Source organism: Asticcacaulis excentricus, assembly GCF_003966695.1.
Taxonomy (GTDB): domain Bacteria; phylum Pseudomonadota; class Alphaproteobacteria; order Caulobacterales; family Caulobacteraceae; genus Asticcacaulis; species Asticcacaulis excentricus_A.
This window is the reverse complement of record NZ_AP018828.1, coordinates 157,501-215,171: the sequence shown is the minus strand read 5'-3', so window position 1 is coordinate 215,171 and position 57,671 is coordinate 157,501. Positions and strand designations below refer to the sequence as shown.

The window sequence follows — 57,671 nt, the reverse complement described above, 5'->3', positions numbered from 1 at the left end:
CGCAACTGTGACGCTAAAGGTCAAAAACATCCGCGATGAGGCCAATCCGGTGCCCCCGGTGCGCGTGGAGTTGATGGACAAGGACTTGCAGCCGCTTGACACTATCCTCATCCCACCTCTCGGTCTCACGCTGGAGGCCAACGAAACCCGCGTCCTGACCTTTGACATTCCTGACCCCTCCAACCGCGTCAAGAATATCAGGCTGGGCTTTGACCTGCAGGCGGCCAAGGACCTGTCTCGCGTGCGTCCGTCCCTGATGAACGGCAGCGGTGGCGGGCACGGCGAAGAGGCGCACGGGGATGGCGGCCACGGGACACCACCGGCGACAGAAGACGCCCACGCGGCTCCGGGTCATGAAGCGGCCCCCGCGGCCGATGCCGGACATGCGGCGACGGCTGCGGAAAACGCGCATGGAGACGCGACAACTGCGGCTGACCATGCTACGGAAAAACCAGCCGAGCTGCGGCCCGCGCCTGACGCGCCCTCTGCCGCCGCTCATCACTAGTTTTTACTGAGTTTACATGACCTACGACATTCTCCTGAGCGAGGCGGACATCGCCGCGCGCATCGACGCTATGGCCAGGGAAATGGCCCCGCGCCTCACCGAAGAGACGGTGGGCGTCTGCCTGCTGACCGGCGGCATCTGGTTTGCCGCAGACCTGACGCGCGCGCTGGCCCGCCACGGCCTCGGCATCGGCTTTGATTCGATGTGGCTGTCCTCCTATGGCGATGGTCGTCAGAGCGGGGAGATGATCCTGCGCGCTGACCTGCAACGCCCGGTCAAGGGCAAGCAGGTGCTGATCATGGACGATGTGCTGGATACGGGCGCGTCGCTGAAATTCGCCCGCGACCACCTGCTGCGCGCCGGGGCCACCGAGGTGCTGACGGCCGTCATGGCGTCGAAGCCCGTCACGCGTCAGATTGAAGCCGATTATGTCGGCTGGGAAGCGCCCAAACGCTATCTGGTCGGCTATGGTCTTGACGATGGGGGTCGTCTGCGCGGCCTGCCGTTTATCGGGGCGCTGGACTGAGTGAACGCGAAAGCAAAAGCTAAAAAGGCTATCCGGTGGAAAAACGGATAGCCTTTTTGTTTCTGAACCCCTTACGCTTGGCGCGATAACCTGACTGGTCATCCAATGCCAGACATACCCCCGCCGCGTTACAACGGGGATCTCTGTCCGGAGCGGGAGGAGAGACTCAGACCTCTTTGGCTTCGTTGCGGTATTTGCGGTTGAACAGTTTCTGCACCAGCACGAAGAACAGCGGGATATAGAAGATGGCCAGCAAGGTCGCTGACAACACCCCGCCAATCAGGCCCGTACCAATGGCGTGCTGCGCCCCCGACCCGGCCCCATTGGCCAAGGCCAGAGGCAGGACGCCGAAGGTAAAGGCGAACGAGGTCATCAGAATGGGCCGCAGACGGATGCGCGAGGCTTCCAGCGTGGCGTCGATCAGGCCCATGCCGCGTTCCTGAAGCGTGCGGGCGTATTCGACGATCAGGATGGCGTTCTTGCACGACAGGCCGATGGTGGTGAGCAACCCGACCTGAAAAAAGATGTCGTTGTCGAGGCCGCGCGCCCACGTCGCCACCAGCGCCCCCAGAACCGCCAGAGGCAGGACCAGAATAACCGAAAACGGGATGGTCCAGCTTTCGTACAGGGCGGCCAGCAACAGGAAGACAACCAGCACCGACAGGGCGTACAGCGCCGGGGCCTGTGCGCCGGATTCGCGTTCCTGCAAGGACAGGCCGGTCCATTCAATCGCCGTGCCCTGCGGCAAGCCGGTAGCCAGATCTTCGATCGCCGCCATGGCATCACCTGACGATACGCCGTCGGCGGGCGCCCCCTGCACACCCGTCGAAGGCGACCCATTGTAGCGTTCCAGCGTCGGCGCCCCCGCCTGCCAGCGGGTCGAACCAAAGGCCGGGAATGGCACCATGCCTCCGTCCTTGTTGCGCACATACCAGCGGTTCAGGTCTTCCGGGCGCATGCGATAGGGGGTATCGGCCTGCACATAGACGCGTTTAACGCGGCCGCGATCAATAAAGTCATTGACGTAAGAGCCACCCCAGGCCGCAGCCAGCATGGCATTAATGTCCGACACGCTGACGCCCATGGCCCCGGCTACCGTCTTGTTGATGTCGATTTTGAGCTGCGGCGTGTAATCCTGCCCCCCTGAGCGCACCGAGCCCAGCCGCGGGTCTTTTTCGGCGCGGCGGATGAAATCGTTGCGTGCCGCCAGCAGCGCCGCCGGCCCGACGCCGCCGACATCCTTGATGACAAAGGAGAAACCCGACGCATCGCCCAGAGAACGCACCACCGGCGGCTGGGTGGGGATGATGCGGGCATTGCGGTATTCAGGCTTGGCAAATTCCTTGCGCGCGCGCTCAATAACCGCCGGCACGCGCAGGTCGCTGCCCTTGCGTTCCTCAAACGGCTTCATGCGGATATTGACCTGCCCCTGATTCTGCCCGTTGGAGCCAACGCGCGCAAAGACGTAGCGCGCCGTCGGGTCCTTTTGCAGATAGGCCTCGACCTTTGCCACCACCTCATCGGTCGTCTTGCGCGTCGTGCCGACGGGCAATTGAACGATGGTCTGCATGAAGCCCTGATCCTCGTCCGGCAGGAAGGAGGTCGGCAGGACGCGGAACATCATGCCGCAAGCCACCAGCACGACGCCATAGATGGCCAGATAGCGCAGCGGCTTGCCGATAATGCGGCCCACCGCCCCCATATAGCCGTGACTGGCGCGGGTGAAGCTTGTGTTGAACCAGCCGAAAAAGCCTTTCTTTTCGGCGTGCTTCTGAGGATCAACCGGCTTGAGGATGGTGGCGCACAAGGGGGGCGTCAGGATCAGGGCCACCAGCACCGACAGGGCCATGGCCGAGACGATGGTGATCGAGAACTGACGATAGATGATGCCCTGCGTACCACCAAAAAAGGCCATAGGCACGAACATGGCCGACAGGACCAGACCGATGCCGATCAGCGCGCCGGTAATCTCATCCATGGATTTGCGCGTGGCTTCCTTGGGGTCGAGCCCCTCTTCGCGCATCACGCGCTCGACGTTTTCGACGACCACGATGGCGTCATCGACCAGCAGGCCGATGGCCAGCACCAGACCAAACATGGTCAGAAGGTTGATCGAATAGCCGAAGGCCGCCAGAATCCCCAGCGTCCCCAGAAGCACGACCGGCACGGCGATGGTCGGGATGATGGTCGCACGCCAGTTTTGCAGGAACAGGTACATGACGATGAAGACCAGCACGATGGCTTCGATCAGGGTCTTCAGCACCTCCTTGATCGACAGCTTGATGAAGTCAGTCGAGTCATTGGGAATGGCGTAGGCGATGTTCTTGGGGAAGGATTTGGACAATTCTTCCATCTTCGCCTTGACCAGTTCAGCCGTCTTCAATGCGTTAGCACCTGTGGCCAGACTGATCGAAATACCCGTCGCGGGCTGACCGTTCAGGCGGCTGATGGAGTCATAGCTCTGTTGCCCCAGTTCGACGCGGGCCACGTCGCGAAGATAGACCGTCGCACCGGAGGTATCGCTTTTGACGATGATGTTCCGGAATTCATCCGCCGTGGTCAGACGCGACTGAGACGTGATGGTGGCATTGAGCGCGATATCGTCTGTGGTCGGCTGCGCCGCCAGTTGCCCTGCAGACACCTGAGCGTTCTGGGCACGGATCGCCGTCACCACATCGGCGGGCGTCAGATTGAAGGCCACCAGTTTTTCAGGATTGAGCCAGATACGCATGGCATAGCCGGAGCCGAACACATTGCTTTCGCCTACCCCGTCCACGCGCGCCAGCGTGTCCTGCACATTGGATACCAGATAGTCACCAAGGTCGGCATTGGTCAGCGATCCGTCCGTTGAATACAACGAAATGACCAGTAGCTGATTATTTGAAGCCTTGTTGACGCGCACGCCCTGCGCCTGCACGTCCTGCGGCAGGCGGTTGATGACGGCCTGCACCTGATTTTGCACCTGCACCTGAGCCGTGTCGATATTGGTCCCGGCTTCGAAGACGAGGGTGACATTGGCAGAGCCGCTATCCGAAGACGAGGCCGTGATGTATTTCAGGCGATCGAGCCCGGTCATCCCCTGCTCAATGATCTGCGTCACCGAATCTTCGACCGTTTTCGCCGACGCCCCCGGATAGGAGGCGTTGATACGCACCTGCGGCAAGGCGATGTCCGGATACTGTTCAACCGGCAGGGTACGGATCGAAAGCAGACCGGCCAGCATGATAACAATGGCCACCACCCAGGCAAAGATGGGGCGGTCAATAAAGAAACGGGACAGCATGAAAACCCTTGGTCAGGCGACGTCAGCGCGAGGTGTCTTGGCCCACATCCGTCCCTGTGACAAGCCTTCATCGGCCCAGAGAAAAGAAGCCGCAAGCGCCAGAGAGAGGCTCGCTTGCGGCCAGAGCAGGATGTGCACCACAAGCTGTTACGGTAGGCGCTTACAAATCCGTCGCCCGTCTCAACATTCGGTATCAGATTTTACAAGTCACGCCGTCAGGCGCGCCGGGGCGGCTTCGTCGAGCACCTGCGCTGCCGGGCGGCCGAAATAATAGCCCTGCGCCTCGTCACAGCCTTCGCTGCGTAACAATTCAAGCTGCGCCACCGTCTCGACGCCTTCAGCCAGCACCGGCACCTCAAGACTGCGCCCCAGCGCCAGAATGGCGCGGATGATGGCGCGCGCCTGCGGGCTCTGTTCCGCCTCCATCAGGAAGGAGCGATCAATCTTGATTTTGTCGAACGGGAAGGCATTGAGCGTATCGAGCGACGAATAGCCCGTACCGAAGTCGTCAATGGCGATGGTCACGCCGAAGCTTTTGATCTGACGCAGGATATGCAGGGCACGCACCTTGTCGCCGATAATGGTCGATTCGGTGATTTCCAGCTCCAGACGGCGCGGTGACAAGCCGGTCTCGATCAGTATGGACTGCACCATACCAACCAGATCGGGGTGCGTTAGCTGCACCGGCGACAGGTTGACGGCCACCTTGGCCCCATTGGTCCAGGTGGCGGCCTCGGCGCAGGCCGTGCGCAACACCCACTCGCCGATATCAACGATAGCGCCGCATTCTTCGGCCACGGGGATAAAGTCGGCCGGGCTGACAAAACCGCGCTGCGGATGCTGCCAGCGCAGAAGGGCCTCGTAGCCGGTAATGGCCTGCGACGTGACCGACCGCTGCACCTGATAGTGGACGCGCAGCTCGTCACGAGCGATGGCCTGCCAAAGGTCCTTGGCGAGCGCGCGCCGGTCGCGGGCGGCTTCGTCCATGCGTGCTTCGTAGTAACAAACAGCCTCATGGCCGTTTATGCGCGGCTGCGCCTTGGCACGATAGAGCGCCAGATCGGCATTGTTCATAAGCGGCTCGCGCCCGTCGGCATCGTCGGGATAGACGGCCACGCCCATCGACCCGCCGGGAGAGACCTCAAACCCGTCGAGGTCGATAGGATCGTGCAGGGCCGCGTCCAGACGGCTGACGAAGTCGCTGAGTTCACGCGCTTCCGCAAATGTCTTGACGCAGGCAAATTCGTCGCCACCGATACGCCCCACGAACTCAGTGTCACCACACAGGCGCTGAAGGCGTTCGGCGATGATTTTCAGCACCTGATCCCCCGCCGCGTGGCCGCGCACATCATTGATTTCCTTGAAGCGGTCAAGGTCGATGGCCACCGCCGCCACCTTATGACCGGTGCGCGCCGCGCGATCCAGTTCGCGGTTCGTGTGCTGATTGAAATGTTCACGATTGGGCAGACCCGTCAGGCCGTCATGGCGCGCCATATGCGCGATACGGTCCTCGTCGCGGCGACGCGCCGTAATGTCATCAATCGTTGTCACCCAGCCGCCTTCGGGCAAGGGCCGGTAGGTCACCGACAGCACGGTGCCATTCGCCGATTCTGAAATCAGCGTCCCGCCTTCGGGCTGCGCAATCAGGTCCATGTGCATGCTATAGCGCGCCTCTATCTGCGCTTCGGTCGCCCCGGCGCGGCGCAGAATATTGCCCAAGACCTCGCGGAAAGGCGTGCCCGGACGCGCCATGTTCGGGTCATTGCCAAACATGCTGTAAACGCGCGGGTTGGCGAAAACGAGTCGATGATCGGCGTCATAGAGGCTGAGCCCTTGTGACATGTGGCGCAAAGCGGTGTCGAAATTGTGCGTGGTACGTTTCAGTATTTCGCGGTCCGCCCGGCGCTGCGTGATATCGCGCGTCACCTTGGCAAAGCCGATCAGTGTGCCGTCGCTCTCGTACATGGGGGTCAGGATGACGTGGGCCAGGAAGGTCGTGCCGTCCTTGCGCACGCGCTCGCCCTCCTCTTCGTAACGACCCTGTTCCAGTGCCGCCTGCAATATGGCCCGGGGCCGGCCGGCCTCACGGTCGGCTTCGGGGAAGAAGGTGGCAAAGGATTGGCCCACAATCTCGGACGCTGCATAGCCCTTGAAACGCTGCGCCCCGGCATTCCAGTTGCTGACCCGCCCCTGCGGATCGAGCATGTAGATGGCATAGTCGCGCACCGAGTCGATCAGAATACGCATGTGGCGCTCATTAGCAGCGACAGCGGCTTCGAACTTCTGACGCTGACTCAGGCTCATAATGCACAGGCCCATCACCGCGATGGCCACTACGGCCACCGTGATCGACATGCTGCCCGGATTGAGCATCAGGCCGCCCGTCGCGATACGCGGATCGGGCGTGACGTCCACGGCCCCCATGCCGATAAAGTGGTGTGCCACAATCCCCAGCACCATCAGACCGGTGGCCCCTGTCAGGGCATACCTATAGCGACTGGTTGCCAGCCACAGGGCCGCCGCTTCGAACCCCATACCCAGCAGAATGGAGGCCGCGACCAGTTCCGTGTGCCAGCCGATGTGCGCGGGCGCGATAACCGCCGACATGCCCGTATAGTGCATCCCCGCCACGCCCAGACCCAGCAAGGCCCCACCGACACCGCGCCACAGGCCTTGGCGCTCCGAAACGGCCAGAGCCATACCGGCACCGGTAATGGTCACGGCGATTACCAAAGACAGGAATGTTTTGAAAAGGTCGTAGCCAGTGGCGACGCCGGCGCTGTAGGCCAGCATGGCGATAAAGTGCGTCGCCCAGATACCGAAGCCGGCGGCCAACCCCGCCATCGCTACCCAGCGCCAGCGTTCAGCCCCGTCGGTCTCGCGGGCGTGGCGGGCCAGTCTGAGCGCTGTAAAAGAGGCGAAAACGCAGACGAGTGCCGCCAGGACGACCAACGCCCAGTCGTGCTGATCCCGTAAGCACGCGATAACTCTCAACATTTTCAAGCGTTCCACTCAGTGCATTTTGCACACCTTCTACAAAGCCATGCCATGGAAGGCTTTTCGATTGTGTTAACACCGAGACGTCTGACGCGCCTGACGGGTTCAGGTGCCCGGTAAGGTCTTGCTGAGGAGACGCTTGAGCTGAATCTGCTGAAGGCTGCGTTCGGCATTGGCGCGGGCGCAGCGCGCCGCCTGTTGCGGCGTTTCACGTAAGGCCCCGATCATGGCGCCTTCATAGAGCAAAAGCCATTCGTGCGACAGGCTATCGGCCATGTCGGCATAGCCCGCCTCCCCCAGCAGGGTTTCAAACCATTCGCGCAACTGATGGCGGGCGGCGGCCACCACATCAGCAATCGCCGGTTTGGCAGAGCCGAATTCGACCGTAGCCGTAATCAGCAGGTCCCCCCGCATTGTCGCTTCTGAGACCTGGGGCAGGGCATCGAACAGGGACAGGGGTCGCGATTTGACCTCACCCGCTTCGACGGCGATCTTGAGCGCGGCAAAATGCGAAATATGCCAGCGTTCAAGGCAGGCGAGGATCAGATCGTCCTTGGACGGGAAGTGGCGATAGAAGCTGGCCTTGGCGACCGCCGAGTCCGCAATGATGCGATCAATACCCGTCGCGCGAAACCCCTGCGTGGCAAATAACGGCAAGGCCGTCTGCACAATGCGATCCCTGACGCCCGTTTTGGTTCCAGCCATGTCCGGCCCTCCCTATGAGTGGCCCTGATTTTGACAGACAAGTCTGTCCTGTCAACGTTTACACATCGCTGCGCAGAGGCTTTATTAAGCATTTTCTGTTTAGGTGGCGGAGAAATCATGGTGGGTATGCACCCGCACAAGGACTTTTGGCTGCATGCCCGAACGCGACGACTACAAAAACCAGCGCGACCGCTACATTGCCTTTTCCCTCGCGGCTGCCGATCTGCTGGTTGAAGTCGATGAAGGCGGAAAAATCGCCCGCACCATCGGGGCCACCAACGCCCTTCTGGCCGAAGACGCCCAGAGCGTCAAAGGGCAGGCCATCGAAGCGCTGTTTCCCTCCGCAGATCGCTATCTGGTCGCCCGCCTGCTGGCACGGGCGCGTGAAATCGGGCGTATCGACCCGGCCACCGTCCGCCTGAAACCCGATGGCCGCAAACCGATCCATGTCAATCTGGGGGCCTGTTATCTGCCCGATCGGCAGCGGACCTTCGTGACCGTCACCGTGCTGTCTGAGCCGCTGGTCAAGGCCTTGCCTGAACGTGATGATATTTCGGGCCTGCTCGACCTGTGCGAATTCCAGCATATGGCCTCGCGGTCCATTAAACCCGGTGATGCCGGTTCGGGCGCGGCCATGTTGCAGGAAATGCAACTGATCCGGCTGAATGGCCTGAGCGACGCCATGGACAAGATGCCACAGTCGCGCTCTGAACAGTTGATGGGTGAAATCGGTGCCCTGCTGCGCGCCTCCTCAGGGCCGACCGGCGCAGCCGCCCGTCTGGGCGACGATGAATTCGGCCTGATGGCCGATCAGGGCACGAACGCCATCAGCGAAGCGCAACTGATGGGGGATATTCAGCAAGTGCTGAGTAATGCCGGGGTCAAGGAAGACCGCGTGTCTTCCAGCATTGTGACCCTGTCTATGGATACCACAAACCTCAGCGAAGACAGCGTCGCCAAGGCCCTGTCCTACGTCGTGGACAAGTTTACCAAGACCGCCGCGCTTGAAGCGCGTGATCTGCAAAACAGCCTGAACGCCGCTATCAACGCCGCCGTCGATCAGTATGCCCGCGTCAAGGCCGTCCTCGCTGCCGGTCAGTTCACCCTGCATTATCAGCCGGTTGTGGACATAGCGTCGCGTGAGGTTCATCACTACGAAGCGCTGTTGCGTTTCAACGGCGGGCTGGATTCCTACGACACGGTGCGCTTTTCCGAGCAGGTGGGGCTGGCGGTCGAGTTCGATCTGGCCGTCTGCGACAAGGCGATCAGCGCCCTGCATCAGTATCCCGGCGAGTCCATCGCTATGAACCTTTCGGGCCTTTCGGTGCAAAACGCGCAGTTCCGCGACCGCCTAAGTGCCCGGCTCACGGCCGAGCCTGCGCTCAAAAACCGGCTGATGTTCGAACTGACCGAGTCGCACATGATCGAGGATGTGGAGGACGCTGCGCGCTTCCTCGCCGATCTGCGCCGGCGCGGATATAAAATCTGTCTGGATGATTTTGGCTCAGGGGCTGCCGCCTACAATTATCTGCGCCGCTTCGATGTGGACTATATCAAGATAGACGGACCGTTCCTCAAGACCGCCCTCACCCAACCGCGTCAACGCGCCCTTATCCACTCCCTCGGCATCCTGTGTCAGGAACTGAAGTGCAAATGTATCGGTGAAATGATCGAGTCAGAAGACATGGTTCGTCTGGCCAAAGACCTAGGCATCACCCACGGACAGGGCTGGCTGTTCGGTAAGCCCGCCGCCCAGATTCCGCCGCGTAGTAATGCGGTATCCCACGCCGTGGCGCGCCGCAAAGGGGTCAGGGAAACCTGGGGCTGATCCCTCCCCTTGTCAGGGTCATTTTGACGGTCTAATCTCCTCGCTGGGGGAGAAAACATTATGTTCTCAGCTATTTTCAATCGCGGCTTCGACCTGTTGGGCCGGCACTTTGTGCTGATTTTCGGCACGGCCTTTTTTATCATGGGCCTGCCGTCGGTGCTGGGCGCCATCTTCCTCTACAACACGACGGGAAATGCAGAAGGCAGACTTTACGAGTCTCTATTAACGCACGGCTGGCTCACCGCCGCATATACGATGGCGTGTGTGACTTTATACCTGATCAACTATTCAGTCATTACGGAAATCGCCGTGACCGGTATTGCACGCAGTGAATTCCGGCTTGGCGCAGCCCTGAGTCGCAGCCTGCTGAATATAATTCCGCTTCTAATCCTCTTCATCCTTTGCGGCCTGATGATTTTGGCAGGGTTTATTCTGCTGATCGTTCCGGGGATTATCATAGGCCTTGGCTTGTCGGTCGCCTGTACGGCCTATATCGCCGAAGGCAAAATCGACATCCTGGCCGCCATATCCCGCAGTTTTGACCTGACCCGCGGCCACCGCTGGTCTTTGCTGGCGGTGTTTATCTGCGTAGGGCTTATGGAGTTTGCTATTGCGGCAATTGCCGATGCCCCGATGCTATTTGTCGGTCAGGGCCTGCCGCAACCGCTGATTATCGCCGTGTCCACCCTGATCAACACGCTGAGCGATGCCTTTTCGCTGGTGTTCGGCGTTGCCGCCTATGTGTGCCTGCGTCAAGCCAAGGAAGGCCAGCCGACCGACAGCGCGGCGGATGTCTTTAGCTGACGGTTTTTATTCGTCGAACTTGTCCTTGCGGCGACGCCCCAGAAGCATCCGCCCCTCAAGCTGCGCCCGCAGGGCGGCATAATAGGCCCGCAGGAACGCCTCGTCCGGAGGGATATCGCTGGCGATCTTGGGTTCGACCCAGCCGATGCGCGTCTTGATGCGATCGGCGACGGCACGCAGGGTGGTCGCACGCTTTTCGCGCAGGACCTCTTCCAGCACGCCCAGTTCCTTTTCGCCATAAACGCTGATCTGTTCCGGCGTAAAGCTTAGGCCGGGCGACGTGACCGGAACCTGTTCAGCCAGATCGAAGCTCAGGCGCTCACGCGGTACATGCACGACGCGCGTCCCGCCTAGAAAATCTCCCAGCCGCGCCCGCGACGTATTGAACAGAGGCAACAGGGCGAGAGTCAGGGTCCAGATCAGGGCCACCAGCGACACCCAGCCGCCATTGACGCTGGCCTGAAGCGCCAATGTTAGAGGCAAATACAGCTCCACCTCACGCAGGGCATTGCGCGTAATCACCGCTGAGGGGGTCAGATGACCGCCATCGTGCGAAATGACGCGAATCTTCATCACCCGCTTGCCTGGTGTAGCGGCGCGCGGCCCCAGCTCAAACAGCATGAAATAGCCCGAGCGCAGGAAGAAGCCGATCAGCACAAACAGGATAAACAGCGCCTGAATGAAGGGATGATCCATCTTCACATTATCGAACTTCAGATGTTCGAACGGCAGCAGGATGTACAGGATCACCAGCACGACGGGTGCCAGAATGATGATCAGAAAGTCGATCAGCAGCGCCGCCAGACGCGAGGCGAAGGAGGCCGTGCGGAACGACAGCACCACGCCTTCGGGCGTCGTCACCGGCGTGACGGGTCCATCAGTGAACGGCAGGGCGACGGCCCCGCCCTTCATCAGGTCAGGTCTGGCCATGACGGACCTCATGACTGACCTTTGGCGGGCGCGGTTTGCGCAGACGACCGACCGCGATGAAATAGGCCAGCCAAAAGACCAGCATAACCCCGCCAAACGTAAAGCGCGCCCACATCTCGGTCACCGTCTGACGCGCCACGCCTTCGATAAAGCCGGCGATGACCAGCATCAGCATCGCCCCCAGCATGGCCGTCCCGGCCAGCCGCCCGGCTTCGGCCAGCGCCGCCTTGCGCGTCAGGTGGCCGGGGAACATGATGCGCCGCGCCAGATGAAAACCCGCCGCCGCGCCGATGACAGCCGCCGTCAGCTCGGTCGTGCCGTGAATCGACAGCCAGGCAATGAAATCCGGTCCCAAACCGCGTGAGGCAAACAGCCACACCATCGCCCCGACCGACATGCCAAAGACAATCATCAGAAAGGCCGTCGGCAGGCCGCCGATCACCCCCAAAGCAAAGGCCGATAACGTCACCTGCGTGTTGTGACTCATCAGGAAGACCGAAAAGGCCGCGAGCGGTTCACCGCTTTCGCTGCCGCCAATGGTCTTGCGCAGGTCGTCAACGCTGGCGTTCAGATCGCGGCCCTGCGACATGCCCCCGACCAGCGGATCGTACCAACTGGGGTCGGCCATGCACATCAATATGCCCCCGACAATCCCCAGCACCAGACACAGGGTGGACAGGGACAGCTCCCCCCACAGGGCGCGCACCGAGCGCGGCAAGTCGCGCAGGAAGAAGTCACGTACAATCACCCCGGGTCGGGCGTGCGGACCGTACATATAGACATAGGCGCGCGCACACAGGGCCTGCAGGAAGGTGATCAGGTTGCGATCCAGCGAGATCGACTGCGCCATCGACAGGGATGACACAGTGGAACGATAAAGTACCGGCAGGTCCAGCAATTCCTCAGTGGTGAATTTGCGCAAGCCCCCGTTTTCGGCGCGGTCGATCTGTTTGGCCAGCGCCTTCCAGTCCTTTTCGCGCGCTTCGCGGAACTTCTGGCTCTTGAGTTGCAGAGGGGGCTTTTCGTTGGCGGCTTCGCTCACAACCGGTCCTCCCGTTTCATTTCCAGATATTTGAGCACCAGTTGCACCGCCATGGCCTCCGTGGTGGGCTCCAGCACTTCGATACCATAGCGGCGCAACGTCGCGTGAACGGTTTCGCGCTGCTGCAACAGGCGGCGGGCGAAGATGGCGCGCGTGACGTCATCTGCCGCCTGCGGCTCGGACGCGGCCAGCCCCTCCAGCACCTCATCGCGAAAGGCGACGAAGACGATCAGGTGCTTTTTCGACAGGCGCTGCAAGGCTTCGAGCATCAGGTCGGCACTGATTTCGTCGATAAAGTCGGTGAACAGCACGATCAGCGAACGGCGCGCGATCTTCGACCCCAGATCGGCCAGGGCCAGCGTATGGTTGGTTTCTTCGGGCCGGTCGTCGAGGCCCGATAACTGCGCCTTCAGCGTCTCATAGGCCTGCGTCCCGGCCAGCAGCGGCGCATTGTGGTAAGGCCTCGCCGCAAAAGCGAAAGAGCGCACATTGTCGCCGATTTTCAGCGCGCAGTAGCCCAGCAGCAGGCCGGCATAGAGGGCGCGGTCGAGCTTTTTGACCCGCAACAGCGGCTCACCCATCAGACGGCCGGTGTCGAAGGCCAGCACGATATGGTGGTTGCGCTCGGTCTGAAACTCGCGCGACAGCAGTTTGAGGTGGCGCGCCGAGGAGCGCCAGTCGATGCGGCGATGGTCCTGCGACGAGTCGTATTCGCGCAGCGCGTGGTATTCGGAACCGTTGTGCAACTGGTTCTGCACGCGCACCCCATAAACAGAGTCGCGTGAAAACAGGGCGGCGGCGTCCTGCTGCACGCCCTCAATATCCGGCGTGACCACCATTTCGGCCTTCAACGGTACGATTTTCTGCACATAGCCGAGGCCCAAAGCGCCGCTCCAGCGCAGATGCGCGGTTTCCACCGCCGCCTTGCCGCGCGCCGTGGCGCGCAGGGCCAGTTGTCCCTTGAACAGGCCAGCGTCGGGGCTCAGGGTCAGACCGGCCTGCGGCGTTTGCAGGCGCGACGACACGCCCCAGCGAATTTCGATTTTTTTGGGCGTGCGCGCCTTAAAGCGCACGGCGTAGGCAAAGCCATAGTCGCGCCCGACCCCGATGCGGCGCGGCAGAGGGATATCCAGCGTCAGGTGCGACGGCAGCGGCGCAAAAACCCCCTCAAACACCGCCAGCGCCATCAAACCCAGCATGATCAGCGGCATGACCCACCAGACGGCAGGCGCCACAAAGACCACCCCCGCCCCGAGAAGGACGCAGGCGATCAGTATCCGGATCAGGCGCGGGGTAGGATGGATCATCTGGGGATCTCGATACGCTCCAGAAGCCCTTGCAGGACGCCGTCCACCGACTGCCCCTCGATTTCGGCCGAGGGCGACAACAGCACACGATGGCGCATGGACGGCAGGTACAGCGCCTTGATGTCGTCCGGCAGCACATAGTCGCGTCCGTCCAGCGTGGCGCGCGCCCGTGCGGCCCGCGCCAGCAGCGCACCGGAGCGCGGCGAGGCCCCGACCGCCAGTGACGGGCTTTCGCGCGTGGCGCGGATCAGGCTGACGATATAGTCCAGATTGGCGTCATTGAGCCGCACCGTGGTCACCACGCGGATCGCCTCGGCCAAGGTCGCGGCATCCAGCACCGCCTCGATACCCGCCTGGTCCGGATCGAGCGTCACTGCGGAATTGCCCGCCTCGTCGATGATGCGGCGTTCTTCGCTGGCCGACGGATAGCCCAGCACGTGCTTGAACAGAAAGCGGTCCAGTTGCGCCTCCGGCAACGGATAGGTGCCCTGCTGCTCGATCGGGTTCTGGGTGGCGATGACCATGAAACGGTCGCCCAGATCGTAGCGCGTCCCGTCCAGCGTCACCTTGCGCTCCTGCATGGCCTCCAACAGGGCGGCCTGCGTCTTGGGCGGCGTGCGGTTGATTTCGTCGGCCAGCAGCAGATCGCAGAAGATCGGCCCCTTGGTCAGGGAGAAGGTCGAGGTCTGAAAATTGAACAGGTTGGAGCCCAGAATATCGGCCGGCAGCATATCCGGCGTAAACTGGATGCGGCCGAAACGCAGGGACAGCGAACGGCAGAAGGCGCGCGCCAGCAGGGTCTTGGCCGTGCCCGGAGGCCCTTCGAGCAGCACATGGCCCCCGGAAAACAGGGCGGTCAGCATCAGCTCGACCGTATCGGCCTGACCGATGATGACCTTGCCGATTTCGCCCTTAAGGCGCGCCGCAAGGCTGTGAACGTCGGAAATCTGCATCTAGCGCTCCGTTATCTGGTGCTTCCAGGCGTGCAGACGGCGCGCCCAACTCAGCAGTTGCATGGGGTTGGAAAGGCGGTCCGCCTCGGCCCTGAGGGCGCTGTAGCGTTCCGGGGTATTATGTTTTTCGCTCAGGCGCTCGGCCAGTTCATCCGGCCCCGCACTATGGCGGCTAAGGCCCAGCGCTTTCAGCGCCTGATCGCGCACCAGTTGCGCATAGGCCGGGGCCAGTTTCGGCTCGCGCCCAGCCTTGGCAATCAGGCGCGCGGCATTGTCGGCCAGCACGGTGACGCCGCGCCCGTGCGGCGTGTCGGTGGACGGATCATGCGCCGGACCAAAGCGCGAATAAGCTGACCACAGCATGGCCAGAGCCAGCACCAGAAGGCACAGAGGGACACCGATGAAGGGGGCGCGCGCCACATGGTGCATCAGGTTTTGTTCATTGGCCAGATTGTTGAAGGTCACGTCGAACGCTACGCTTTTGGCGCCCGGCGCAATGGCCTCAATGATGGACAAAGCCCCCGCCACCCGCTCCGGGTCCGCCAGCATCTGATTGTCCATCAGGTCCGGCTCGCTAAGCAGATAAACCGGGCTTTTGAACGGCTTTTCGCCCGGCATCGGATTGACGCGCGACAGCAGGACTTCGCCGTCCGGCCCCAGCAATAGCGGCGTCAGGTTGGGTCCGTTAAGCGATTGCAGGCCGCGGATGCGCCCGCTGGTATAGGCCTTGGTCAGCGTGGTCTGACCGGCGGCGGGTGTCAGGGCATAGGATTTGTAGCGACCCAGCGGCGCGCGCCCAAGGGCATAATTCAACCGTTGATAGGTGATCTTATAGCGGGTTTCACCGTCTTCCTGCACGGTCTGCTTGGTGACAGGCGACAACAGGGTCAGTTGCGAAAAGACGCGATTGGGGGCCTGAAAATGCGGGTTGATGTCCCAGCGCGGGTGCGACGGCATGGGACTGGCGGACCATTTGGGGGCGACGACCAGCACCACCTTGCCAATCGGCTTATACAGCAGCCGCTCGGCCTTTTCGGCGCTGGGCGTCGGCCAGTAATCATCGGCTTTTTTCGCCTCCATGTCGGCCTGAAACGAGGTCGAAGAGGCTTCCTGCGCGGCCTGCGACGCCGAGGCTTCGGCCTGAGCCTGCTTCAGTTTTTCCTGCATTTGCGCGCTGGTCTGGGATGAGGAGGTGGCGCTGGAGGTCGAAGACGCTCTGTGTTCCTCCGGCACCGGCTGAGGCTCGTAATATTCCGGGTCGTCATTGAATAGCGCGCTATCGCCATCCAGCGTGACGATAACCAGATCGCTGACCTTTTGCGGTCCTGTCTCCTGCCGCGACAGGGTGGTCTTGTAATTCGATGCCTCAAGAACGTCGCGCAAGCCCTTGAAACCCTGCGCCGAATAGCCGGTGACATTGGCCGCCTGCCCGCGCCCGGCGGGTTCCAGATGCGGTGTGATCAGCACCAGCCCGATCATCAGGAACAGGCCGGCGATCAGCACACCGACAACCACGGGCAACAGACGACTGGCCGGCGGCAGGCCTTTTTTCACGAAGGGCACGCGCATCATTTCGCCCCCTTCGGCAGGTGCTCTGAGGCAACGAAATCGACATAGGCCTTGCGGCAGGCTTCAAAGCCTTCGCGCCCGACAGGAATACCGGCAAAAAAGCTTTTTTCGGCCCAGCGGGTGATTTCGGCATAGGCCGGGCGCGCGTCTTCGGGCAGCAGCGGGTGTTTGCCAATGTCGCGCGCGGAATAGTGTTTGCGCACCAGATCGGGACGATAGGCGTTGAGATCGGCGACCGAGCGCTTGAGCAGCAGATGCACGGCCTCATCATACTGGCCCTTTTCGGCCAGGGCGTCGATTTCGTCGATCAGGGCGGCGGCGGCTTCGGCAGTCGGTCGCCACGGCGCATCGGCCTTCAGGCCGTCACGTTGAAACAGGCGCTCGACCTTGCCCGCAATAAAGGCGCGCACCAGCGGCGACAGCAGCAGGATGACCAGCGCAAACAGCAGGAGATACAGAAGCCACGGCAAGATGGGCGCGATGGGCTCCAGCAAATCACCAAAAAATTTGCTGACCTTGCCCAGCCACTCCAGAAAGGCTTTCAGCCAGCCGATATCGGCTTCCTTGGGCGGCGGGGTGTTGGTGAAGCGCGTTTGCAGCAGGCCATTTTCGTTGACCTTGCGGATCAGGGCTTCGGCGGAGGAGACATCAGCCGCCGTCACGCTGTCCGGTGCAGGCTGCGCCACAGGTGGCGGCGCGCTGGCCGCTGCGGACGCAGAGGCTTCGGTCGTGATGGCCGTAGCGCGCATAAGAACCCGTCTTCCCCCATACTTTACCCCGACCATAAGGGGTAAAACCGCACGGGGTCAACCCGCTTCACCTCCCGCATTCCGGGGAGCCGATCAGATAAAAGGCGATGACCGAAACCATCGCCTTAAAAGGATCAGAAACCGCCACCGGGGTTGTTTCCGCCCCCGCCGCCACCCCAGTTGCCGCCGCCCTGGCCACCCCAGTTGCCTTGGCGCATGCGCTGACGCTCCGGGCCCTGATCTGACGACGGCCCGCCTGTTCGCGCAAAAGGCGTGATTTGAAGGCCGATATAAAAGACACGACCTCCCCCCAGGCTTTCGGAGCGCGCCTTGATGGTATCTGTATCGGTGATACTAACTGTTTTATTGATCTCGAACGGGTCGGTGATGTTAAAGGTCATTGAGTAGCGGTTATTGAACTTATGACGATAGCTGAGCGTCGTCATGAACATAGGCTCGCGATAACCCTGCCCTGTTAGCTCTTTGCCTCGTATGTTGGCAAACATGATCAGCGTATCGTTTGGAGTTACCTTATAGGTAGCACGGATACGACCGTTCAGCGAATCTGCCCTATCAACGGCGCCTCCTATGCTGCCGAAGCGGCGCGGTTGCTCGTTGCGGCTGTAAACGGCCTGAAGATTCATATCCAGCTTTGAGCCGATGCGGGTATTGTAGTTGAGATCAAGGCCTGTCGACGTGCCCTCGCCGCCGTTTTCGCGCGTCGTCAACAGCACATCCTGATCAATGAAATAACTGCGATCGACGAAAATGTCTTCAGACTGGCGATGGAAAAGTCTGGCCTGAAAGCTCAGCCCCTTACTGCGCTCAGTATATTCATAACCCAGTTCATAAGAATGTGTTTCTTCAGGCAAAAGGTTGGGATTACCCGAGCGCGCACTGCGTTCGTCGTTATAAATAACGAAGGGGTTGAGTTCTCCCGCCCCTGGACGACGAATACGGTTGGAATAGCTGAACTTCAGCTTACCTTTTTCTGACAAAAGATATTGCACCGTCAGGCTGGGGTGAACCTTGGTGTAGCGGTTTTCACGATAGATGCTAGTGGTCTGTTGATTAATGGTGACCGTCGTATTTTCGATCCGCACCCCACCAAGCACTATCCATTTGTCGCCGAGTGGGCGTTGATAGGTGAGGTAGGCCTCTGATTCATCCTGATCGTGTTCGAACATATTGCTGCGGCGCACGTCCAGCGTAGCCGCACTGCTCATCAGATCAATGTTGAAGTAACGATTGTCATAGGTCGTTTCACTGATGTCAAACTCCATACCAACGGCCAGATCGCCACCCGCAAACGGGCGGTTATAGTCCCAGCTGAGGTCGATATTGCGGCTTGACTGATCGTTGAACTGGCGAAAGCGACGATCCGTACGCGGCGTGCCGCTGACATTGTCAAAATCCTCATCGCGTAACTGGACGCGATTGCTGTCAGCCTGAGACAAACGCACCTCAGCCTTGAAATTTTCCCGCTCCTGATCGCCTTTGTGTGAGAAATTGAAGCGGCTGGAATAGGTCTGGCGATCATTCTTATTATTCCCCGTAATGCGCGAGTTATAGACTGAGGCCCCTGTCGAGCGCGTCGTACTCATCTGGTCGCTGGTATCATCGCTTTTGCCGACCTGAAACTGAATACCGGCTGTATCGTTATCGTTGAGATTGAACTCCACCCCGGTGGTAAGGCCATAATTATTGCCACGATTGCGGCTGAAATTCATGCCGTCTTCACGGGTCGAATTGGCTCCATTCAGCCGCTCACGAACAGATGAGCCCTCGCTGTCACGGCCATCTCGGCGCACAGTCAGGCCGCCCTGAAACGTGATCTTACCCGTATTGTAGGCACCTGAGACAGCCGCATTATACCGGTCATCATTGCCAACAGCCGTATTGATCTGCAAAGTCTTGCCGGGGCGACGGTCACGTCGCATAACGATATTGATTATACCCGCACCGCCTTCGGCCCCGAATTGGGCTGAGGGATTGGTCATAACCTCAATTGAGTCGATATCGCTAGCGGCCATGGATTGCAAAGTGGCCGCCCGGAAATCGCCTTGCACCATGGCAGACGGTTTGCCGTCAATCAAAACCTGCACACCGGAATTGCCACGCAGGGTCACATTGCCATCATTGTCGACGCTCACTCCTGGTGCCTTGTTCAAAGCGTCAGCAGCGCTGGACGTGGGTGTGTCCGGGTCAGATTTTGGATCATAAACGTCGCGGTCTATCTTGGAGGTCGGACGTGTGGCCGTGACGGTCACGGTTTCAACGGCGTCGCCTGTGCCCGTGGTGGGGGCGGCCTCTCCCGGTTTGGCGGCCGGTTTGGCCGGCGCTGGCTGCGCCTGAGCGGGGAGCGGGTTTGGGGTTGTCGCAGGCGCCGTCTGGGCGAAGGCTGGCAGGCTCATCATCAGACCGAGGGCGCTGGTGGTCAGCCAATAGCGCGTGTAGTGCGGGGGCATGTTCATTTGTGGAATTTCTTTGTCTTTTATTTACACAAAAACGGGCGACCCGTGCGGGTTGCGCTCCTACCTGATACGCGCAACCCGACCTGAGCCGTCGCCGTTGCGGCTTTTTGTCTGCGAACACAAATCCCTGTAGCAAAAATACTACAATTTAAGTGGTGCGGCCTTTATTCCGTCATGCCCATTCCACGGGCAGTGCAAGCCCTCTCTACAGTCAAAACAGAAAGTATAGAGAACGCTTTTATCTCAAACGAGAGGCTAGAATTATAGTTAATCAAAGGTCAACATATAAAAGGGTGTAAATTTTCACGCAGTTTGCAAAATACTAACACATTGAGGTCATTGTGGCGTTGCCGAGGTATTGCATCATGACGTCACCCAACACCCCGACTTCGTTCAAGGATCGCATCCGCAAATCAGTCGCCCTGATCGTGCTGCTGGTTGTGTCGGCTGTGCTGACCCTTATCGAGATTGGCCATCCGCTAGAGCTGTTCCTGCGCGCGGCCCGCAACTCCTTTCAGAAAATGCCGGTCAGCGGTGAAATGGTCGTCGTCGGTGTCGATGACGAAGCCCTGTCTTCGCTCGGCCCCTGGCCGTGGAAGCACGCCCACATGGCCGGCCTGACCGAGCGCCTGTTTGCCGATGGGGCGCGCCGCGTTTTCTTTATGACGCCATTGACCGATCAGGGTGAAAGCCGTAATCGCCTGCTGGCCGACAGCTTTGCGCGTTATCCCGGCCGCGTTTTTGTCGGCGCCAAGGCCGATTATCGGCTGGGGCCCAAGCGCGTGACCTATATCCTGCCGCCGGATATCGTCCGCGATGAAGCGCAGACTGTGTCTCTGGTGCGCTACGTGGCCTTTTGGGGTGGCTTTTCCAGCATACCGTACAAGACCGACGTTGAAGATCAGGCCCTCGATTCCATCGAATCCGTCCTTTCGGGCGTTTACGGCAGTACGCAGGAGCGCTTCCCGATCAACTATGCCTTCGACAGCAGCACTATTCCTTATGCCAGTGCCGCCGATGTTCTGAGCGGTAAGGCGCGCGCCAGCAGCTTCCGTGGGAAAGACGTCGTTGTGGGCTTTAATGCCCCGAGTCTGGGCGATCAGCTACGCGTTCTGGGTCAGGGTCATAAATCCCCGACCGCCGCCGTCGTCGTTTTAGGCGCGGAAACCCTTAAGCACGGGCGTCCGCTGCAACTGGGCTGGCTGCCGGGTTGGCTGTTTGCCGCCATTATCGCCGCCTGCCTGCTCAGCCCCCGTATGAAGCGCGGTAAGCGTCTTTTGATGCTGGGGGCCGTGGTTACCCTGCTGGTCGTGCCGGGCGTTCTAGAACGCTTCAATATCTTCATGGATATTATGGGCGGCATCACCCTCCTGCTGCTGACGGGCATTTATGTCCTGTGGCGTCGTTTCGGCGCGCAGGAGAAGAAGGGCGGGACCATCAACCCGGTGTCAGGTCTTTACACGCCCAATGCCATCCGTCACGAAGATCGTCTCGATGGCCGGCAACTGGTCGCCGCGCGTATCCGCCGCTACGCCGAAATGGTCAGCGCGTTGCCGCCAGAGGCCGAGCGTCTGCTGGTGAAGGAGATCGTGGCGCGCCTCGAACTGGGGGCCGGTGGAGCTCAACTCTATCACGGTGACGACGGTAACTTCTTCTGGCTGTCGAACCTGTATGACCATGACTTGCTGATCGAGCAATTCACCGCCCTGCACGTTATCTTCCGCAGCCCCATACGCTTTGCGCGCAATTCCTTCGACGTCGACATCTCCTTCGGCGTGGATCGCGAATTCGACCTGCCCGTTTCGCACCGCCTGACCAGCGCCCTGGCCGCCGCCCACTCGGCCGAACAGGATGGCACGCGCTGGCGTCTGCACGATCCGTCGCAGATCAGCGAAAAGGAATGGAACCTGTCGTTGCTGGGCGAACTGGACGACGCGCTGGACGCCGGAAAGATCTGGGTAGCCTATCAGCCGAAGATGGACCTCTACAGCAAGGAATTGCTGGGCGCCGAAGCGCTGGTGCGCTGGACGCACGAAACACGCGGCCCGGTCAGTCCGCTGGAATTTGTCGAAATGGCCGAACGCCACGGGCGTATCGACCGCCTGACGGATTTTGTGCTCAATGACGCGCTGAAAGTCGCCAAGACGGTCCTGCTGACCAAGCCGGAGTTTCGTATCTCGGTGAATATTTCGCCCAGTCTTCTCACCTCGCGCGACATAATGGACATGGTGAAGGCCGCGCTGGACCGCCATCAGGTGCCGCCGTCGTGCCTGATCCTCGAAGTGACCGAGACGCACGCCATTGCGCAGAACGAGACGCCCAGCCTGCTGATGGCCGAATTCCGCGACATGGGGATCGGCCTGTCGATCGACGACTATGGCACGGGCCTGTCAACGCTGGAATATCTGCGCAAGATCCCCGCGACGGAACTGAAGATCGACCGGCGCTTTACGCAGGATATCTGCGAAAACAAGGCCGATCGCGCCGTGATGAAGTCCACCATCCAACTGGCGCATGCGCTCGGCATGAAGGCGGTCGCCGAAGGAATCGAAACGCTGGAAGTCCTGTCGCTGCTGGCACGAATGGGCTGTGATACAGGTCAGGGCTACTATATTGCCCGCCCGATGGACGCCAAGGCGTTTCTGGCGCGCATGGCGGCCGAAGCCGAACAACTGCGCCACGGCTAAAAACCCATCTTCCTTAAAAACACCGCAACCCGCTGTCTTCTGACAGCGGGTCTTTTTTACTTACGCTAAGCCACTTTGGCATAGCTTTTGCAGTGAAACAGCGCCTGTTAACCTTGTCGTGCAGATATCGCGGCAAAACGCCACGCATCCCTGACAAGGTTTATTTTGATTTCCTTGCACAATTCGTCAGTTGCGAGAAAAAACGGGTTAATTTGCCGTAAAAATTCTTGGTTAATGCTTGTCAATGCGTTTAGAAAGTGTTAACCATGCACGTACAGCGATAGGGCTGTTTAGCGTGATCAAGTGAGGCATATCATGTGGGATTGGCTGTTCGGATACTGGTACTAATACCAGTCTAAATACTTTCGGAAGGCCCCCTTTGCGGGGCCTTTCTTGATTCTGTGCGCCGGATCTGACGTCGGATTCCGTATTTACGAGGGCACAGAGCCTGTTAAAGACAGACAGACCCACCCCTCAACAGGATTGCCATGACCCGCATTTTGAAAGCCCTGACGCCCCTGACTGGCGCTTTGCTGCTGATCGTGTCCCTCACCCCGGCGCAGGCGCAGGACGCTGTTGCCGGTAAAAAGGCCTTCGGGGCTTGCATGTCGTGCCATTCGGTGAAGCCGGGTGCCACGGGCATCGGCCCGTCACTGGCCGGCATTGTCGGCAAGAAGGCAGGGACCAATGATCCGAAGTTCAGCTACTCAGCCGCGATGAAGAAGGGGCCGGTATGGAGCGAGGCGCAACTGGACCGCTTTCTGGCTGACCCCGGCGGCACCCTCCCCGGCAACACCATGGCCATGGCCCCGACAAAGGATGCCAAAAAGCGTGCTGATATCATAGCCTATCTGAAGGCGAACTAAGCCCCAGACCCGGAGCCCTGTCTATCGGCCAAGATATTCAACTTTTCCCAAACTCGTAATTTCTTTCGTAGCGTCATCCGGCTATAGGGGGCGCGTCATGTTCAAGCTCCCCCCCAAGGACATCCCGCCGTTCCCCGAATTCGTCGCCATTATCGCTGCTTGTATGGCCGCGACGGCGCTGAGCGTGGACACCATGCTGCCCGCCCTGCCCGCCATGGCAGCGGATTTCGGCATCGACAATGCCAATCGGATGCAATTGATTATCTCCGTATTCTTTATGGGGATCGGTATAGGTCAGTTTATCTGCGGCACCTTGTCTGACTGGCTGGGGCGACGCCGCGTGTTGCTGGGCGGGCTGATCGTCTATGTGCTGCTGTCGCTGACCGTGTCTCTGGTCACCGATCTGGAGCACATGATCCTGCTGCGCTTTTTTCAGGGCGTGGCGGCGGCCTCGGCCAATGTGATCCCGCGCTCAGCCATCCGCGATCTCTATTCTGGCGCGCGCATGGCCAAGGTGCTCTCGACCTCACACGTCATCTTCATGGCCGTACCGATCATGGCCCCCAGCCTGGGGCAATTGATCATGCTTGCCTTTCCGTGGCGAGGTATATTCTTTGCGCTGACGATTGCCGGATTACTGGTCTTTGTCTGGGTGTGGCTGCGTCTGCCGGAAACCCTGCCGGTCGAGCAGCGCTTCGCCCCCTCACCGGGCAAGTTCCTCCGCGTGGCACGCTATATCGCCTCAGAGCCCACCTCACTCGGCTATGGGCTGGCGGTGATGGTGATGACGGCGATGATCCTCTGTTATCTGTCGATGATGCCGCAGATCTTCGAAGAGGTTTTCCATCAGCCGGGTTATCTGGGGCTGGTCTTTGCCCTCTGCGCCGGAGCCATGGCGGTCGGGGCCTTTATCAATATCCGGCTGGTCGAGCGATTGGGGACGCGCGTCATGTCACACCGTTCGCTAACCGCCCTGATTATTCTGTCCGTCGTGCACGTGGTGTGGGCGCTGCTGGGCTATGAGACCCTGATCAGTTTCACGCTTCTGCAGGGCCTGACCATGATGTGCATGGCCATGTGTACCTCCAACTTCACGGCGATTGCCATGGAAAAGGTCGGCCATGTGGCGGGCACCGCGGCTTCGCTTCAGGGGGTGCTGTCGATGGTCGGCGGCGGCCTGATCGGGGCGTGGATCGGTCAGTTCTGGTCCGGCGGCGTATGGCTTTTGCCGCTGGCGGCTATGGGGCTGGGCTTGACAGCCATCAGCATCATTCTGGTGGTCGAAAAGGGTCGGCTGTACCGTAATCCGGTCTAGGGTCCAAACCCGATCATTCGGCATCCGGCTGCACGTCCGGTCGCGTGGCGTCAAAGGCCGGATGGCTCAGACAGGCGGCTTCGGCATCCCTCAGACGCGGCCAGCGCAGTTCGACCCCAAAGCGGCGGGCATTGGCCATCTGCGGCACCAGAAAAACGTCAGCCAGCGTCACCTGCGCGCCGAAACAGTAGGGTCCCGCCTGCCCTTCCAGCAGGGCCTCACAGGCGTCGAAGCCCGTGGCAATCGTCTCCTGCGCCCACGCCCTGACGCCCGCCTCGTCCTGACCCAGCGCCTTGATCCGGTTGAGGACACGCAGGTTCTGCACCGGGTGGATTTCGCAGGCGATGGCGTAGGCCAAGGCGCGGATACGCGCTCGCTCCAGCGCGCTGCCGGGCAGAAGTGGCGCCTGCGGATAGACCTCATCCAGATATTCGCAGATGGCCAGAGACTGGGTCAGTATCTCTCCGTCTTCGACCTCCAGCGCCGGGACCAGACCTTGCGGGTTGACCTTCAGATAGGCAGGCGCGCGCTGATCGCCGTGACGCAGGTGCACGAAGACCTGATCATAGTCGAGACCTTTCAGCGCCAGCGCGATACGCACGCGCCAGGCGGCCGAGGAGCGGAAATAGCCGTGCAGTTTCATTTCGCTGTCATCTCATCGTCTTCCGGCGCGGGATAGACCCCGGCCAGCACTTCGTCAAAATGGGCGCGCACCTGATTGGCGCAGCCACAGGCGCGCTGCCTGAGCCCGGCCGGATCGCGGATTTCGACCCGCCCGCGCACGGTGGCCAGCAGGCCGTCCCGCTGCAACACGCCCATGACACGGCTGACATAGGCCCGCCCGACGCCCAGCATAGACGACAACTGATCCTGCGTCAGCGGGATTGTCGCCGTCTCTGTGCGGTCCAGCGCCAGGGTCAGCCAGCGCGCCGCGCGCTGTTCGATGGTATGGGTGGCGTTGCAGGCCACCGACTGAAACACCTGCGCCAGCAGGCAGTCGGAATAGCGCGCAAAGAAGTAGCGGAGCGTCAGGGATTCGGCCTTCAGCGCCTCCAGTGTCTTCAGATCAATGCGCAGCAGCTTGCCCGGAAACTGTACCTCGGCGCACGAAAAGGCGGGCAGACGGCCCTGACTGACAATGCCGCCAACGGCCCCTTCGCGCCCGACCAGCGCCGTTTCGACCCCGCGCCCGTCATCCAGCAGCACACGGAAACCCACCAGGGTGGGTCCCAGCGGAAACCAGGCGTGGCGCACCACGTCCCCGGCATTGAACAGGACCATGCCGCGCGGGGCTTCGATCACCTCCATACGCGCTTGCAGCCGCATCCGGTCGGCGGGGCGCAGCGCCATCAGCAGATTGCTGCTCAACAGTTCGGGGTGGAGCGTGTCCATAGAGGGCCTCATCACGTTTGCCCCCTATGTGTACGAGTGCACATACAATGCCGCCATGTCGGGTTAGGCACGCGGTCGCAAGGTTTCAATAAAACCCGCTTCCTCGAAAGGTCCGCACATTTATGGCGTCCGCCGCCCCCCTTATCCTGCTGGCCGAGCCGCACCCCCCCAGCGCCGACCTCATCGTCACCTTGCTGGAGGATCTGGGGCTGAAGGCCGTGGTCCTTACCCGCGGTAACGCCTTGCTGGAGGCCCTGTTGTCGCGTGAGGGCCACGTTGTTCTGCTCAGCATCGACCTGCCGGACATGGACGGGTTTCGCGCCACACGCCAAATCCGTGATCTGGAACGTCGCCGGCTGATCCCGCCGGTCGTCGTCATCGGCCTGACGCCGCAGGGCCTGATTGATGAGCGCCAGCTTTGCCTCGATGCCGGTATGGACGGCTACCTGTCGAAACCCGTGACGCTGGGTCGCCTCAGCGCCGCCCTGTCGCCCTACCCCTTGCCGAATTAATCCCGTCACTTCTGCGTCTGAAAAACTGTCCCGAAAAAATTTGTGGCGATACGCTGGAAACCGGTGTCATTACCGTATAAGGTAGCGCCAACCATAAAAACAAACGCTCAGTTTCGGGAAAGACGCCTACTCCATGCGCCCCTTTTTAAAATCGATTGCAGGTCTCACGGCGGGCCTGTGTCTGGCTTTGTGCAGCCCGCTCGCCACAGCCGCCCCTCAGCCGTCGGACAGCGCGGTCAAAAAGACTATGCGCAAGGCCACGCAATTCATGGTCGAGACCGTTTCGACCAATGGGGGCTATGTGTGGTCCTATCTGCCGGACATGTCGCGCCGCTGGGGTGAACTGGAAGCCAAACCCAGCATGATCTGGGTGCAGCCACCAGGTACGGCCACCATGGGTCACCTCTTCCTCGACGCTTACCATGCCACGGGCGATGAGTATTACTACACCGCCGCCGAAAAGGCCGCCGCCGCCCTGATCTTCGGACAGCAGGACAATGGCGGCTGGCACTATTTCATCGATTTCGGTGGCGAGGCCTCAACGAAACAGTGGTACGACACCATTGGCAAGAACGCCTGGCGCATGGAAGAATTCCAGCACTATTGGGGCAACGCCACCTATGACGATGACGGCACGGTGGAGGCCATGACCTTCATCCTGCGTCTCTATCTCGAAAAGCACGACCCGAAGTACAAACCCTCCCTCGACAAGGCGATCGACTTCGTCCTCAAGAGCCAGTACCCCAATGGCGGCTGGCCGCAGCGTTATCCGCTGAAGTATGAGTTTTCGCACCACGGTCAGCCGGACTACACCTCCTACATCACCTTCAATGATGATGTAGCCGCCGGTAATGTCCACTTCCTGATCCTCTGCTATCAGGCGCTGGGCGAAACGCGCGTTCTCGATGCCATAAACCGCGGCATGAACATCTATATTCTGGCGCAAAACGGCGCGCCGCAGGCCGGCTGGGCGCTGCAATATACGCCCGATCTCAAGCCCGCCGGGGCGCGTACCTATGAGCCGAAATCCCTGTCGGCGCACACCACCGCCAGCGCCATCCGGCAGTTGATGGACTTCTATAAGCTCACCGGCGACACCAAATATCTGGCACCGATTCCCGCAGCGCTCGACTGGCTCGACTCGGTGCGTTTGCCCGGCGAAAAGCCCCTCTATCCGTCGTTTGTGGAACTGGGCACCAATAAGGCGCTCTATACGCACCGCGAAGGCTCAAACGTCGTCAACGGCCACTACTATGCCGACTATAATCCGGAGCATACGCTGCGCCACTACAGCTCGACGCGCTCGATCAATGTCGCCAAGCTGCGTCAGGACTATGAAAAGCTGAAAGCCACCCCACCGGAAGAGGCCTCCAAAGACTCGCCGCTGAAATACGGCGTGGCCAAGCCGCTGCCGCGTTATTTCCTGATCGAGGAACACAGCGATTCCGACCTCAACCACAGCCGCGTCGCCGAAACCGCCGGTCAGCTGGTCAAATCACTGAACAAGGACGGCTGGTGGCCGACCGAGCTGAAATCGACCTCCAACCCCTATATCGGAGACGGGTCGCCGACGCCGACCGAAGGGGATTACCGCTCGACGCACGTTGGCGACAAGACCGACACCTCGCCCTACATCGCCGATAAACCCGTCATCGGCATTTCGACCAGCGCCTATATCGACAATATGAAGGCGCTGATCGGAGCACTGAACGCCAAAGACACTAACGAAAACAAAAAGAAATAAAGGAAACCGCCATGCAGGCACCTTCGGGCTCAAACGCCCCCGCTGGCGCGACGCGCTACCGCTGGCTGGTCGTGACATTACTGTTCACGGCCATGGTCATCAACTATGTGGACCGTCAGACGGTCAGCCTCCTCAAGCCGACCCTGCAAGCGGAATTCGGCTGGAGCGAACTGGACTATGCCGATCTGGTCTTCTGGTTCCAGTTCGCCTACGCCCTCTCCTACCTCGCCTTCGGAAAGATCGTGGACCGTTTCGGGGCGCGCATCGGCTTCTCTCTGGCCTTTGTCATCTGGCAGGCGGCGCATATCGGCCACGCGGCCATGTCATCGCTGAAAGATGCCATCATCGCCCGCGTCTTCCTCGGCATCGGCGAAGGCGGGGCCTTCCCCGGTGGCGTCAAGGCCGTGTCGGAATGGTTCCCCAAGTCCGAACGTGCCTTTGCGGTCGGGCTGTTTAACGCCGGGACCAATATCGGGGCCATTGTCACGCCGCTGGTCATTCCGGCCATTACCCTGACCTTTGGCTGGCAGGCGGCCTTTATCTTTACCGGTGCTGTCGGCCTTCTGTGGCTGCCCGTATGGTGGCTGGTCTATCGCCGCCCGCGCGAACATAAAAAGGTCAATGCGCTGGAGCTCAGCCATATCGAACAGGACCCGGTGGTCGTAGTCGAAAAGGTGTCCTGGCTTAAGGTCATTCGCGCCCGGGAAACCTGGGGCTATGCGCTGGGCAAGTTCCTGATCGACCCCATCTGGTGGATGTTCCTCTTCTGGCTGCCGGATTTCCTGCACAAGCGCTATGGCCTTGATCTCAAGACCTTTGGCCCGCCGCTGGTGGCCATCTACCTCCTCTCCGACATCGGGTCGGTCGGCGGCGGCTGGCTGTCGTCGCAGTTCATCAAGCGCGGCTGGAGCGTCAACGCGGCGCGCAAGGTCACCATGCTGATCTGTGCCGCTCTGGCCCTGCCGGTGGGCGTCGCGGCCATGGCCGACAATCTGTGGGTCGCCGTGGCCATCATCGGTGTGGCGACCGCCGCGCATCAGGGCTTTTCGGCCAATCTCTACACCTTGCCATCGGACGTCTTCCCCAATGGCGCTGTGGGCTCGGTGGTCGGGATCGGCGGCATGTTCGGGGCCTTCGGCGGCATGGCCATGGCCAAATATGCGGGCTATGTGCTCGACAAGATCGGCTCCTACACGCCCATCTTCGTCTATGCGGCAACGGGTTATTTTCTGGCGCTTCTGGCCGTGCATCTTTTGATGCCGAAGCTCGAACCGGCCAAAATCGGATAGAGCGCATTCCAAAAAGTGTGCAACGGTTTTTGGAATCAAATGCGCGACAAAACAAAATGTTAGAGTGGAATTTGGCTGTGCCGAACTGCGTTTCGATTCGGCCTGAACGAATTCCGCTCTAACAAAAAAACCCCGATCGCAAGATCGGGGTTCTTTTAATCCGGGAAGGCCTCTTTCAGTGTCTTCGCCGTGCCGAAGCGGATCGTGGTCACCGAGTGAAAGACCTCGCCCGGCTGCAGCACGGTCGAAGGAAATTCCGGTCGGTTGGGGCTGTCTGGAAAATGCTGCGTTTCCAGGGCAAAGCCGTCACGCGGCCAGATGCGATTGCCCGCCCGCCCTTTCAGCGTGCCGTTAAAGCCGTTGCCGGTGAAGAGCTGTAAACCCGGCTCGGTGGTCTTCAGTTCCAGCGTCCGGCCGCTTTTGGGGTCCCAGGCTCGCGCCGCCACGCTCAGTGCGCCGGGATGGGGTTTGGTCAGCACGAAATTATGGTCAAAGCCGCCGCCGATCTTCAGTTGCGGATCGGCCCTGACGATCTGCATGCCGATCTGAGCGGGCTTGCGTAAATCAAATGGCGTGCCCACGACCGGACGCAAGGCCCCTGTCGGCAGCTTCTTGTCCGACAGGGCGGTGATGGCGTCAGCCTTCAGTTGCAGGTATTGGCCGTCGGTCGAACCCGACGCCGCTCCACCCAGATTGAAATAGGCGTGGTTCGTCAGGTTGATCACGGTCGGCTTGTCCGTCGTTGCGCGATAGTCCAGCGTCAACGTATCGTCGTCGGACAGGCTATAGTTCACCGAGACGCGCAACCTCCCCGGAAAGCCATTTTCGCCATCGGGGCTCACGTAGCGCAAGGTCAGCGAACGGCAGCCCGGCGTCGTGCAGGGCTCAGCGGTCCATACCCGCCCGGAAAAGCCCGGTTTGCCGCCGTGTGAGACGATCCCGCCTTTGGGGTCGAGCACCACGCGCTGCCCGTCCAGCGTGAAGCCGCCCCCGGAGATGCGGTTGGCGAAGCGCCCGACCACGGCGCTGAAATTGGCGCGCGCCTCATGCGCCTTCAGGTCGGCCAGATCGAGCACCACATTGTCCCAACGCCCGTGCCGGTCGCGTAGCCGCACGGCATCGAGAATGGCCCCATAGGTCAGGACCGACACTTCGGAACCGCGCCGGTTACGCAGGGTGTAGCGTTCCACCGCCTCACCGCCCGCCGTCACGCCGAACGGGGCATGGCTGACCTGTGGCCGGGACAGGCCAGACAGCATCACAGAAGTCGCCACGAGCGGCAGAAGGATCACGGCGCGCATGGACGAAGCTTAACCCGCCTGCGGACGCCTTTCCACAGGCCTCACGAAAAAGAGACTGGATTTTTTAAATTGTTTCAATAGATACTATATCAATCGAAACAAAACAGGGGTTCCCATGTCCATCACTCCGCACAACCCTCTGGGTCTCAATGGCTTTGAGTTTGTCGAGTTCACCAGCCCCGACCCCGCCGCCATGCGCGCCCATTTCGAGCGTCTGGGTTTTGTCGCGGCTTCACGCCATCCGTCCAAGGCCGTAACGCGCTATAAGCAGGGCCGCATCAACCTGCTGCTCAACGAAGAGGCGACGGGTCAAGCGGCCGAATTCCGTCAGGGGCATGGTCCCTCGGCCTCGGGCATGGCCTTCCGCGTCGCCGATCCGCAAACCGCCTTTGAGGCCGCATTGTCGCGCGGAGCCAAGGCCACAGACGCCGCCGCCGGCACGCTGGGCGACGGCAGTTTTGTGCTTCAGGGCATCGGCGGCTCCTACCTCTATCTGACACCCGACACGGATCAGCTCTATGCCGACTGGTTCGCTGTGCCGGGAGCGGAGGCGGCCGAGCGCGAGAACAGCGTCGGGCTCGACCTGCTCGACCACCTCACCCACAATGTGCATCGCGGTCAGATGCGCGTGTGGTCGGACTTCTATTCGCGCATTTTCGGCTTCGAGGAGCAGAAGTATTTCGACATCAAGGGGCAGGCCACCGGCCTCTTTTCTCAGGCCATGATCGCCCCGGACAAGGCCATCCGCATCCCGCTCAACGAGTCGCAGGACGACAAGAGCCAGATCGAGGAATATCTCAGAGAATACAAGGGCGAAGGCATTCAGCATCTGGCGCTGACCACCGACGACATCTACACGACGGTGGAAAAGCTGCGGGCGCGCGGGGTGCGGCTTCAGGACACGATCGAGACCTATTACGAACTGGTGGACAAGCGCGTCCCAAACCACGGCGAAGACCTTGAGCGGCTGCGTCGCAACCGCATCCTGATCGACGGCAATGTCGGCAAAGAGGGCATCCTGCTACAAATTTTCACCGAAAACCTGTTCGGGCCGATCTTCTTCGAGATCATCCAGCGCAAGGGCAATGAAGGCTTCGGCAACGGCAATTTCCAGGCCCTGTTCGAGTCGATTGAACTTGATCAGATCCGCCGCGGCGTCATCTCGGTCGATGCGTGATGCGCCCGTATCTCAGCGGATTTGGCAATCATTTCGCCACCGAGGCCGTGCCCGGTGCCCTGCCCGTGGGCCAGAACGCGCCGCAGGCCGTGCCGTTCGGCCTCTATGCCGAGCAGTTTTCGGGTACGGCCTTCACCGCCCCGCGCAGTGAAAACCGCCGCACGTGGTTTTATCGTCTGCGGCCATCGGCGCAGCACGCGGCCTTTGTGCCGTTGGAAGCCCCTGGCTGGCGCACGGACGGGCCGCCGCCCTCGCCCAACCGCCTGCGCTGGTCGCCGCTGACGACGCCACAAGGCGCGGTCGATTTTATCGACGGGATGACGGCCTATGCCGCCAATGGCGATGTGGCGACCCAGACCGGCGTGACGGTTTATCTTTATGCCGCCACGGCCAGCATGACCCGGCGTGCCTTTTTCAATGCCGATGGCGAATGGCTGATCGTACCGGAGGAAGGGGCTCTGAAAATCATCACCGAATGCGGGGTGATCGAGGCGGCACCGCTCAGCGTCGTCGTGATCCCGCGCGGGCTGAAATTCCGCGTCGAACTGCCGGAAGGGCCTGCACGCGGCTATATCTGCGAAAACCACGGCGCGGTCTTCCGCCTGCCCGATCTGGGGCCCATCGGGGCGAACGGGCTGGCCAATCCGCGCGATTTCGAAGCCCCGGTGGCGGCCTTTGAAGACGAAGACGCGCCGCATCAACTGATCCAGAAGTTTCAGGGGCGGTTGTGGACCACGACGCTCAACCATTCGCCGTTCGATGTGGTGGCCTGGCACGGCAACCTCTGTCCGTACCGCTACGATCTGCGACGCTTCAACACGATCAATACGGTCAGTTTCGACCACCCCGACCCGTCGATCTTCACCGTCCTGACCGCGCCTTCCGACACGCCCGGCACGGCCAATTGCGACTTTGTGATCTTCCCGCCGCGCTGGATGGTGGCCGAACACACCTTCCGCCCGCCGTGGTTCCACCGCAATATCATGAGCGAATTCATGGGCCTGATCGAAGGCGTCTATGACGCCAAGGCCGAAGGCTTCGCCCCCGGTGGCGCGTCCTTGCACAATTGCCTGAACGCCCACGGCCCGGATCGCGCCAGCTATGACGCGGGGGTATCGGCGGACCTGAAACCCCATAAGTACGAAGGCACCATGGCCTTCATGTTTGAAACGCGCTTTGTGCTGCGCCCCACCACTCAGGCCCTCGCCCTGTCGGGTCTGCAAGGCGATTATGACGCCGGCTGGGGCGGCTTTGAAAAGGCCCGACTGCCATGATCGACTTTACCCACGACCCTGAGCGTAAAAGCTGGCTGCCTGACGCCAACGGCCACGCCGATTTTCCGATCCAGAACCTGCCGCTGGGCGTGTTTGCGCCGGACGGGTCCGACGAGCGCCGCCTGGGGACCGCCATTGGTGATCATATTCTCGACCTGCGCGGCCTCTTTGAAGCGGGACTGATCGAGGGTGACGCGGCGGCGCTCGGCGCGCGCACGCTCAATGGCCTGTTTGCCCGCTCGGCCTCTGAGCGCCGCGCCCTGCGTCAGCGCCTTTCGACCCTGCTCAGCGATCCGGGGCATCAGGCGGCGGTGTCACCGCACCTCTATGCGGCGCAGACCTGCACCCTGTATCTCCCCGCCGAGATCGGCGACTATACGGACTTCTATGTCGGCATCCACCACGCCACCGCGGTGGGAAAGCTGTTCAGGCCCGACAACCCCCTGTTGCCCAATTACAAGCACGTCCCCATCGGCTATCACGGCCGCGCCTCTTCGGTGCGCGTGTCGGGTGAGCCGGTGACGCGCCCTTTGGGGCAGATCAAGGCCCCGGACGCCGAGACCCCACGCTTTGCGCCCACGCAGCGCCTCGATTACGAGTTGGAGCTGGGCGTCTTTATCAGCGGCGAAAACCCGCTGGGTCAGCCAGTCCCGATAGCCGAGGCATCTGAGCGTATCGCCGGGTTTTGCCTGCTCAACGACTGGTCGGCGCGCGACGTGCAGGCGTGGGAGTATCAGCCTCTGGGGCCGTTTCTGGCCAAGAATTTCCACACCACGATTTCGCCCTGGGTGATCACGGCGGAGGCGCTGGCCCCCTTCCGTACCGCGCCCTTGCCTCGCGCCAGCGATGATCCCGCCCCCTTGTCCTATCTGATCGAAGCCGCGGATCAGGCACAGGGCGGCTATCGCATCCGTCTGGGGGCCCGCTTGCGCACGCCGGGCCTGAGCGCAGCGGTCGAACTGGCGCAATCGCGCGCCGAAGAGGCCATGTACTGGACGGTGGCGCAGATCATCGCCCACCACGCCAGCGGCGGCTGCAATCTGCGCTCCGGCGACCTGTTGGGCACCGGCACCCTGTCCGGACCGCAGCCTCAGGAGGCAGGCAGCCTGCTGGAACTGACCGAAGGGGGCAAGAGGCCCCTCACCCTGCCGTCGGGCGAAACGCGCCGTTTCCTCGAAGACGGCGACGAGCTGAGCCTGTTTGCCCGCGCCGAGGCCGAGGGGTTTGTCTCCATCGGCTTTGGTCCCTGCACGGCGCGCATTCTTCCAGCGGTCGCGCCATGACCGCCACCCTACCCCGCCTGACGCAAGTGCGCCCCGGTATTGCGCTGGGGCCGCTTGAGCGCATAGCCGACGGCACCGCGCGCAACTATGTGCTTCAGGTGGGCGAGGCGCGCTTCCACGGCTTTGTCGTGCGGCGGGGTCAGACGGTGCACGGCTATGTCGATGCCTGCCCGCACGCCGGTTTGCCGCTGTGCCAGACGCTGGACGATTATCTGACGCCCGATGGCGGCCTGATCCGCTGTCAGTGGCACGGCGCGCTGTTCGACATTGCGAACGGTGTGTGCGTCGGCGGCCCCTGCCCCGGCGCGTCCCTCACCCCTTGGCCGGTCGCCGTGCGCGACGGGCAGATTTTTACCGCCTGAAATCTTGGCTATCTGAACTGGACTTCGATGTGACCGCGACCCTTACCGCCTCCCCGCTCTTCGCCGCCCTGAAGGATCAACCGTCCGACAGCCTGCTGGAGCTGATCCAGTTGCACCGGGCCGACCCGCGCGCCGACAAGATCGACCTTGGCGTCGGCGTCTATAAGGACGAACAGGGTAATACCCCGGTCATGGCCGCCGTCAAACAGGCCGAAACTGCCCTGCTGCACAGCCAGACCTCCAAGAGCTATCTGGGGACGGCCGGCGATATGGGCTTTGTCGAGGCGCTGATCCCAGTGGTGTTCGGTGAGGCACGGCGCGGCGATACGGCGCTGAGTGGCGTGCAGACGCCCGGTGGCACCGGGGCGCTGCGGCTGGCGGCGGAACTGCTCAACCGCGCCCGGCCCGGCGCGACGGTGTGGGTGGGGACGCCCACCTGGATCAACCACTTCCCGCTGCTGGAAGACGCCGGGCTGACGATCCGCGAATACCGCTCTTTCGACCGCGACACGCAGTCGGTGATCTTCGGTGGTTTACGCAAGGCGCTGGAAAGCGCTGCCCCCGGCGATATCGTCCTGCTGCACGCCTGCTGTCACAACCCGACCGGGGCCGATCTCAGCCCTGAGCAGTGGCGTGAAGTGACCAGCCTGTGCGCCGAACGCGGCCTGCTGCCGCTGATCGACCTCGCCTATCAGGGATTGGGGCAGGGCCTTGAAGCCGATGCCGCTCCGATGCGCGATCTGCTGAAACAGGTGCCCGAAGCCCTGATCGCCTATTCGTGCAACAAGAATTTCGCCCTTTACCGGGATCGCGTCGGCGCCCTCTTCTATCAGTGCCGCGATGAGGCCCGGCGTGAGCGGCTGCGCGGCAATCTGATCAACCTCGCGCGCACCCTGTGGTCCATGCCGCCCGATCACGGCGCGGCTGTGGTGCGGCTGATCCTCAGCGACGCGGCGCTTACGAAAATGTGGTCCGATGAACTGGACGCCATGCGTCTGCGCGTTCACAGCCTGCGCGCGGCGCTGGCGACGGCGCATCCGGGTCTGGGCTTTCTGACGCGGCAAAACGGCCTGTTTTCGACCCTGCCGCTCAGCCCGGAAGAGGTGCTGAGCCTGCGCACCCAGCACGGCATCTACATGGCGGCGTCAGGACGGGTCAATCTGGCCGGGCTGGCCACCGCGCAGGTGCCGGTTCTGGCGGCGGCCCTGAAGCCCTATATCTAAGGCTGTTCGCCCAGATCGAAGATGCGAGTCATGGGCACCCACTTTTCGCCCGGTTGCGCCTTGGGCAGGGGTTTCTGGAACTCCCACATCAGGCGCTCCCACGCTTGTACGTCTTCCGAAGCCGCATCGGCAGCGGCCTTGGCGTCCGGCGCGAAGGTGTCGCCGACCTCCATGATCATGAACATACGGTCGTGCGCCTGCCAGATTTCCAGTGCCTGAATATCAGCCTCGCGCAGGCTGCGGATGATGGGGCCCGGCACCTGACCGGGCTCGTGCCAGGCCTTGTAACGGGTGATCAGGTCGGCATCATCGTGAAGATCGAGGGCAAAGCAGAAACGGCGGGGCATGGGGTATTCCTCTCACTTTTTGACTGTTTAACCCGTCGCGGCGGATTCGTCACTGGCGGTGGGGCGTCGCGCCCCTTAAAGATGGTATTTTCCGAAGCCGTGAACGAATCTGATGTCCTGGTACGCCCGCCGCGAAAACTGGTCCGCCAAAGCCGATGACGCCCGCGATGCCGGGGATATCGACTATGCCCGCATCATCCATTCCGCCTCCTTTCGCCGCCTTCAGGGCAAGACGCAGATCCTCAATCTGGGGGACAGCGACTTTTACCGCACGCGCCTGACCCATTCGCTGGAGGTGGCTCAAATTTGCGGCAGCCTTAACAAGCAGCTCAAGACCCATCATTCTGAGCATCGCGCCGCCGCCCACCTGCCCGACCGCGCCCTGATTCAGGCCATCGGCTGTACCCACGACCTGGGCCATCCGCCCTTCGGCCACGGCGGCGAAGTGGCGCTGCACTATTGTATGCGCGAACACGGCGGGTTTGAGGGCAATGGCCAGACCCTGCGTATCCTGTCGCGGCTTGAGACCTTCTCCAGAAGCGCCGGGGCCAATCTGACGCGGCGGACGCTGCTGGGCGTGCTGAAATACCCGGTCGCTCTGTCGAAGGCGGCCCAACCGGCGCGCAAGCCCGCTTTGATGAAGGGGCCGACCACGATCGACATTATCGACTGTCGCGCCTCAAAGCCGCCCAAGGGCTATCTCGACAGCGAGGCGGATGTGGTGGACTGGGTGCTGGACCTGTTGTCCGACGACGACCGGGCGCGGTTTCAGGCGCTGGACACCCAACCCGACAGCCACCACGCCACGCGGCACAAATCGCTCGATTGCAGCCTGATGGACGTGGCCGATGACATTGCCTATGGCGTGCACGACCTCGAAGACGCCATTGCGCTCACTCTGGTCAGCGAAAGCGCCTTTCGTCGCGCGGTGCCCGAAAGTGCCTGCACCTCGTTTCTTGATGCGCTCAAGGCCCGCTATCCCCACGAAAGCGGCAACAATGTCTATGAGGGCATGGTCAGCGCCCTTTTCGGCGGTTCGGGGTCGCGCAAGCACTATGTCAACCGGCTGGTCGGGCATTTCATCACCCATGCGCGTTTTGCCGAAGACGATGCCTTTGCCGAGCCGCTGTTGCGCTATCGCGTCGAACTGCCCGACGGCCCGGCGCGGTTTCTCAAAGCGCTCAAAGGGTTTGTGTTTGACGAGGTGATCCGTTCCCCCAGCGTACAGCATCTGGAGTTCAAGGGGCAGGCCATGGTGGTGGCGGTGTTTGAGGCCCTGCAATCGGACCCCAAACGCCTGTTGCCGCGCGATCAGTACGCCCGCTACGCCGCCGCCTCGGACGATCCGCGCGTCATCTGCGATTACGTGTCGGGCATGACCGACAACTATCTGCTGCGCACCTATGAGCGGCTGTTCGCGCCGCGCATGGGCTCAGTGTTCGATAAGTTGTAAGCCACCCCGATCAGGGCTTGAGGTCGTAAGGCGTGGTGATGGTCAGGATCAGGACCAGAGCCACCGGCTTGCCCGCAACGCTGACCTGACGCATCCCGCAAAGCCAAGTCTGAACGATTGACGCAATTTGTCTGATATATTAGCTTGTCCGCAACGGGCGGCGAAACGGCAACAGCGGTTTTCGTACAAAAAGCCTGCAAAGATCAGGGACTGACGCACATACGAAGGCTCGCGCTAACCTCGCGACCTTGCGGCTTTTCCTTCGTCTCCCGTTAGAGCGATGTGCGGAAACGAAGTTCGGCGAAGCCAAAAGTGTAAGCGGTTTTCCGCAAAAACATCGCGACAAAACAAAAATCTAGAGCGAAATGGCGATTCCACTGAAAGTCATTTCGCTCTAGCGAGTTCCGGCGACCCTGCCATTTCATTCTGACGACTGCCGCCGCCCGATCGGTGAGCCGGTCACCCTGACTTTGCGTTCGAAAGGTTTTCCATGACTCCTGCATTTCATCGCCTGGCCAGACACGCCGCCCCCATGGCGCTGGCTCTGAGCCTCGCCCTGACCGCCGCCGCGCACGCCGAGACTGTGGCCGACCCTTTGGCCGCAACGGGGAAGTGGAGCGCCTATAGCGAAGGCCGCGCCGCAACCCCGCCGATGGGCTGGAGTTCGTGGAACGCCTTTGGCACCGACCTGACCGAGGCGCGGGTACTCGATTCCGCGCGCATCATCGTCGAGAGCGGTCTGGCGGCCAAGGGCTACCGCTACATCAATATCGACGACGGCTGGTGGCTCAAGCGGCGTCAGTCGGACGGTCGTATGCAGATACGCACCAAACTCTTCCCGTCGGCGGCCGTCGGCGGCCCGGAGGAGACGAGCTTTCGCCCCTTCACCGACCGTATTCATCAGATGGGGCTGAAAGCGGGCATCTATTCCGATCTGGGGCGCAATGCCTGCTCGCAGGCCTATGGCGGGCCCAAAACCCCCAACCTGCCCGAAGGCACGGTACAGGAGCGTGAAGTCGGGCTTTACGGCCATATCGAACAGGACATACCCCTCTATTTTAAGGAATGGGGCTTCGACTTCATCAAGGTCGATGGCTGCGGCGTGCGCGCCTTTGGCGCCGACTCCGAGCGCGTCAAGGCCGGCACCTATCGCGAGTTGCCGCCGCTGATTGATTTCCAATCCATCAGCCGCACCAATATTCCGGCGGTCAAGGCGCTATATAAGCAAATCGGGGCCAGCCTGAAGGCCAGCAATCCGGACGGCGATTACGTCTTTTCGCTGTGCGCGTGGGGCTCCGCCGATGTGCGCGCCTGGGGCAAGGATGTCGGCAACCTGTCGCGCACCAGCGACGACCTGACCCCCTCGTGGTCACGGATGCTGAGCAATTTCGACTCGGCAGCCACCCGCGCCCTCTATGCCCATCCGGGAAGCTGGAACGACCCCGACATGCTGTTTATCGGGCATGGCGAGTTCGACGCGCAGCACCTCGTGCAAGCCCGTTCACACTTCGCCCTATGGGCCATGATCAATGCGCCGTTGCTGATTGGTTACGACCTGAAACAGGCCACCCCGGAACTGATGCAGATTTTCGGCAATGAGGCCCTCATCGCGCTTAATCAGGATGCCGGCGGCCATCAGGCCGTCCTCGCTTACGACAGCGACGATATACAGATCCTGATCAAGACCGTCGGCGCGGACCCGACGCGCAAGGCCGTGGCCCTGTTCAACCGCACGGCAGAGGGCAAGGAGGTCATCCTGACCGCCGAGCATCTGAAATATCTGGCCAACCAACCGGTTACGCTGCGCGATCTGTGGACACAGGCCGATCAGACGCCGTTCACGGGCGAAGCTAAGTTCCACCTCGAACCGCACCAAACCCTGATCTTTATGGCCAGCGGCACACCCGTGCTGAACAACGGCCAATACCTTTCCGACCTGCCGGGCCGCGTGAATCCGGCCGTCGATGGCGTCGTGGTGCCGCAGGCCGATCCCTTCATCTATCGCATGAAGAATCCGTGGAGCGGCACGCGCGGGCGCGGCGACATCCCCGCCTATACCGGCTGGGGCGGCGCGCAGGCCGATGCCTCTCCCTATGGCCGCCCGCTTCAGATTGGTGGAAAGCCCTTCCGCAGCGGTATCGGCATCCTGGCCAATTCGCGGCTGGAGGTACGGGTGCAGCCAACAGAACGCCGCTTTGAAGCGAAGGTCGGGGTGGACGATTCCACGCTCAATACCACAGAGGCCGTGACCTTTGCCGTCTATGGCGATGGCAAGCTGCTCACCAAGTCCCAACCCCTGCGCTTCGGGCAGGCCCCGCAGGCGCTTGCCGCCGATCTCAAAGGTGTGCGTCTGGTCGAACTGGTGGCCACCAGCGCCGGCAAAAACGCCCATCCCGTGGCGGTGACCTGGGGCGACGCGGCCCTGCTGAAATAGAACATCCATCTATCAAAAACGCACAGGCCGGGGGCAATCGCCTCCGGCCTTCTTTTTTATGATACCGCTATCAAATATTCTGTGTCATTCTCATCCTGTGGAGGCAAGCGCGTCCTGTCTTCAACAAAAACAAAAAGATATACCGGGAGTGAACATGAATATCTCTGCACAGCTCAGCAGGCGCGGCCTGCTGATGGGGGTAGCCGGTGCGTCGGCACTGGCCAGTTGTGGTGGTGGCGGCGGTGGCGGCGGCTCTTCACCCGTATCGTCTGGCTCAGCCGCCTCCAGTTCCAGCACCGCCTCCGCCAGCGGCCCGACCCTGCCCGACCCGGCCACGGCGCCCGCGCTCAAGACCCATTTCAACGGCAAGTTTCTGGTCGGCATGACGGCGGAACCTAACGAAATCAACAATGCGATTTCGCAGCCCGTGCTCAAAACGCACGCCAATTCGATGACCGCCGAAAATTGCATGAAGCCGCACGCCATCGGCACCAGCGCCGGGGTCTATAACTACACCCTCGCCGATCAGGTCATCGCCTTTGCCAGCGCCAACAATATCGCCGTGCGTGGCCATACCCTGCTGTGGCATCAGTCGGCACCGGACTGGTTCTTTGCGGGCGACAGCACCAGCGCCACCTATAAGGCGACGGTGCAGGCGCGGCTTGAGCGCTATATCACCGACGTGGTGACCTATTTCAAAGGCAAGGTCTATGCCTGGGACGTTGTCAACGAACCGACCAGCGACTCGGCCGGCAGTCCCTATCGCAACAGCCGCTGGTATCAGGTGCTGGGGGCCGACTATATCGAAATCGCCTTGCGCGCCGCCCGCGCCGCCGACCCGACGGTCAAGCTGTTTATCAACGACTACAGCACCGAAAACACAGACAAGCTGGCGCGCCTGATGAGCCTTGTGGACACGCTGCTGACGCGCGGCGTACCGCTCGATGGCATAGGCCATCAGTTGCACATCACCACGACCTGGCCGCCTGTGGCCAATGTCCGCGCCGCGTTTCAGGCCGCTGAAACCCGCGGTCTGATCAACCACGTCACCGAACTGGATGTATCGCTCTACGGTTCAGACCCCGGCAGTTGCTTCGGCACGCCAGCGACGGGCTGCGCCCCCAGCCTCACCGAAGGCACGGCGGCCTATTGGGACAGCATCCGCGCGCAGGCGCTTCAGTACCGGGCCATGTACGACCTGTTTGCCAGCCAGCCGAGCGTCAAGTCCGTCACCACCTGGGGCGTGGCCGACAACCATACTTGGCTGAGTTCGTTCCCGGTGAACCGGCTGAACCATCCGCTGCTTTTCGACACAACGGGTAAACCCAAATCGGCCTTCTGGGCAGTGGTGAACCCGACCTTTGTGCCGTAGCTCATCAGCGTCCAGACACACAAAAGGGCGGGATTGCGCCCGCCCTTTTGCCTTTGACTGTAAGACCGCTTACGCGCCCTTTTTCAGGCGGCTGTGCCACTTGCCGTAGGAGAAATAGACGACCAGACCAATCGCCATCCAGATCAGGGTAAAGAGCTGGCTCTGGATCGGCAGGCTGTAGAAGATGAAGGCGCAGCCCGCGATCGCCGCAAGGCCGACCAGCAGGTAGGCCGGGGTTTTGAAGGTGCGCGGCAGGTCGGGGAAGCGGCGGCGCAGGATGATCATCGACAGGGCCACGGCGATAAAGGCGATCAGAGTCCCGGCGTTCGACAGGGCAGCGATCTCTTTCAGCGGCACAAAACCGGCGAAAATGGCCACGAAGATGCCGGTGATCAGGGTGATCAGGGCCGGTGAACCCTTCTTGTTGACCTTGGCCACCGCCTGCGGCAGCAGGCCGTCGCGCGCCATGACGAAGAAGATGCGGCTCTGGCCGTACATCATGACCAGAATGACCGACGGCAGGGCGACGATGGCGGCCAGACCCACGAGACCGGCCACCACCGGATAGCCTATTTCGCGCAGGATATGCGGCAGCGGCTCGGCGCTGTTGGCGATTTCCTGAAATGGCGCGACGCCGACGGCCACACCGGCGACCAGCATATAGATTAGGGTGGAAACGGCCATGGAGCCCAGAATGCCGATGGTCAGGTCGCGGCCTGGCTTCTTGGCCTCTTCGGCCGAGGTCGAAACCGCATCAAAGCCGAAGAAGGCGAAAAAGACGATGGCGGCCGCGGCCATGATGCCGACCTTTTCGCCGCCGATCTGCTGACCAATAAAGCCATAGGGAGCGAACGGATCGTAATTCCCGGCCTGAATGGCGGGCAGGCCCAGGACGATAAAGGCCCCCAGAGCGACAATCTTGATGATCACCAGCAGGATATTCAGCGTGGCGCTTTCACGCGCGCCGATCATCAAAAGACCCATTACCGCCAGCGACACCAGCACCGCCGGCAGGTTGACGAGGCCGCCCGCGTGCGGCGCATTGAGCAGGAAGGCCGGCAATTGCAGGCCCATCCCCTCATTCAGCCAGCCGACAAGGTGTGCCGACCAGCCGACCGCCACGCTGGAACAGGCCAGCGAATATTCGAGGATCAGCGCCCAGCCGACGACCCAGCCCGCTACCTCACCGATGGCCGAATAGGTATAGGTATAGGCCGAACCCGCAGCGGGAATCAGGGTGGACATTTCGGTGTAGCACAGGGCGGCGCAGGCGCAGACCAGACCGCACAGAGCAAAGGAGACCAGCACCCCCGGCCCGGCCAGCCCCGCCCCCACGCCGGTCAGCGTGTAGATGCCGGTGCCGATAATGCCGCCGATACCCAGCGCCATCAGATGCGGCCAACTCAGCGTCTTGGCCAGCGCCTTGCCGTCTTCTTCCGCCCGATGCAGCGGTTTTAGCGGTCCAAACAGTCCCATGAAAAGTCCCTTAAACAAGACGCCGCAGCGTCGATCCCCGTTTCGTATACGATTTGTGTCGCTTTTACTGCGGCTGTCAACCGTCCAGTTGACAGCCGCGCCACTCGTATCAAACGCAACTTTTACGCCTTGCGCAAGCGGGCTTGAATGCGCAAAGCGCCGCCCTGTGGCCGGATGACCACATCTTCGCCCTCAACGACCGCTTTTTTGCCGTTCACCGTGACCGAGGCCAGTCGCATCTCTTTCGGCACCCGCAGGCGCAGACGCACCTCTGAGGGACGGCTCTCCCCGCTAAACCGTATCTCGCCCGTGAGCGTGAGCCCCTGTCTTTGCAGGTGCAAATCGACCGGCCCCCAGCGCGTCGGCGCGCCGGTAATGGCGATGGGCTGTTCGGACGCAAACCATTGTCGGGGTACGGCGCGACCCAGCCACAGGGTGTCTGCGTCCGACGCCTCAAACACCAGCGCCCAGCGCACCAGCTTGGGTATGGTCAGTTGCGCCGGGATGCAGAACAGCGGCAGGCCGCCGGTAATCCCCGTAACCTCCCCCGCCACCCAGGTGCCCGGCGTGTGCGAATGGTAGCGGTGCGAATGCAGGAACAGCAGGTATTCCTCGATGCGGTCCGAGCGCAGCAACTGCTGGGCATAGCCGTAGGAGATAAAGCCAAGCTGATCGCGGCTGTCGTCGCTGGGCGGGCCGAAATTGGCCAGTACGCCGATGGCCGTCCCGCCATGCCCGCGCACGGCGTTGATGACCGTCTGCGCCAGATCGTCGGGCAGGACGTCGGCGTGCAGAAGTTCGGCATAGGCGCGGTGCGCCCAACCCTGTTCGTTGCCGGTCTGGGTGCGAGCGGATTCGATCATGGCCTGACGATGGGTCCGTGTGGCCCCCGGCAGGATGGCCACATAGGGCGGTGTCAGGTCGTGGCGGATATGGGCGCGCAAGGTCTTGATCAGTTGCGCCTGAAGCGTGTCGGCGCGCCTCTTCCAGTCGGCGGCCAGCCCTGCCTTATCAGGCGCAATAACGGCCCACACCGCCGCAATATCACGCCAGCCGCGCACGGTGAAGGCCGAGTTGTTCCAGTAGGGTTTCCACCACACCGAGGGGTCCGGATGCAGGCAGGCGTCGGACTCGCTCCAGCCGTCGAGCAGGCCGAATCCGGCGTCCCCGGCGGGCTTTTTCAGCGCCACGTCGTGCAGTTCGGTGAGGATGGCCGCCGTGTTTTCGATCTTGCCCGCAAAGCGTTTCAGCGTCGCCGTATCGCCCGTATAGCGCAGATAGCGCGCCAGCAGGCTAAGGGTCAGGCCGAACTGCGCCACCTCCGGCCCGCGCATATTGATCTGTCCGTCGGCGAAGACGAAGTCCTCGAAATAGTTGATCAGGACGGCCCTGGCCTGATCAAAGCGCCCCCACTCCAGATTGGCGTAGAGCGATGAGGTGAAGGTGTCCTGAAACCCGTCATATTCCGGGCCGAAATAGTCGCGATCGACCACGCCATATTTGGGATAGACGCCTTGCGGGCGCACCATCAGCTCCTTGGCAAAGGCGTGGCTGACCATGTCCGACAGGGCGGCATCAGGAATGTTGAGCTTCGCCTGATCCTTGAGCCGCGCCTGCCAGTCACCGGCAAAGGTCAGAAGCCCCTCATAAAAGGCCTCGGCGGTCGGTTCGACGCGGCGTGGCGGGAACGGGGCGTAGGAATGGCCAAACGCCGTCTTTACGGGCTTGCCGTCGTCGTACTGGATGGTGCGGTGCCAGGTCTGCACCACCAGCTTGTCGGTCGCCGTCACATCAGCAAAGACCAGCAGGTCATAGTACCGCGTCGGCGAAATTTCGATGATCTTGTGAACGGCGGGCAGCCAGCCGCCCAGCAGCCCCTCCCAGCGGCGTTTGACATTGTCGTCACCGCTCAGCTCAGGAAACACGTGTTCGGGGCGAAAGGTGCGCGTGCGTCCGTTGGGAAAGACGGGCATGGTATCGCCCTGCTGCGTCGTGCCGACAAAGGTCGTCCACGGCATCCGCCACCACAGCGACTCACGGGTAAAATTCCAGCCGGCAGGCGGGGCCGCGCGGCGCACCTCATCCGGGTCCGGGTCGTTGCCGTGGGCCAGCAGTTTGTCAGCCAGCAGGTCGGCATCGGCCTGGCAGATGTCTTTCAGCGCCAGCCCCAGATAGGCGGGCGTGATGTCGTCGAACACCGCCTCCGGGCGTTTTGACAGGGAAAAGGCGCCCTTGTCCGAGGTGAAGACAATCGGTCCGTCGCGGCGCGTCTGATCCTCATAGACCCTCCATTGCGTACCGTGCGCGGTAAACTGTGCCAGTGGGGTCAGGCCGTCGGTTCGCACCGCGCTCGAAGCGTCCAGTACGGGCAACAGAGGCGCAGCCGAAGCCGAAGCCGCCGTAAGGCCTGCCGTTCCCGCGAGCGATCCCTGTAAGAAGGCACGACGGTGGAATCCGGGGGTCATGGGTCACCTCACTGACAAAAAAAATGGCGGCAAACCGTCACGCAATCGGGTTTGCCGCCCAGGGGGGATAGTCACGGCGGCAGGGAGGAAGACCGCCGGAAGGGAGGAGAATGAAAGAGTAAAAAGCGTTGCCGGGGCCGCGCAACCGCAGCCCCGGCAAGCCGTCATCAGAACTTCGCCGAGATACCGACGAACAGCATACGACCCAGAGGATCATAGGTGCTGGGGAAGGTATTGCCATTGCCGTTTTCGACCAGCAATCCGCTCATAACAGCCGGCGGGTCCTTGTCGAACAGGTTGTTGATACCGGCGCGCAGCACCAGTCCGCGCGGCAGATCCTTGGTCACGGCCAGATCGAAATAGTCGTAATTACCGATCCTGGCATTGATCGTCGATTTGGTGCCCGTCAGGTACTGGTCATCCGTATTGGTGGCGAGATCCGTGCCGCCGAAGTGACGCCAGTTAAGCGAGACGCTGGTCGGGACATAGACGCGGTCCGCCCCCGGCACCGTCCAGGTCGCACGCAAATTGTGACGCCATTTCGGAGACGGTTGACCGCAGGTCCCGCCATAAAGGCCCTTACAGTCATAAGACCCCAGACCCGGCAGCACTTCGGTTTCCAGCGAGTCGAGCAGGGTGCCGACAAAACCAAAATTCACATCGCCATAACCGGTCGCCAGACGATAGTTGGCCGTAAAGTCGATCCCCTTGGTTTCCAGATAGCCTGTGTTGACATTGGTTGAGGTGACGTAACCGCCCTTGGTATCCGAGCCATAGAGCGCTCCGGTGCGGGGATCGCGATGGATCAGGCCGCAGTAGAAGGCGCTGCCAGTGGCGATACACTGGGAGACCGCTGTCTGGGCGGGAACCGAACCGATGTAGTCTTCGATACGGATCTTGTAGTAGTCAACGCTGAGGACAAGGCTGGGGATAGCGCGCGGCGTCAGGACAAAGCCGAAGGTGGTCGTCTTGGCTTTTTCCGGGCTCAGATCGGGATTGCCGCCGCCCAGCGCCGTACCCACGTCGGCAGGCGTATCAGGGATAGTGCTGGGCTTTATAGATGTTCCATACTGCGCCGCCGTCACACCCGTGCGCTGACATTGTTCAAGGCTGGCGACACGGTTGTTTTCCGAACACGGATCAATCAGAGCGACATTGCCAACACCCTGTGCGGCAAACAGTTCGGTGATATTGGCCGCGCGCATGGCCTGATTATAGCTGGCGCGCAGCAGAACGTCCTGCGTAGGGGCGTAGCGGACTTCGAACTTTGAGGTCTCGGTCTTCTTTTCCGCACCGATCGAGGTGGACGAAGAGGTGTTATAGGTCGATCTGCGGTATCCTAATGCCAGATTCAGCGAGTGGATAAGCGGCTTGTCCGCCACGACCGGCACATCGAATTCCGTAAACCACTCGTCTACGGACACCTTGCCATCGGCATTGGACGCATAGGAAAGCTGGGAGGCATCCAGCTTTACATCCAGCGTTTCCGTGCGGTGTTCCAGTCCGGCAACCACCGCCACACCCTCACTGGCCCAGGGCGATTTCACGCCATACTGCCCCAGATCACCGCTGACGAAGGCGTTATAGACGTCAATCGCCTGTTCATTACGGGTAAAGGTCGGTGCATAGATGAAGGCGTAGCCTTCCGCCGACGGCCCCTTGGCGCTGAACACATCAATGGGCTTACAGTTATTGGAAGTGTCCTTACAAACGACCTGACCATTGACCAGCACCGCCTGAAGCGCCTGCGCCGCCTTGTCCTGATTGATGTCGTTCTGATAGTTGAACTGGCCAACGGTAATGGCGTGCATATAGTTGGCATCGTAGCGCCAGCCGTCGATAATTTCGCCCTTCAGCCCTGCGGTAAAGCGATAGTTGGTGTGGCGCATATCGTTGCGGCGCGGTTCGCCCGTGGCGGCGCGGAAGGACACCCAGCTTTGAACCACCGTGCTGCTGCCGGCTGCCGTGCCGCAAAGCATGGAGGCCTGCGAAGCGCTCAGGAAGGGGTTGTTACAATTGATATCAAACGCACGACCCGACCAGATGGCCGAAGGCGCGACCTGACTGACGGAACGGTCGTCCATGAACATGAAGCTGCCATAGGCTTCGGCATGAGGATTAAAGGTGTAGTTGACAAAACCACCCGCCTGATAGCGTTCCGAATTGCGCAGCGTAAAGTTATCCGGAGCATAGTTGTAAGCGAAGGTGGAATCGTTCTTCACCCACGTCTTCGAGCCATCCTTGGCATTGGCCCAGTTCTGGTTCTGATTCACCCCTGCCAGCGCGTCCAGAGGACGGAACCAGCCATAGGCGTGATTGCCCGAACCGCCACAGGCAAATGACGAGCCCGTATCATCGGCAAAGTTCAGGGCACAGTTCGAATAGTCGCGTGCATCCTGACGCACCGCTTCCATTTTGCGGTAGCCAAAATAACCAAGAATATTGCCCTTGCCTTCGTTGATGCGTCCACCGGCCGCGACATTAAAGTCGTACTTTTCACCGTCCCAGACGTTTTTGTCGGCCAGCTTGAAGCCCCTGGCCGACTGAATGCCACGCAGATAATCGTTATCGTTCTTGTGGTTATAGATGCTATACTGGGCATCGACGATAACGCCGTCCAGACGCTTCTTCATGATGAAGTTGACGACGCCGGACATGGCGTCCGAACCATAAACCGAAGAGGCCCCGCCGGTCAGCACGTCGGTGCGTTCGACCAAAACCGATGGTACAAAGTTGAGATCGACGCCCAGAGACGGCAGGAAGCGCTGCCCATCAATCAGAACCAGAGCGCGATTGCCACCAAGGCTGCGCAGGTTGACGCCCGCTGTGCCGTCAGAGCCATTCGACTGGTTTTCATTGGCCGCCGCTTCGATCTGCGGCAGCTTGGCGAGATAGCTGTCCACGCCCGTCGCGCCCTGAAGCTTCACTTCAACCGCATCGACCGTGGTGATCGGCGACGCGCTCTTGAGGTTCGGACGGCGGATGCGGGTGCCGGTGACCACGACCTCTTCGACGGCCTCACTGGCACCGTCCGCCTGCGCCATGGCGGGGGCGGCCATCCAGCCGGTGAAGATGGCGGAGGCCGCCACACTACTCATGATCAATGCCCGAGTCGTATGCTTGTTCATCTTAATCCCCTTGAGTGTGCGGAGAGGACGGGTTCCATTACCCCTCCGAAACATTTCTGACATAATCTAGCTAAACACCGTTCCGCGGGGTGGTCAAATATATTTTATACGATTTGGTCACATAAAGTATACGGTGGACACAGTGCGGCTTTTTTGCCAGCCTTTTGAGCCGCCTTGCAGGAAACCCTATGTGTGAACCGCCTACCCCCCTGCCCGTTTATAACCGCCCGGATCGCGCCACGTTTGAACAGCTTATCCGCCCGGCGCGTCACCCCGCCGTCCTGAAAGGTGTCGTGGCGGACTGGCCTGCCGTCCACTACGGCCTGACGTCGGATAAGGCGCTGGCCGACTATCTGCTCAGTCACGACAGCGGGGCCCCCGCCGGGGTCTATGTCGCACCGCCACAGGCCAGGGGGACCTTTTTCTACGGCTTTGACACCCATGTCACCAATTTCAGCCACGGTCCGGCGACGGTGGCTGAGGTGCTGGAACGGTTGCTGGGCGAACGCGAAAAAGCCGACCCGCTGGCCATCAGCCTGCAATCGACACCCATCGTGTCGCAAATGCCGAGCTTTGGCGCCGAGAACCGGCTTGACCTGCTGCCCGATGTCGCCCCGCGCATCTGGATCGGCAATGCCGTGGTGACGCGCACCCATTACGATCTGAACGACAATATCGCCTGCGTCGTGGCTGGGCGGCGGCGCTTCAGCCTGTTCCCGCCAGAGCAGTTAGCCAACCTCTATCCCGGCCCCTATGAACGCACTATCGGCGGCGTGCCGGTCAGCATGGTCGATATCGACCGCCCGGACCTCAGCCGCTACCCGCGCTATGCCGAGGCGCAGGCCGTGCGCGTCGATATCGAGCTTGAGGCCGGGGATGCCCTCTATATCCCCTACGGCTGGTGGCATCAGGTGCGCTCGCTGTCGCCGTTCAATGTGCTGGTCAACTACTGGTGGGATGCGGCGGTTGCGCCCGACGCCGCGCCCACCGACGCCTTTTTGCACGCCCTGCTGGCCATCCGTGACCTGCCTGAGCACGAACGCGGTGTGTGGCGTAACCTGTTCGCCCACTATGTGTTTGCTGATAATGGCGACCCGGTGGCGCACCTTACCCCGCGCGACAAGGGCCTGTACGGCCCGCTGGACGCTGCCATGCGTCGCAGGTTGAAGCGCCAGTTGCAAAAGGCGCTGGAAGAATAAGATGTTATCACGGCTAAACTAAACCGTCAGCGCCACGATATCCGCATAGAGCTGAGCCGGGATCGTCACCGTGCCCGTGGCCGCCGTACGCGCGCGCGCCTCGTAGCGGCGTTGCGACGGCAGGCGCGCCCCCTGCCCCATAATGGCGTCAAACAGGGCCTCAGCCCGGCCCGCATGGTGGGCGTAAGACCCGCCCATAAAGGTCTCCGGGTCGATGGCCAGCAGCAGCTCGCCGTGATAGGGCGTCGCCCCCTGCCCCGCATCATAGGCATAGGATTCCAGACTGAGGAAGTCCCCGATCAACGGCCCGGCCATCAGCTCTATCATCGCCGACAGGGCCGAGCCCTTATGCCCGCCAAAGGTCAGCATGGCCCCGGACATAGCCGCCTCGGCGTCGGTCGTGGGCCTGCCGTCGCTATCGAGTGCCCAGCCTTCGGGGATGGGCTTGCCCGCCCGACGGTGCAGTTCGATCTCACCGCGCGCCGCGGCACTGGTGGCGAAGTCAAACACGAACGGCTCGCCCTGCGGACGCGGCCAGGCAAAGGCCAGCGGATTGGTGCCGAACACGCCCTTGGTGCCGCCATGCGGCGCCACCCACGCATGGCTGGGCGTCATGGCCAGCCCCACCAGACCTTCGGCGGCGATGGCTTCGACCTCCGGCCACAGGGCCGAAAAGTGGTAGCAATGGGTGATAGCCAGCGCGGCAATCCCCTGCGTACGCGACTTTTGCGCCAGAAGCGGCAAACCGCGCGCCAGAGCCAGCAGGGAATAGGCCCCCTGGGCATCCGCCCGCACCAGACCCGGCGCCGCGTCGCTGATCACTGGTTCGGCGTTGGACACCTTGCCCGCCCGCCGTGTTGCCACGCAGACCAGCAGGCGATAAAGCCCGTGCGAGTGGCATTCGTCGCGCTGACCGGCCAGAATGGTGGCGGTGATCGCCTCCGCATGGGCCTCGGAAAAGCCGTTGCCGATCAGGGTGCGCAGGCTAAGCGCACGGGCGTCATCGAGGGTCAGGCTTACGGTATCGGTCATCTTGTCACTTCGCTTTCGGCAGGCTGTCAGGGCGCGCATTCCACTGCGGCGTCGCTTCGCCGCGCAGGTGGCGGATGAAGAAGTCGTACTGACGGCGCAGGCCGTAATTGACGTCGCCTGTGTTGCGCAAGGCGCCGTGGCCTTCGTTCGGCACCACGATCAGATCGAAATCCTTGCGCGACTTGATCAGGGCATTGACCACCTGAAGCGTCGAGGCCGGATCGACATTCATATCCAGCTCACCGACGACCAGCAGAACCTCGCCCTTCAGCTTATGGGCATTATCAACCCCCGAAGCACGGGCATAGCTGTCATCGACGGGCCAGCCCATCCACGCCTCGTTCCAGCCGATCTTGTCCATGCGGTTGTCGAAGCAGCCGGCATAGGCCACGCCAGCCTTATAGAAGTCAGGATATTCCTCAAGGGCGCTCAGCGTGTTCTGCCCGCCCGCCGAGCCGCCATAGATGCCGACGCGGCTGATGTCGTAAAACCCGTATTTGGCGGCCACCGCCTTATGCCAGGCGATGCGATCAGGGAAGCCTGCGTCCTGAAGGTTCTTCCACGCCACATCATGGAAGGCCTTGGAACGGTTCTGCGTGCCCATGCCGTCGATCTGCACGACGATAAAGCCCATATTGGCCAGAGACTGCATACCGATCACCTTGTCACCGCTGGAGTGCGGGCCGAAGGGCCAGAAGGTCTTGGGCACAAAGGACGAATGCGGCCCGGCATAGATGTTTTCAATGACCGGGTATTTTGTGTTCGGATCGAAATCGGTCGGGCGCACGATGACGCCCCAGATATCGGTTTTGCCGTCGCGACCTTTGGCCGCAAACACTTCTGGCGGTTTGAATCCGGCCGCCGTCAGGCGCGAAATGTCACCGCTCTCGACCGTAGCCACGAGGCTGCGGTCCGCTACCCGGCGCAGTTCCATCACATTGGGCAGGTCCACCCGCGACCAGGTGTCGGTATAGTACTGCATGTCCGACGAGAAGCTGACATCGTGATAAGCCGGGGCCGTGGTCAACGGCGTCAGATTCCTACCGTCGAAATCCACGCGGTAATAGTGCTGGAAGTACGGGTCTTCGCCCTTACGCATGCCGTTGGCGGCGAAATAGATCTGGCGCGCCTTGTCATCGACCTTCAGCACCTGACGCACCACATATTCGCCCTTCGTGATCTGTGTCTTCACCTTACCGGTCGTGGCGTCGTACAGATAGAGGTGGTTCCAGCCGTCGCGTTCGGACATCCAGATCAGTTCGCGCCCTTCGCCCCCGACATCGTAGCTGTAGCGGCGGCTGTAGGTATTGATGAAGGTGTCCGAGCGGTCCTCGGCCACGACCCGCGTCTGGCCCGTTGTGGCATCGGCCTCAATCAGACGATAGAGCTGATGGCCGCGCTGATCGTAGGCGAAGCGCACCCCCCGGCTGTCCTTGCGCCAACTCAGAGCGTCCGTCGCCATAGGATTGGGGAAGAGATCGGTGGGAATCTCTATCCGGCGGCGCGTTGCCACCTCGAACAACACGGGACGGTCGATGTCGATGGCGTCACCGGGCTTCGGGTAAAGCTGCACATCGACCTTGGGCTGCACCTGATCGGGGGGCGAAGAGATCACCCGCACCACTTCGCGGCGAAAGCCCGGCTGCACGCGCAACGCCACGATCTTTTGCGAATCCGGCGACCACTGAATCGACTCCGGATCGTAGAACAGGCCTTCGGAGCCATCGGTGGACAGGCGAATAACCTCGCCCCCGGCTTTGCGGCGGATCACAAGGTTGAAATCCTCGGCAAAGGCCAGCCACTGACCATCCGGCGACGGCTTTGGCGTATTGTCGGCGGGCGATTTGAGGTCGCGCACCACGCCCGAAAAGCCGCGATCCTGCCGCCGGTCCACGGATTTTTGACACACATAGGTCGCGAGGTCGCAAGACCACATCGCCTCATCCCATCGGATCGCGACCTTTTGGCCGCCGTCGCTGAACTGCGTCATCGAAAAGGGTGGCGTAAACGGCAGAGTCAGGCCCGTAAAGTGTGTCCCGGCCGCAGTGTTAAAGGCCGCCGCCAGTCGCTCGTGATCGAAAGCCACGCGCTTCTGCCCCGTCGCGGCGTCCATCAGAATGAACTGAAAACCGCCTTCGACCGACTTGCGATAGACGAAGGTCTGCGTGCCCTCGATCCACTGTGCGGGCTCGGCAATATCGCGCGTCAGACCCGACCACGCATCGCGCAGGCCGATAGCCTTTTCATAGTCGGCCACCTCAGGGGCGGCCCATGCCAGCGGAGCCCCCGCCAGCGGCGCGAGCAGCAGCATGGCGGCTATGACCGCCGTGATTCTGTTCTTCATCATCTCTGCTCCTGCTCTATTTGCCAGAGGCTGTCTTGGCCGCGACGTGCGTCTTTTCTGCCGCGATATGGGCGCGCATTTCGCGCTCGAACGTCGTCAGCGGCACCGACCCCATGTTGAGGATGGTGTCGTGGAAGGTGCGCTGATCGAAGTCCGCGCCCAGTTCTTTTTCGGCCAAAGCCCGCATCTCCCGCATCTTCAGTTCACCGATCTTGTAGGCCAGGGCCTGCGCCGCCGCCGGGATGGTTTCGGGCATGTCACGGAAGGCGTCATACAGGGGATTGCTCTCATCCGTCCTGGTGTAAGGCTCCATCGTCTTGTCACGGCCGATGGTCGAGACGTAAGGGACGGTATAGCCGCGCTTGAGATCGGCCTTCATATTGGCGTCAGCCGACTGCGCAGCCTGATAGGTAGGCGGGATCGGTAAACTCTTCGCAAAGGCGGCTGTCGGCAGACACAACACACACCCCAGAAGGTCGAATCTAAGGAATTTCAATACCCGCACTGAACACCTCCTAATGAAAGCCCACCGATGTTGAATCAACCTGCTTATCGAATTTTGGTATACAATATACACATAAGTCAATTCATTCTGTCCGAGACTTTGGGTTCTGGCAGCAACAGACTGTGAATTTGTTCGAGGCTTGACACGCCGTTTTTGGCATTTCAGTCACAAAAACACCCGCTAGGCTTTTGCCTAGCGGGTTGTTCTATATGAATTTTTGGGTGCGGGAGCCAGATTTGAACTGACGACCTTCAGGTTATGAGCCTGACGAGCTACCGGGCTGCTCCATCCCGCGGCACCTGGACTTTATCAGAGCGGAAAACAGCCCTGATTTTGGAAGGTTTTGTCTGTTCATCTGTTGATGACCAGACCGGGCGGCTCCATCCCGTGACACGTTTAACCAGAGGGGTGTCTGGTTAAGCAAAAGACCGGCCTGAGTTTTTGGACCGGTCTTTGTGTTGAGTGGTGTGCCTGAAGGGTTAATTACTTGTGTTTGATAGACCTGGCGGCGACCTACTCTCCCGCGCCTTAAGACGAAGTACCATTGGCCCAGGCAGGCTTAACGACCGAGTTCGGAATGGGATCGGGTGGGGACCGGCCGGCATAGCCACCAGGTCAATCGAACACAAGATATGGCTCTCACATCAAAGTGTCCTTGGCCTTGCCTGCGGTACTTTGATGTGGGAACAACATCGACAAAAACATCTCGGGGCGGCCCTTCGATATTTTTGGCTTTGTTAAGCGAGGACATTGAATGAAGAACGAGCACGGTGTTTTTGTATGCGCTAACGCTCTCGCTGTTTGAGCGCGCACGGTGCGTTTATTTGAGGGAACGATCAAGCCGATCGGATTATTAGTACTGGTTAGCTTCACTCCTCACGGAGCTTCCACACCCAGCCTATCAACGTGGTCGTCTACCACGATCCTCAGCGAGACCTTGTTTTGAGGTTAGTTTCCCGCTTAGATGCTTTCAGCGGTTATCTATTCCATACTTAGCTACCCTGCTGCGCGGCTGGCGCCACGACAGGTCCACCAGAGGTATGTCCATCCCGGTCCTCTCGTACTAGGGACAGATCCTCTCAAGTCTCGAACACCCACGGCAGATAGGGACCAAACTGTCTCACGACGTTCTGAACCCAGCTCACGTACCACTTTAAATGGCGAACAGCCATACCCTTGGGACCTGCTCCAGCCCCAGGATGTGATGAGCCGACATCGAGGTGCCAAACTTTGCCGTCGATATGGACTCTTGGGCAAAATCAGCCTGTTATCCCTAGAGTACCTTTTATCCGTTGAGCGATGGCCCTTCCACGCAGGACCACCGGATCACTATGGCCGACTTTCGTCTCTGCTCGACTTGTCAGTCTCGCAGTCAGGCGGGCTTATGCCATTGCACTCAGCGAACGATTTCCGACCGTTCTGAGCCCACCATCGCGCGCCTCCGTTACACTTTGGGAGGCGACCGCCCCAGTCAAACTACCCACCACGCCATGTCCCGGACCCGGATAGACGGGCCGCGGTTAGACGCCAACAGCAATAAGGGTGGTATTTCAAGGATGGCTCCACAGAGACTGGCGCCCCTGCTTCATAGCCTCCCACCTATCCTACACATGTTGCTGCTAACGCCAAGGCGAAGCTATAGTAAAGGTTCATAGGGTCTTTCCGTCTGACCGCGGGAACCCCGCATCTTCACGGGGAATTCAATTTCGCTGAGCCTATGCTGGAGACAGTGGGGAAGTCGTTACGCCATTCGTGCAGGTCGGAACTTACCCGACAAGGAATTTCGCTACCTTAGGACCGTTATAGTTACGGCCGCCGTTTACCGGGGCTTCAATTCGGAGCTTGCACCCCTCCTTTTAACCTTCCGGCACCGGGCAGGCGTCAGACCCTATACGTCGCTTTACAGCTTCGCAGAGCCCTGTGTTTTTGATAAACAGTCGCTACCCCCTGGCTTGTGCCACTCAGTCCTGCTTGCGCAAGGTGAGTCACGCTTATCCCGAAGTTACGCGTGTAATTTGCCGAGTTCCTTCAGCATAGTTCTCTCAAGCGCCTTGGTATGCTCTACCTGACCACCTGTGTCGGTTTCGGGTACAGTCTATGTATGAGTTATTTCCAGGGACAGCTTCGCTGCACGTACAATCCAATAAGCACGTACAACTTACACCATCCGTCACTTCATACTGGCTCCGGAATATTCACCGGATTCCCATCGACTACGCCTTTCGGCCTCGCCTTAGGGGCTGGCTAACCCTGCGCAGATTAGCTTTACGCAGGAACCCTTGGTCTTTCGGCGAGAGTGTCTCTCACACTCTTTATCGCTACTCATGTCAGCATTCTCACTTCCGATACCTCCAGCCAACCTCACGATTGACCTTCTCAGGCTTACGGAACGCTCCGCTACCGCTCACTTACGTGAACCCATATCTTCGGCGTATGGCTTGAGCCCCGTTACATTTTCCGCGCAGGATCGCTTGATCAGTGAGCTGTTACGCTTTCTTTAAAGGATGGCTGCTTCTAAGCCAACCTCCTGATTGTCAATGCAATCCCACATCGTTTCCCACTTAGCCATAACTTGGGGGCCTTAGATGATGGTTAGGGTTGTTTCCCTTTTCACGACGGACGTTAGCACCCGCCGTGTGTCTGCCGGACAGTTCTCTTGGGTATTCGGAGTTTGGTTAGAATTGGTACAGCTCGCGCCGCCCGCATCCATCCAGTGCTCTACCCCCCAAGGAATACATCCGACGCTCTACCTAAATAGATTTCGCGGAGAACCAGCTATGTCCAGGTTTGATTGGCCTTTCACCCCTATCCACAAGTCATCCGAGTCTTTTTCAACAGACACCGGTTCGGACCTCCAGTAGGTGTTACCCTACCTTCATCCTGCTCATGGATAGATCACCTGGTTTCGGGTCGTCATGCGACGAACTTAACGCTCTATTCAAACTCGCTTTCGCTACGCCTACACCTATCGGCTTAAGCTTGCTCGGCACATGAAGTCGCTGACCCATTATACAAAAGGTACGCCGTCACCCCGCTTGGGGGCTCCGACTGCTTGTAGGCTTCCAATTTCAGGTTCTGTTTCACTCCCCTTGTCGGGGTGCTTTTCACCTTTCCCTCACGGTACTTGTTCACTATCGGTCGCAGAGGAGTACTTAGGCTTGGAGGGTGGTCCCCCCATATTCAGACAGGATTTCACGTGTCCCGCCCTACTCGAGGATCTTGCTAGTTGACGCCTACGGGACTATCACCCGCTATGGTCAGCTTTTCCAAGCTGTTCGGCTTTATATCACAAGATCACTGGCCTGGTCCGATTTCGCTCGCCACTACTTTCGGAGTCTCGGTTGATGTCCTTTCCTCCGGGTACTGAGATGTTTCAGTTCCCCGGGTTCGCTTAATGAACCTATGTATTCAGTCCATTATACCTTTCAAACCACCAACTCATTTTAGTGCGAAGCACTAAAATGAGAGGGCAATCAAAGGTGGGTTTCCCCATTCAGAAATAACCGGATCAAAGGGTGCTAGCGCCTCCCCGGTTCTTATCGCAGCTTGCCACGTCTTTCTTCGCCTCTCTGCGCCAAGGCATCCGTTAGAAGCCCTTCAACGCTTGATCGTTCTCTCAACTAAACGCACCGACGACATCCGTCGTTGGCCGCGTTCGTTCTTGTTTCAGACGCTTCACTCACCGCCGCCCTTGGAAAGAGGGTATGGACGACAGTGGACTTAACATCGTGTCTCTTGGACACGACGCAAAGCGTCTAGTCAGACAATGTCTTCAGGTTCCCCTGTGGTCTATGAACCAGACCGGCGGGATAACCCTTC

At 60.8% G+C, this 57,671-nt stretch carries 39 protein-coding genes, 1 tRNA gene and 2 rRNA genes (1 of these 42 running past the window's edge); 19 read left to right on the top strand and 23 right to left on the bottom strand.

The window, feature by feature from the left end:
* Positions 1-505: the 3' portion of an MJ0042-type zinc finger domain-containing protein gene (locus EM6_RS11995; protein ID WP_126423332.1), read on the top strand. It extends 455 nt beyond the left edge of the window; 505 of the gene's 960 nt are visible here — the last part of the coding sequence; its start codon lies beyond the left edge, outside the window; the stop codon is at positions 503-505.
* A 16-nt stretch (positions 506-521) separates the two neighbouring features.
* Positions 522-1,031, top strand: a complete 510-nt coding sequence (locus EM6_RS11990; protein ID WP_126423329.1) for a phosphoribosyltransferase — start codon at positions 522-524, stop codon at positions 1,029-1,031.
* 166 nt (positions 1,032-1,197) lie between these two features.
* Here EM6_RS11990 and EM6_RS11985 read toward each other — a convergent pair whose 3' ends face one another.
* The 3 genes from EM6_RS11985 to EM6_RS11975 all read right to left on the bottom strand — a co-directional run bounded on the left by EM6_RS11985 (position 1,198) and on the right by EM6_RS11975 (position 8,016).
* The gene (locus EM6_RS11985; protein ID WP_126423327.1) at positions 1,198-4,314 is read right to left on the bottom strand and encodes an efflux RND transporter permease subunit; all 3,117 of its coding nucleotides are present in this window, start codon (positions 4,312-4,314) and stop codon (positions 1,198-1,200) included.
* Between the two features lie 207 nt (positions 4,315-4,521).
* Positions 4,522-7,311 (bottom strand): EAL domain-containing protein, encoded by a 2,790-nt coding sequence (locus EM6_RS11980; protein ID WP_126423325.1) that lies wholly within the window; start codon positions 7,309-7,311, stop codon positions 4,522-4,524.
* A 105-nt stretch (positions 7,312-7,416) separates the two neighbouring features.
* On the bottom strand, positions 7,417-8,016 hold the full coding sequence (locus tag EM6_RS11975; protein WP_126423323.1) for a TetR/AcrR family transcriptional regulator: 600 nt from the start codon (positions 8,014-8,016) through the stop codon (positions 7,417-7,419).
* A gap of 154 nt (positions 8,017-8,170) precedes the next feature.
* Between EM6_RS11975 and EM6_RS11970 the strand changes: the two genes are divergently transcribed.
* On the top strand, positions 8,171-9,844 hold the full coding sequence (locus EM6_RS11970) for an EAL domain-containing protein (protein WP_126423321.1): 1,674 nt from the start codon (positions 8,171-8,173) through the stop codon (positions 9,842-9,844).
* A 60-nt stretch (positions 9,845-9,904) separates the two neighbouring features.
* Positions 9,905-10,648: a hypothetical protein gene (locus tag EM6_RS11965; RefSeq protein ID WP_126423318.1), complete on the top strand. Its 744-nt coding sequence runs from the start codon at positions 9,905-9,907 to the stop codon at positions 10,646-10,648.
* 6 nt (positions 10,649-10,654) lie between these two features.
* Here EM6_RS11965 and EM6_RS11960 read toward each other — a convergent pair whose 3' ends face one another.
* From EM6_RS11960 to EM6_RS11930, 7 genes are all read right to left on the bottom strand, one after another.
* Positions 10,655-11,578, bottom strand: coding sequence for an RDD family protein (locus tag EM6_RS11960; RefSeq protein WP_232037162.1), 924 nt, complete (start codon positions 11,576-11,578; stop codon positions 10,655-10,657).
* The gene (locus EM6_RS11955) at positions 11,565-12,620 is read right to left on the bottom strand and encodes a stage II sporulation protein M (protein ID WP_126423314.1); all 1,056 of its coding nucleotides are present in this window, start codon (positions 12,618-12,620) and stop codon (positions 11,565-11,567) included. The genes EM6_RS11960 and EM6_RS11955 overlap by 14 nt, the downstream gene beginning before the upstream one ends.
* Positions 12,617-13,927 (bottom strand): DUF58 domain-containing protein, encoded by a 1,311-nt coding sequence (locus tag EM6_RS11950; protein WP_126423312.1) that lies wholly within the window; start codon positions 13,925-13,927, stop codon positions 12,617-12,619. The genes EM6_RS11955 and EM6_RS11950 overlap by 4 nt, the downstream gene beginning before the upstream one ends.
* Positions 13,924-14,880 carry an AAA family ATPase gene (locus tag EM6_RS11945; protein WP_126423310.1) on the bottom strand — a complete coding sequence of 319 codons (957 nt, stop codon included), beginning with the start codon at positions 14,878-14,880 and terminating at the stop codon, positions 13,924-13,926. The genes EM6_RS11950 and EM6_RS11945 overlap by 4 nt, the downstream gene beginning before the upstream one ends.
* Positions 14,881-16,452, bottom strand: coding sequence for a hypothetical protein (locus tag EM6_RS11940; protein WP_126423308.1), 1,572 nt, complete (start codon positions 16,450-16,452; stop codon positions 14,881-14,883).
* On the bottom strand, positions 16,449-17,198 hold the full coding sequence (locus tag EM6_RS11935) for a hypothetical protein (protein ID WP_126423306.1): 750 nt from the start codon (positions 17,196-17,198) through the stop codon (positions 16,449-16,451). The genes EM6_RS11940 and EM6_RS11935 overlap by 4 nt, the downstream gene beginning before the upstream one ends.
* A gap of 134 nt (positions 17,199-17,332) precedes the next feature.
* Positions 17,333-19,672 (bottom strand): TonB-dependent receptor, encoded by a 2,340-nt coding sequence (locus tag EM6_RS11930; RefSeq protein ID WP_126423304.1) that lies wholly within the window; start codon positions 19,670-19,672, stop codon positions 17,333-17,335.
* 365 nt (positions 19,673-20,037) lie between these two features.
* On the opposite strand from EM6_RS11930, the gene EM6_RS11925 reads away from it, so the two are divergent.
* From EM6_RS11925 to EM6_RS11915, 3 genes are all read left to right on the top strand, one after another.
* Complete coding sequence (locus EM6_RS11925; RefSeq protein WP_126423302.1) at positions 20,038-22,359, top strand: EAL domain-containing protein; 2,322 nt, start codon at positions 20,038-20,040, stop codon at positions 22,357-22,359.
* Positions 22,360-22,847: 488 nt separating this feature from the next.
* The gene (locus EM6_RS11920; RefSeq protein ID WP_126423300.1) at positions 22,848-23,225 is read left to right on the top strand and encodes a c-type cytochrome; all 378 of its coding nucleotides are present in this window, start codon (positions 22,848-22,850) and stop codon (positions 23,223-23,225) included.
* Between the two features lie 97 nt (positions 23,226-23,322).
* Positions 23,323-24,540 (top strand): multidrug effflux MFS transporter, encoded by a 1,218-nt coding sequence (locus EM6_RS11915; RefSeq protein WP_126423298.1) that lies wholly within the window; start codon positions 23,323-23,325, stop codon positions 24,538-24,540.
* A gap of 13 nt (positions 24,541-24,553) precedes the next feature.
* On the opposite strand, the gene maiA is transcribed toward EM6_RS11915, so the two are convergent.
* Together maiA and EM6_RS11905 are read right to left on the bottom strand one after the other, a co-directional pair.
* A complete protein-coding gene (maiA, locus tag EM6_RS11910) occupies positions 24,554-25,183 on the bottom strand; it encodes a maleylacetoacetate isomerase (RefSeq protein WP_126423296.1) in 630 nt (209 codons plus the stop codon).
* Positions 25,180-25,932, bottom strand: a complete 753-nt coding sequence (locus EM6_RS11905) for a Crp/Fnr family transcriptional regulator (protein WP_126423294.1) — start codon at positions 25,930-25,932, stop codon at positions 25,180-25,182. Before EM6_RS11905 ends, maiA begins: the two co-directional genes overlap by 4 nt.
* Positions 25,933-26,054: 122 nt before the next feature.
* Here EM6_RS11905 and EM6_RS11900 point away from each other — a divergent pair, with 122 nt between their 5' ends.
* From EM6_RS11900 to EM6_RS11890, 3 genes are all read left to right on the top strand, one after another.
* Positions 26,055-26,444 (top strand): response regulator, encoded by a 390-nt coding sequence (locus tag EM6_RS11900; RefSeq protein WP_126423292.1) that lies wholly within the window; start codon positions 26,055-26,057, stop codon positions 26,442-26,444.
* 133 nt (positions 26,445-26,577) lie between these two features.
* The gene (locus tag EM6_RS11895; RefSeq protein ID WP_126423290.1) at positions 26,578-28,188 is read left to right on the top strand and encodes a pectate lyase; all 1,611 of its coding nucleotides are present in this window, start codon (positions 26,578-26,580) and stop codon (positions 28,186-28,188) included.
* A gap of 11 nt (positions 28,189-28,199) precedes the next feature.
* A complete protein-coding gene (locus EM6_RS11890) occupies positions 28,200-29,477 on the top strand; it encodes an MFS transporter (protein WP_126423288.1) in 1,278 nt (425 codons plus the stop codon).
* Between the two features lie 155 nt (positions 29,478-29,632).
* On the opposite strand, the gene EM6_RS11885 is transcribed toward EM6_RS11890, so the two are convergent.
* Positions 29,633-30,778 carry an aldose epimerase family protein gene (locus tag EM6_RS11885; RefSeq protein ID WP_126423286.1) on the bottom strand — a complete coding sequence of 382 codons (1,146 nt, stop codon included), beginning with the start codon at positions 30,776-30,778 and terminating at the stop codon, positions 29,633-29,635.
* Between the two features lie 115 nt (positions 30,779-30,893).
* Here EM6_RS11885 and hppD point away from each other — a divergent pair, with 115 nt between their 5' ends.
* From hppD to EM6_RS11860, 5 genes are read left to right on the top strand one after another with little or no spacing between them, the layout of a single operon-like run.
* Entirely contained in the window at positions 30,894-31,955 is a 1,062-nt protein-coding gene (gene hppD, locus EM6_RS11880) for a 4-hydroxyphenylpyruvate dioxygenase (RefSeq protein ID WP_126423284.1), read from the top strand.
* Positions 31,955-33,229 (top strand): homogentisate 1,2-dioxygenase, encoded by a 1,275-nt coding sequence (gene hmgA / locus EM6_RS11875; protein ID WP_126423282.1) that lies wholly within the window; start codon positions 31,955-31,957, stop codon positions 33,227-33,229. The genes hppD and hmgA overlap by 1 nt, the downstream gene beginning before the upstream one ends.
* Positions 33,226-34,512, top strand: coding sequence for a fumarylacetoacetase (fahA, locus tag EM6_RS11870; protein ID WP_126423280.1), 1,287 nt, complete (start codon positions 33,226-33,228; stop codon positions 34,510-34,512). The genes hmgA and fahA overlap by 4 nt, the downstream gene beginning before the upstream one ends.
* Positions 34,509-34,874, top strand: a complete 366-nt coding sequence (locus EM6_RS11865; protein WP_126423278.1) for a Rieske (2Fe-2S) protein — start codon at positions 34,509-34,511, stop codon at positions 34,872-34,874. Before fahA ends, EM6_RS11865 begins: the two co-directional genes overlap by 4 nt.
* A 29-nt stretch (positions 34,875-34,903) precedes the next feature.
* Positions 34,904-36,097, top strand: coding sequence for an aromatic amino acid transaminase (locus tag EM6_RS11860; RefSeq protein WP_126423276.1), 1,194 nt, complete (start codon positions 34,904-34,906; stop codon positions 36,095-36,097).
* Here the strand turns inward: EM6_RS11860 and EM6_RS11855 are convergent.
* Complete coding sequence (locus EM6_RS11855) at positions 36,094-36,444, bottom strand: L-rhamnose mutarotase (protein WP_126423274.1); 351 nt, start codon at positions 36,442-36,444, stop codon at positions 36,094-36,096. The genes EM6_RS11860 and EM6_RS11855 overlap by 4 nt on opposite strands.
* A 112-nt stretch (positions 36,445-36,556) precedes the next feature.
* Between EM6_RS11855 and EM6_RS11850 the strand changes: the two genes are divergently transcribed.
* The 3 genes from EM6_RS11850 (at position 36,557) to EM6_RS11840 (ending at position 41,703) form a co-directional block, all read left to right on the top strand.
* A complete protein-coding gene (locus EM6_RS11850) occupies positions 36,557-37,897 on the top strand; it encodes an anti-phage deoxyguanosine triphosphatase (protein ID WP_126423272.1) in 1,341 nt (446 codons plus the stop codon).
* A 490-nt stretch (positions 37,898-38,387) separates the two neighbouring features.
* Complete coding sequence (locus tag EM6_RS11845; RefSeq protein WP_126423270.1) at positions 38,388-40,331, top strand: NPCBM/NEW2 domain-containing protein; 1,944 nt, start codon at positions 38,388-38,390, stop codon at positions 40,329-40,331.
* Positions 40,332-40,485: 154 nt separating this feature from the next.
* Positions 40,486-41,703: an endo-1,4-beta-xylanase gene (locus EM6_RS11840; protein ID WP_126423269.1), complete on the top strand. Its 1,218-nt coding sequence runs from the start codon at positions 40,486-40,488 to the stop codon at positions 41,701-41,703.
* Positions 41,704-41,772: 69 nt separating this feature from the next.
* Here EM6_RS11840 and EM6_RS11835 read toward each other — a convergent pair whose 3' ends face one another.
* From EM6_RS11835 to EM6_RS11825, 3 genes are all read right to left on the bottom strand, one after another.
* Positions 41,773-43,179, bottom strand: coding sequence for an amino acid permease (locus tag EM6_RS11835; RefSeq protein WP_126423267.1), 1,407 nt, complete (start codon positions 43,177-43,179; stop codon positions 41,773-41,775).
* A 122-nt stretch (positions 43,180-43,301) separates the two neighbouring features.
* A complete protein-coding gene (locus EM6_RS11830) occupies positions 43,302-45,644 on the bottom strand; it encodes a Tat pathway signal protein (protein ID WP_126423265.1) in 2,343 nt (780 codons plus the stop codon).
* Between the two features lie 167 nt (positions 45,645-45,811).
* Positions 45,812-48,772 carry a TonB-dependent receptor domain-containing protein gene (locus EM6_RS11825; RefSeq protein WP_232037161.1) on the bottom strand — a complete coding sequence of 987 codons (2,961 nt, stop codon included), beginning with the start codon at positions 48,770-48,772 and terminating at the stop codon, positions 45,812-45,814.
* Positions 48,773-48,960: 188 nt separating this feature from the next.
* Here EM6_RS11825 and EM6_RS11820 point away from each other — a divergent pair, with 188 nt between their 5' ends.
* Complete coding sequence (locus EM6_RS11820) at positions 48,961-49,971, top strand: cupin-like domain-containing protein (protein WP_126423261.1); 1,011 nt, start codon at positions 48,961-48,963, stop codon at positions 49,969-49,971.
* Positions 49,972-49,989: 18 nt separating this feature from the next.
* Here the strand turns inward: EM6_RS11820 and EM6_RS11815 are convergent, their stop codons facing one another.
* The 6 genes from EM6_RS11815 to EM6_RS11790 all read right to left on the bottom strand — a co-directional run bounded on the left by EM6_RS11815 (position 49,990) and on the right by EM6_RS11790 (position 57,462).
* On the bottom strand, positions 49,990-51,003 hold the full coding sequence (locus EM6_RS11815) for an Ldh family oxidoreductase (RefSeq protein WP_126423259.1): 1,014 nt from the start codon (positions 51,001-51,003) through the stop codon (positions 49,990-49,992).
* Between the two features lie 4 nt (positions 51,004-51,007).
* Positions 51,008-53,350 carry a S9 family peptidase gene (locus EM6_RS11810; protein ID WP_126423257.1) on the bottom strand — a complete coding sequence of 781 codons (2,343 nt, stop codon included), beginning with the start codon at positions 53,348-53,350 and terminating at the stop codon, positions 51,008-51,010.
* Positions 53,351-53,363: 13 nt separating this feature from the next.
* The gene (locus EM6_RS11805; protein WP_232037160.1) at positions 53,364-53,852 is read right to left on the bottom strand and encodes a DUF885 family protein; all 489 of its coding nucleotides are present in this window, start codon (positions 53,850-53,852) and stop codon (positions 53,364-53,366) included.
* 218 nt (positions 53,853-54,070) lie between these two features.
* Positions 54,071-54,147, bottom strand: a tRNA-Met gene (locus EM6_RS11800).
* A 205-nt stretch (positions 54,148-54,352) separates the two neighbouring features.
* A 5S ribosomal RNA gene (gene rrf, locus EM6_RS11795) occupies positions 54,353-54,467 on the bottom strand.
* Positions 54,468-54,684: 217 nt separating this feature from the next.
* Positions 54,685-57,462 (bottom strand): 23S ribosomal RNA (locus EM6_RS11790).
* Positions 57,463-57,671 lie beyond the last annotated feature (209 nt).

Excerpts from the sequence above, each read along its gene's own strand:
- EM6_RS11990 (WP_126423329.1), top strand. The coding sequence starts at position 522 with ATGACCTACGACATTCTCCTGAGCGAGGCGGACATCGCCGCGCGCATC.
- EM6_RS11985 (WP_126423327.1), bottom strand. The coding sequence starts at position 4,314 with ATGCTGTCCCGTTTCTTTATTGACCGCCCCATCTTTGCCTGGGTGGTG.
- EM6_RS11980 (WP_126423325.1), bottom strand. The coding sequence starts at position 7,311 with ATGTTGAGAGTTATCGCGTGCTTACGGGATCAGCACGACTGGGCGTTG.
- EM6_RS11975 (WP_126423323.1), bottom strand. The coding sequence starts at position 8,016 with ATGGCTGGAACCAAAACGGGCGTCAGGGATCGCATTGTGCAGACGGCC.
- EM6_RS11970 (WP_126423321.1), top strand. The coding sequence starts at position 8,171 with ATGCCCGAACGCGACGACTACAAAAACCAGCGCGACCGCTACATTGCC.
- EM6_RS11965 (WP_126423318.1), top strand. The coding sequence starts at position 9,905 with ATGTTCTCAGCTATTTTCAATCGCGGCTTCGACCTGTTGGGCCGGCAC.
- EM6_RS11960 (WP_232037162.1), bottom strand. The coding sequence starts at position 11,578 with ATGGCCAGACCTGACCTGATGAAGGGCGGGGCCGTCGCCCTGCCGTTC.
- EM6_RS11950 (WP_126423312.1), bottom strand. The coding sequence starts at position 13,927 with ATGATCCATCCTACCCCGCGCCTGATCCGGATACTGATCGCCTGCGTC.
- EM6_RS11945 (WP_126423310.1), bottom strand. The coding sequence starts at position 14,880 with ATGCAGATTTCCGACGTTCACAGCCTTGCGGCGCGCCTTAAGGGCGAA.
- EM6_RS11940 (WP_126423308.1), bottom strand. The coding sequence starts at position 16,452 with ATGATGCGCGTGCCCTTCGTGAAAAAAGGCCTGCCGCCGGCCAGTCGT.
- EM6_RS11935 (WP_126423306.1), bottom strand. The coding sequence starts at position 17,198 with ATGCGCGCTACGGCCATCACGACCGAAGCCTCTGCGTCCGCAGCGGCC.
- EM6_RS11930 (WP_126423304.1), bottom strand. The coding sequence starts at position 19,672 with ATGAACATGCCCCCGCACTACACGCGCTATTGGCTGACCACCAGCGCC.
- EM6_RS11925 (WP_126423302.1), top strand. The coding sequence starts at position 20,038 with ATGACGTCACCCAACACCCCGACTTCGTTCAAGGATCGCATCCGCAAA.
- EM6_RS11920 (WP_126423300.1), top strand. The coding sequence starts at position 22,848 with ATGACCCGCATTTTGAAAGCCCTGACGCCCCTGACTGGCGCTTTGCTG.
- EM6_RS11915 (WP_126423298.1), top strand. The coding sequence starts at position 23,323 with ATGTTCAAGCTCCCCCCCAAGGACATCCCGCCGTTCCCCGAATTCGTC.
- maiA (WP_126423296.1), bottom strand. The coding sequence starts at position 25,183 with ATGAAACTGCACGGCTATTTCCGCTCCTCGGCCGCCTGGCGCGTGCGT.
- EM6_RS11905 (WP_126423294.1), bottom strand. The coding sequence starts at position 25,932 with ATGGACACGCTCCACCCCGAACTGTTGAGCAGCAATCTGCTGATGGCG.
- EM6_RS11900 (WP_126423292.1), top strand. The coding sequence starts at position 26,055 with ATGGCGTCCGCCGCCCCCCTTATCCTGCTGGCCGAGCCGCACCCCCCC.
- EM6_RS11895 (WP_126423290.1), top strand. The coding sequence starts at position 26,578 with ATGCGCCCCTTTTTAAAATCGATTGCAGGTCTCACGGCGGGCCTGTGT.
- EM6_RS11890 (WP_126423288.1), top strand. The coding sequence starts at position 28,200 with ATGCAGGCACCTTCGGGCTCAAACGCCCCCGCTGGCGCGACGCGCTAC.
- EM6_RS11885 (WP_126423286.1), bottom strand. The coding sequence starts at position 30,778 with ATGCGCGCCGTGATCCTTCTGCCGCTCGTGGCGACTTCTGTGATGCTG.
- hppD (WP_126423284.1), top strand. The coding sequence starts at position 30,894 with ATGTCCATCACTCCGCACAACCCTCTGGGTCTCAATGGCTTTGAGTTT.
- hmgA (WP_126423282.1), top strand. The coding sequence starts at position 31,955 with ATGCGCCCGTATCTCAGCGGATTTGGCAATCATTTCGCCACCGAGGCC.
- fahA (WP_126423280.1), top strand. The coding sequence starts at position 33,226 with ATGATCGACTTTACCCACGACCCTGAGCGTAAAAGCTGGCTGCCTGAC.
- EM6_RS11865 (WP_126423278.1), top strand. The coding sequence starts at position 34,509 with ATGACCGCCACCCTACCCCGCCTGACGCAAGTGCGCCCCGGTATTGCG.
- EM6_RS11855 (WP_126423274.1), bottom strand. The coding sequence starts at position 36,444 with ATGCCCCGCCGTTTCTGCTTTGCCCTCGATCTTCACGATGATGCCGAC.
- EM6_RS11850 (WP_126423272.1), top strand. The coding sequence starts at position 36,557 with ATGTCCTGGTACGCCCGCCGCGAAAACTGGTCCGCCAAAGCCGATGAC.
- EM6_RS11845 (WP_126423270.1), top strand. The coding sequence starts at position 38,388 with ATGACTCCTGCATTTCATCGCCTGGCCAGACACGCCGCCCCCATGGCG.
- EM6_RS11840 (WP_126423269.1), top strand. The coding sequence starts at position 40,486 with ATGAATATCTCTGCACAGCTCAGCAGGCGCGGCCTGCTGATGGGGGTA.
- EM6_RS11835 (WP_126423267.1), bottom strand. The coding sequence starts at position 43,179 with ATGGGACTGTTTGGACCGCTAAAACCGCTGCATCGGGCGGAAGAAGAC.
- EM6_RS11830 (WP_126423265.1), bottom strand. The coding sequence starts at position 45,644 with ATGACCCCCGGATTCCACCGTCGTGCCTTCTTACAGGGATCGCTCGCG.
- EM6_RS11825 (WP_232037161.1), bottom strand. The coding sequence starts at position 48,772 with ATGAACAAGCATACGACTCGGGCATTGATCATGAGTAGTGTGGCGGCC.
- EM6_RS11820 (WP_126423261.1), top strand. The coding sequence starts at position 48,961 with ATGTGTGAACCGCCTACCCCCCTGCCCGTTTATAACCGCCCGGATCGC.
- EM6_RS11815 (WP_126423259.1), bottom strand. The coding sequence starts at position 51,003 with ATGACCGATACCGTAAGCCTGACCCTCGATGACGCCCGTGCGCTTAGC.
- EM6_RS11810 (WP_126423257.1), bottom strand. The coding sequence starts at position 53,350 with ATGATGAAGAACAGAATCACGGCGGTCATAGCCGCCATGCTGCTGCTC.